The organism is Salegentibacter sp. BLCTC, from assembly GCF_015143665.1.
GTDB lineage: Bacteria > Bacteroidota > Bacteroidia > Flavobacteriales > Flavobacteriaceae > Salegentibacter > Salegentibacter maritimus.
Genome location: NZ_WYEW01000012.1, coordinates 1 through 57,671, shown reverse-complemented (window position 1 = coordinate 57,671; position 57,671 = coordinate 1). Strand labels below are relative to the sequence as shown.

General features: G+C 35.8%; 60 protein-coding genes, 1 tRNA gene and 1 pseudogene (1 of these 62 running past the window's edge). 32 read left to right on the top strand and 30 right to left on the bottom strand.

The annotated features are described in order from the left end of the window. Nucleotides 1-275, top strand: partial view of a CoA transferase subunit B gene (locus GUB10_RS14040; RefSeq protein WP_193712096.1) — the final stretch only. The gene continues 379 nt to the left of window position 1, outside the view; only the last 275 of its 654 coding nucleotides appear in the window; the start codon falls outside the window, past its left edge; the stop codon is at nt 273-275. Between the two features lie 57 nt (nt 276-332). Here the strand turns inward: GUB10_RS14040 and GUB10_RS14035 are convergent, their stop codons facing one another. The 15 genes from GUB10_RS14035 to hemA form a co-directional block, all read right to left on the bottom strand. Next, nucleotides 333-698, bottom strand: coding sequence for a DUF6616 family protein (locus GUB10_RS14035; protein WP_193712095.1), 366 nt, complete (start codon nt 696-698; stop codon nt 333-335). Between the two features lie 109 nt (nt 699-807). Next, nucleotides 808-1,524, bottom strand: coding sequence for a 3'-5' exonuclease (locus GUB10_RS14030; protein ID WP_193712094.1), 717 nt, complete (start codon nt 1,522-1,524; stop codon nt 808-810). Continuing rightward, nucleotides 1,508-2,662 (bottom strand): serine hydrolase, encoded by a 1,155-nt coding sequence (locus tag GUB10_RS14025; protein ID WP_193712093.1) that lies wholly within the window; start codon nt 2,660-2,662, stop codon nt 1,508-1,510. Before GUB10_RS14025 ends, GUB10_RS14030 begins: the two co-directional genes overlap by 17 nt. 12 nt (nt 2,663-2,674) lie before the next feature. Further along, on the bottom strand, nt 2,675-3,151 hold the full coding sequence (locus GUB10_RS14020; RefSeq protein ID WP_193712092.1) for a methylated-DNA--[protein]-cysteine S-methyltransferase: 477 nt from the start codon (nt 3,149-3,151) through the stop codon (nt 2,675-2,677). Further along, on the bottom strand, nt 3,102-4,229 hold the full coding sequence (locus tag GUB10_RS14015; protein WP_193712091.1) for a CNNM domain-containing protein: 1,128 nt from the start codon (nt 4,227-4,229) through the stop codon (nt 3,102-3,104). Before GUB10_RS14015 ends, GUB10_RS14020 begins: the two co-directional genes overlap by 50 nt. Before the next feature lie 132 nt (nt 4,230-4,361). Next, nucleotides 4,362-4,841 (bottom strand): hypothetical protein, encoded by a 480-nt coding sequence (locus GUB10_RS14010; protein ID WP_193712090.1) that lies wholly within the window; start codon nt 4,839-4,841, stop codon nt 4,362-4,364. Nucleotides 4,842-4,936: 95 nt separating this feature from the next. Then, a complete protein-coding gene (locus GUB10_RS14005; RefSeq protein ID WP_193712089.1) occupies nt 4,937-5,290 on the bottom strand; it encodes a hypothetical protein in 354 nt (117 codons plus the stop codon). A 55-nt stretch (nt 5,291-5,345) separates the two neighbouring features. After that, nucleotides 5,346-6,335, bottom strand: coding sequence for a porphobilinogen synthase (gene hemB / locus GUB10_RS14000; RefSeq protein WP_193712088.1), 990 nt, complete (start codon nt 6,333-6,335; stop codon nt 5,346-5,348). Between the two features lie 47 nt (nt 6,336-6,382). After that, entirely contained in the window at nt 6,383-6,733 is a 351-nt protein-coding gene (locus GUB10_RS13995) for a four helix bundle protein (RefSeq protein WP_193712087.1), read from the bottom strand. A 40-nt stretch (nt 6,734-6,773) separates the two neighbouring features. Beyond that, nucleotides 6,774-7,676, bottom strand: a complete 903-nt coding sequence (gene hemF, locus GUB10_RS13990) for an oxygen-dependent coproporphyrinogen oxidase (protein WP_193712086.1) — start codon at nt 7,674-7,676, stop codon at nt 6,774-6,776. A gap of 3 nt (nt 7,677-7,679) precedes the next feature. Further along, complete coding sequence (locus tag GUB10_RS13985) at nt 7,680-8,138, bottom strand: hypothetical protein (RefSeq protein ID WP_193712085.1); 459 nt, start codon at nt 8,136-8,138, stop codon at nt 7,680-7,682. Between the two features lie 26 nt (nt 8,139-8,164). Then, complete coding sequence (hemE, locus tag GUB10_RS13980) at nt 8,165-9,193, bottom strand: uroporphyrinogen decarboxylase (protein WP_193712084.1); 1,029 nt, start codon at nt 9,191-9,193, stop codon at nt 8,165-8,167. Further along, on the bottom strand, nt 9,190-9,837 hold the full coding sequence (locus GUB10_RS13975; RefSeq protein WP_193712083.1) for a uroporphyrinogen-III synthase: 648 nt from the start codon (nt 9,835-9,837) through the stop codon (nt 9,190-9,192). The genes hemE and GUB10_RS13975 overlap by 4 nt, the downstream gene beginning before the upstream one ends. A 21-nt stretch (nt 9,838-9,858) precedes the next feature. Next, nucleotides 9,859-10,779: a hydroxymethylbilane synthase gene (gene hemC, locus GUB10_RS13970; protein WP_193712082.1), complete on the bottom strand. Its 921-nt coding sequence runs from the start codon at nt 10,777-10,779 to the stop codon at nt 9,859-9,861. Continuing rightward, nucleotides 10,776-12,032, bottom strand: a complete 1,257-nt coding sequence (hemA, locus tag GUB10_RS13965) for a glutamyl-tRNA reductase (RefSeq protein WP_193712081.1) — start codon at nt 12,030-12,032, stop codon at nt 10,776-10,778. Before hemA ends, hemC begins: the two co-directional genes overlap by 4 nt. A 201-nt stretch (nt 12,033-12,233) precedes the next feature. Here hemA and GUB10_RS13960 point away from each other — a divergent pair, with 201 nt between their 5' ends. The 12 genes from GUB10_RS13960 to GUB10_RS13905 all read left to right on the top strand — a co-directional run bounded on the left by GUB10_RS13960 (nt 12,234) and on the right by GUB10_RS13905 (nt 23,836). Then, entirely contained in the window at nt 12,234-13,133 is a 900-nt protein-coding gene (locus GUB10_RS13960) for an AraC family transcriptional regulator (protein WP_193712080.1), read from the top strand. A gap of 2 nt (nt 13,134-13,135) precedes the next feature. Next, nucleotides 13,136-13,894: a ThuA domain-containing protein gene (locus tag GUB10_RS13955; RefSeq protein ID WP_193712079.1), complete on the top strand. Its 759-nt coding sequence runs from the start codon at nt 13,136-13,138 to the stop codon at nt 13,892-13,894. Nucleotides 13,895-13,983: 89 nt separating this feature from the next. Continuing rightward, nucleotides 13,984-15,018 carry a ferrochelatase gene (gene hemH, locus GUB10_RS13950; protein ID WP_193712078.1) on the top strand — a complete coding sequence of 345 codons (1,035 nt, stop codon included), beginning with the start codon at nt 13,984-13,986 and terminating at the stop codon, nt 15,016-15,018. Beyond that, nucleotides 15,018-16,373, top strand: a complete 1,356-nt coding sequence (locus tag GUB10_RS13945) for an MATE family efflux transporter (protein WP_193712077.1) — start codon at nt 15,018-15,020, stop codon at nt 16,371-16,373. Before hemH ends, GUB10_RS13945 begins: the two co-directional genes overlap by 1 nt. Nucleotides 16,374-16,428: 55 nt before the next feature. Beyond that, a complete protein-coding gene (locus GUB10_RS13940) occupies nt 16,429-16,704 on the top strand; it encodes an addiction module protein (RefSeq protein ID WP_193712076.1) in 276 nt (91 codons plus the stop codon). Then, nucleotides 16,694-16,978 carry a type II toxin-antitoxin system RelE/ParE family toxin gene (locus GUB10_RS13935; protein WP_193712075.1) on the top strand — a complete coding sequence of 95 codons (285 nt, stop codon included), beginning with the start codon at nt 16,694-16,696 and terminating at the stop codon, nt 16,976-16,978. The genes GUB10_RS13940 and GUB10_RS13935 overlap by 11 nt, the downstream gene beginning before the upstream one ends. A gap of 6 nt (nt 16,979-16,984) precedes the next feature. Further along, nucleotides 16,985-17,533, top strand: a complete 549-nt coding sequence (locus GUB10_RS13930) for a CopD family protein (protein WP_193712169.1) — start codon at nt 16,985-16,987, stop codon at nt 17,531-17,533. A 39-nt stretch (nt 17,534-17,572) separates the two neighbouring features. Next, nucleotides 17,573-19,027: a PAS domain-containing sensor histidine kinase gene (locus tag GUB10_RS13925; protein ID WP_193712074.1), complete on the top strand. Its 1,455-nt coding sequence runs from the start codon at nt 17,573-17,575 to the stop codon at nt 19,025-19,027. A 26-nt stretch (nt 19,028-19,053) separates the two neighbouring features. Further along, nucleotides 19,054-19,836, top strand: coding sequence for an enoyl-CoA hydratase/isomerase family protein (locus GUB10_RS13920; RefSeq protein WP_193712073.1), 783 nt, complete (start codon nt 19,054-19,056; stop codon nt 19,834-19,836). Between the two features lie 37 nt (nt 19,837-19,873). Beyond that, nucleotides 19,874-21,688 (top strand): Xaa-Pro dipeptidyl-peptidase, encoded by a 1,815-nt coding sequence (locus GUB10_RS13915; protein ID WP_193712072.1) that lies wholly within the window; start codon nt 19,874-19,876, stop codon nt 21,686-21,688. A 79-nt stretch (nt 21,689-21,767) separates the two neighbouring features. Continuing rightward, on the top strand, nt 21,768-22,844 hold the full coding sequence (locus GUB10_RS13910) for a PA0069 family radical SAM protein (RefSeq protein WP_193712071.1): 1,077 nt from the start codon (nt 21,768-21,770) through the stop codon (nt 22,842-22,844). 206 nt (nt 22,845-23,050) lie between these two features. Continuing rightward, nucleotides 23,051-23,836, top strand: coding sequence for an Fpg/Nei family DNA glycosylase (locus GUB10_RS13905; protein ID WP_193712070.1), 786 nt, complete (start codon nt 23,051-23,053; stop codon nt 23,834-23,836). Between the two features lie 3 nt (nt 23,837-23,839). Here GUB10_RS13905 and GUB10_RS13900 read toward each other — a convergent pair whose 3' ends face one another. The 3 genes from GUB10_RS13900 to GUB10_RS13890 all read right to left on the bottom strand — a co-directional run bounded on the left by GUB10_RS13900 (nt 23,840) and on the right by GUB10_RS13890 (nt 25,961). Next, a complete protein-coding gene (locus GUB10_RS13900; RefSeq protein WP_193712069.1) occupies nt 23,840-24,493 on the bottom strand; it encodes an HD domain-containing protein in 654 nt (217 codons plus the stop codon). Between the two features lie 101 nt (nt 24,494-24,594). After that, entirely contained in the window at nt 24,595-25,326 is a 732-nt protein-coding gene (locus tag GUB10_RS13895) for a 1-acyl-sn-glycerol-3-phosphate acyltransferase (protein WP_193712068.1), read from the bottom strand. Between the two features lie 224 nt (nt 25,327-25,550). Then, nucleotides 25,551-25,961, bottom strand: a complete 411-nt coding sequence (locus GUB10_RS13890; RefSeq protein WP_193712067.1) for a BrxA/BrxB family bacilliredoxin — start codon at nt 25,959-25,961, stop codon at nt 25,551-25,553. Nucleotides 25,962-26,283: 322 nt separating this feature from the next. On the opposite strand from GUB10_RS13890, the gene GUB10_RS13885 reads away from it, so the two are divergent. Further along, nucleotides 26,284-27,018, top strand: a complete 735-nt coding sequence (locus GUB10_RS13885; RefSeq protein ID WP_193712066.1) for a TerB family tellurite resistance protein — start codon at nt 26,284-26,286, stop codon at nt 27,016-27,018. A 150-nt stretch (nt 27,019-27,168) separates the two neighbouring features. Here GUB10_RS13885 and GUB10_RS13880 read toward each other — a convergent pair whose 3' ends face one another. Together GUB10_RS13880 and GUB10_RS13875 are read right to left on the bottom strand one after the other, a co-directional pair. Next, a complete protein-coding gene (locus GUB10_RS13880) occupies nt 27,169-27,639 on the bottom strand; it encodes a thioredoxin family protein (RefSeq protein WP_193712065.1) in 471 nt (156 codons plus the stop codon). 10 nt (nt 27,640-27,649) lie between these two features. Further along, nucleotides 27,650-30,004: a TonB-dependent receptor gene (locus tag GUB10_RS13875; protein ID WP_193712064.1), complete on the bottom strand. Its 2,355-nt coding sequence runs from the start codon at nt 30,002-30,004 to the stop codon at nt 27,650-27,652. 122 nt (nt 30,005-30,126) lie between these two features. Between GUB10_RS13875 and GUB10_RS13870 the strand changes: the two genes are divergently transcribed. The 5 genes from GUB10_RS13870 (at nt 30,127) to GUB10_RS13850 (ending at nt 32,716) form a co-directional block, all read left to right on the top strand. Beyond that, on the top strand, nt 30,127-30,783 hold the full coding sequence (locus GUB10_RS13870; RefSeq protein ID WP_193712063.1) for a metal-dependent transcriptional regulator: 657 nt from the start codon (nt 30,127-30,129) through the stop codon (nt 30,781-30,783). After that, nucleotides 30,784-31,605, top strand: coding sequence for a ZIP family metal transporter (locus tag GUB10_RS13865; protein WP_193712062.1), 822 nt, complete (start codon nt 30,784-30,786; stop codon nt 31,603-31,605). 123 nt (nt 31,606-31,728) lie between these two features. After that, complete coding sequence (locus tag GUB10_RS13860) at nt 31,729-32,133, top strand: hypothetical protein (RefSeq protein WP_193712061.1); 405 nt, start codon at nt 31,729-31,731, stop codon at nt 32,131-32,133. Nucleotides 32,134-32,244: 111 nt separating this feature from the next. Next, complete coding sequence (locus GUB10_RS13855; protein ID WP_193712060.1) at nt 32,245-32,460, top strand: hypothetical protein; 216 nt, start codon at nt 32,245-32,247, stop codon at nt 32,458-32,460. After that, a complete protein-coding gene (locus GUB10_RS13850; protein ID WP_193712059.1) occupies nt 32,441-32,716 on the top strand; it encodes a type II toxin-antitoxin system RelE/ParE family toxin in 276 nt (91 codons plus the stop codon). Before GUB10_RS13855 ends, GUB10_RS13850 begins: the two co-directional genes overlap by 20 nt. Here GUB10_RS13850 and GUB10_RS13845 read toward each other — a convergent pair. From GUB10_RS13845 to GUB10_RS13830, 4 genes are all read right to left on the bottom strand, one after another. Then, nucleotides 32,713-32,862: a hypothetical protein gene (locus GUB10_RS13845; protein WP_193712058.1), complete on the bottom strand. Its 150-nt coding sequence runs from the start codon at nt 32,860-32,862 to the stop codon at nt 32,713-32,715. The two genes, GUB10_RS13850 and GUB10_RS13845, sit on opposite strands and share 4 nt — an antisense overlap. A 23-nt stretch (nt 32,863-32,885) precedes the next feature. Then, nucleotides 32,886-34,988, bottom strand: coding sequence for a ferrous iron transport protein B (gene feoB / locus GUB10_RS13840; protein WP_193712057.1), 2,103 nt, complete (start codon nt 34,986-34,988; stop codon nt 32,886-32,888). A gap of 1 nt (nt 34,989) precedes the next feature. After that, the gene (locus GUB10_RS13835; RefSeq protein ID WP_370591103.1) at nt 34,990-35,226 is read right to left on the bottom strand and encodes a ferrous iron transport protein A; all 237 of its coding nucleotides are present in this window, start codon (nt 35,224-35,226) and stop codon (nt 34,990-34,992) included. A 76-nt stretch (nt 35,227-35,302) separates the two neighbouring features. Then, on the bottom strand, nt 35,303-35,974 hold the full coding sequence (locus GUB10_RS13830) for an SCO family protein (RefSeq protein ID WP_193712055.1): 672 nt from the start codon (nt 35,972-35,974) through the stop codon (nt 35,303-35,305). 219 nt (nt 35,975-36,193) lie between these two features. On the opposite strand from GUB10_RS13830, the gene rseP reads away from it, so the two are divergent. The 3 genes from rseP (at nt 36,194) to GUB10_RS13815 (ending at nt 39,116) form a co-directional block, all read left to right on the top strand. After that, entirely contained in the window at nt 36,194-37,510 is a 1,317-nt protein-coding gene (gene rseP, locus GUB10_RS13825; protein WP_193712054.1) for an RIP metalloprotease RseP, read from the top strand. Between the two features lie 98 nt (nt 37,511-37,608). Continuing rightward, a tRNA-Asn gene (locus GUB10_RS13820) sits at nt 37,609-37,682 on the top strand. 237 nt (nt 37,683-37,919) lie between these two features. Further along, nucleotides 37,920-39,116 (top strand): site-specific integrase, encoded by a 1,197-nt coding sequence (locus GUB10_RS13815; protein WP_193712053.1) that lies wholly within the window; start codon nt 37,920-37,922, stop codon nt 39,114-39,116. Nucleotides 39,117-39,188: 72 nt separating this feature from the next. On the opposite strand, the gene GUB10_RS13810 is transcribed toward GUB10_RS13815, so the two are convergent. Beyond that, nucleotides 39,189-39,419, bottom strand: a complete 231-nt coding sequence (locus tag GUB10_RS13810; RefSeq protein ID WP_193712052.1) for a helix-turn-helix transcriptional regulator — start codon at nt 39,417-39,419, stop codon at nt 39,189-39,191. An 83-nt stretch (nt 39,420-39,502) separates the two neighbouring features. Between GUB10_RS13810 and GUB10_RS13805 the strand changes: the two genes are divergently transcribed. From GUB10_RS13805 to GUB10_RS13795, 3 genes are read left to right on the top strand one after another with little or no spacing between them, the layout of a single operon-like run. Continuing rightward, a complete protein-coding gene (locus GUB10_RS13805) occupies nt 39,503-39,955 on the top strand; it encodes a hypothetical protein (RefSeq protein WP_193712051.1) in 453 nt (150 codons plus the stop codon). A gap of 20 nt (nt 39,956-39,975) precedes the next feature. Next, the gene (locus GUB10_RS13800; RefSeq protein ID WP_193712050.1) at nt 39,976-40,686 is read left to right on the top strand and encodes a hypothetical protein; all 711 of its coding nucleotides are present in this window, start codon (nt 39,976-39,978) and stop codon (nt 40,684-40,686) included. Nucleotides 40,687-40,712: 26 nt separating this feature from the next. Further along, complete coding sequence (locus GUB10_RS13795; RefSeq protein ID WP_193712049.1) at nt 40,713-41,207, top strand: hypothetical protein; 495 nt, start codon at nt 40,713-40,715, stop codon at nt 41,205-41,207. Nucleotides 41,208-41,322: 115 nt separating this feature from the next. On the opposite strand, the gene GUB10_RS13790 is transcribed toward GUB10_RS13795, so the two are convergent. Genes GUB10_RS13790 through GUB10_RS13775 form a run of 4 tightly spaced genes read right to left on the bottom strand, consistent with a single transcriptional unit; the run spans nt 41,323 to nt 51,101 of the window. Next, nucleotides 41,323-43,446: a DEAD/DEAH box helicase gene (locus GUB10_RS13790; protein ID WP_193712048.1), complete on the bottom strand. Its 2,124-nt coding sequence runs from the start codon at nt 43,444-43,446 to the stop codon at nt 41,323-41,325. Continuing rightward, entirely contained in the window at nt 43,431-44,267 is an 837-nt protein-coding gene (locus GUB10_RS13785) for a DUF1837 domain-containing protein (protein ID WP_193712047.1), read from the bottom strand. The genes GUB10_RS13790 and GUB10_RS13785 overlap by 16 nt, the downstream gene beginning before the upstream one ends. An 11-nt stretch (nt 44,268-44,278) precedes the next feature. After that, the gene (locus GUB10_RS13780; RefSeq protein WP_193712046.1) at nt 44,279-46,144 is read right to left on the bottom strand and encodes a DUF262 domain-containing protein; all 1,866 of its coding nucleotides are present in this window, start codon (nt 46,142-46,144) and stop codon (nt 44,279-44,281) included. A 49-nt stretch (nt 46,145-46,193) separates the two neighbouring features. Continuing rightward, complete coding sequence (locus tag GUB10_RS13775; protein ID WP_193712045.1) at nt 46,194-51,101, bottom strand: type ISP restriction/modification enzyme; 4,908 nt, start codon at nt 51,099-51,101, stop codon at nt 46,194-46,196. A gap of 411 nt (nt 51,102-51,512) precedes the next feature. Between GUB10_RS13775 and GUB10_RS13770 the strand changes: the two genes are divergently transcribed. The 7 genes from GUB10_RS13770 (at nt 51,513) to GUB10_RS13740 (ending at nt 57,317) form a co-directional block, all read left to right on the top strand. After that, entirely contained in the window at nt 51,513-51,881 is a 369-nt protein-coding gene (locus GUB10_RS13770; RefSeq protein ID WP_193712044.1) for a hypothetical protein, read from the top strand. A 118-nt stretch (nt 51,882-51,999) separates the two neighbouring features. Further along, on the top strand, nt 52,000-52,890 hold the full coding sequence (locus GUB10_RS13765) for an AAA family ATPase (protein ID WP_193712043.1): 891 nt from the start codon (nt 52,000-52,002) through the stop codon (nt 52,888-52,890). After that, nucleotides 52,871-53,854, top strand: coding sequence for a DUF3871 family protein (locus GUB10_RS13760; protein ID WP_193712042.1), 984 nt, complete (start codon nt 52,871-52,873; stop codon nt 53,852-53,854). Before GUB10_RS13765 ends, GUB10_RS13760 begins: the two co-directional genes overlap by 20 nt. 22 nt (nt 53,855-53,876) lie before the next feature. Further along, nucleotides 53,877-54,122: a hypothetical protein gene (locus tag GUB10_RS13755; protein ID WP_193712041.1), complete on the top strand. Its 246-nt coding sequence runs from the start codon at nt 53,877-53,879 to the stop codon at nt 54,120-54,122. A gap of 152 nt (nt 54,123-54,274) precedes the next feature. Beyond that, on the top strand, nt 54,275-55,117 hold the full coding sequence (locus GUB10_RS13750) for a hypothetical protein (RefSeq protein ID WP_193712040.1): 843 nt from the start codon (nt 54,275-54,277) through the stop codon (nt 55,115-55,117). Nucleotides 55,118-55,279: 162 nt separating this feature from the next. After that, nucleotides 55,280-56,671 (top strand): primase-helicase family protein, encoded by a 1,392-nt coding sequence (locus GUB10_RS13745; protein ID WP_193712039.1) that lies wholly within the window; start codon nt 55,280-55,282, stop codon nt 56,669-56,671. Next, the gene (locus GUB10_RS13740; protein WP_193712038.1) at nt 56,664-57,317 is read left to right on the top strand and encodes an NUMOD1 domain-containing DNA-binding protein; all 654 of its coding nucleotides are present in this window, start codon (nt 56,664-56,666) and stop codon (nt 57,315-57,317) included. Before GUB10_RS13745 ends, GUB10_RS13740 begins: the two co-directional genes overlap by 8 nt. Before the next feature lie 267 nt (nt 57,318-57,584). On the opposite strand, the pseudogene GUB10_RS16180 reads toward GUB10_RS13740, so the two are convergent. Then, nucleotides 57,585-57,671 (bottom strand): annotated as a pseudogene (locus tag GUB10_RS16180) (transposase); the annotation flags it as partial.

Here is a 57,671-nt window from a genome sequence, read left to right as displayed (position 1 = left end):
GTGCTATGGACCTTGTTGCCAGTGCCGAAAATATTATCGTGGCAATGATGCATACCAATAAAGCCGGCGCTTCAAAATTGCTTAAAAAATGTAGCCTGCCTTTAACAGGTGTTGCCTGTGTTACAAAAATTGTGACTAATCTTGCGGTTATTGAAGTTACCAAAGATGGCTTTAAGCTCCTGGAACGAGCTCCCGGAGTAAGTGTAGAAGATATTAAAAAGGCTACCGAAGGAAAGTTGCTTGTAGAAGGCGATATTCCTGAGATGGAAATATAAGTAACACCTGTTTTGGAATGTTTAGAATTAAAACTTCCAAAACAAGTGCTAAGTTATTTACGCATCTAAAAAAGAGGTAGACGTTTCTTTTATATTAACAAGAAAATCTATGGCCTCGTCTCTGGCAATAATTTCTCCGCGTGAATTGGCTTGAGAAAAATATTTGTACCAGCCAACACGATCTAAATTTTCCTCCAACATTTTCACCTCCTCCTTAGAAGGCATTTTCCAAACCGTGATATACCTGTAATCACTTCGGTAGGGAGTATGTTCATCATTTCGCGCCCACCCCATATTCTCTACGCCACGAGATTTCATTTCATTAATGCGCTCTTCCATATTTGTGAATACCTTACGGCGTTCTTCAACAGTGAGTTTTAACCATCTGCGGGTAACGTTCCACATTTCAATATACAAATACATATCTCTAGGTTTTATTGGTTGTACTTACAAGTTAGGAAATATTTGATGGATAATCCTTTAGGTTAGGTTAAAATACTATAGAATATGATTAAACTCATACCTCAAAAAATTAAGAAACACTTATAACTTCTGAAGCTTGTAATAAATTTTCCTGGCGCAGCTTTAAAATAACCTGGGCAATAGCAAGTACATCTTTCTCGCAATAATCGACAATACGAGCTATATCTTTTTCGATGTAAAATACATCCCTTACATCGCTACCCGAAATATCATCTTTTGGAGAAGGTATTTTTAATACATTGGTCAATAATTTTAGGGAAGTATAATGTTTATAATCTCCAAACTTCCAGAGCTCTAAAGTATCTAGATGTGGTACTTCCCAGGGCTTTTTCCCGAATAAATTAAGTTTTGTGGGTAATGGCAGGTTATGAATTAGCATTCTACGCGCAATAAATGGAAAATCGAATTCTTTCCCATTGTGGGCGCAAAGTAGGTGCTGAGGTTTTGAAAAATGCTCTTCTAATAATAACGAAAACTCTTGTAGTAAGTCTTTTTCTTCCCCTTTAAAAGTGGTAAGCCTAAAGGATCTGTTTTTATTTTTAAAATTAAAAAAGCCTACCGAAATACAAACAATTTTTCCAAATTCTGCCCAAATCCCGGCGCGGTCATAAAACTGCTTTGCAGTAAAATCATCTTTGCGTTGGTATTGGGTTTTTGATTCCCAGAGCAATTTTTTTTCTTCATCAAGATCGTTGAAATTTTCAAATTCGGGCACCGTCTCAATATCAAGAAAAAGAATATGCTCCAGTTTAATTTTTTGCAGCATTGTTTAGCATTTTATAAGTCTCATCAATATACTTATAGAAATCGGGTGCGTGCTCTTCATCTTCTTCTTTTTTAATCAGGTTTTCCCCCAATCTTACAATAATCAAATCATCTTCAGGTATTACAATAACATACTGCCCGCGAATACCACGCATATAAAAAATATCTTTGTTTTTATAATCGCTAAGCCAAAAACCATAGCCATATTGCGGGCTATCTTTAAAACGGGGTTTAATAGATTTCTCTACAAAGTCAGGATCCAGAAGCTGTTCATCGTTCCACATACCCTGGTTTTTATAAAGTTTCCCAAAACGTGCAAAATCCCGGGCATTGGAAGCTATACAGCAATAGGCTTTCTCCATACCGCTTTCCTTGCTGTCTAATTGCCATAAAGCATCTTGTTGCATTTGCATGGGCTTCCAAAAACTATCGCTTAAATATTGTGAAAGTTTTTCTCCCGTGGCTTTTTCTATAAGCATACCCAGTAAAATAGTGTTTCCGCTAAGGTATTTAAAGCTTTCTCCGGGAGTTTCTGTTACTTCAAGGCGTAATACCAGTTCGCGAATATTTTCATCAAAATAGGCGCGGGCAGTCATCCCAAAGGGATTGTAATAATTTTCGTTCCAATTTAAGCCTGAAGACATGGAGGCTAAATCACCTACTTTTAGCTTAGGTGTAAACTGTGGAAAGAAGTCGGATACCGGTTGCTCCAAACTTTTTATATACCCGTCTTTAATGGCTTTTCCTAATAATGCAGCAACAATGCTTTTGGCCATAGAAAACGAATTGGTTTTAGAACCTGGCCCATATTCCTGAAAGTATTTTTCGAACCAAATGCTGTCGTTTTTTATAATTAGGAATGCGGCGGTTCCCAGCTCTTCGTTTAGCTCGGCAAGATTTTCTGTAGGGGTAACCGAGTTATAATTTGGGTGTTCTGGCCAGGTGCCTGTTTCGGAGCCGGCTTCAATAAGCCTGTTTTCAAAATGTGGATAATCATCTATAAAAGCTGTATTATGGCCTTGAAAATAGGTGGTTTGAATGCCGCGGAAAATATAACCAAAATCGAATATAATAAGAATTACGATGGCTATGGAAAGGGTGAGAATTACCGAACCAATAATTTTTAAAAATCTAATCATAGGATTAAGGGTTTAGAACATGGAAAGTTGTGAAGAATTATTTTCGTGGTTTAAAAGCCATTGCTTACGTGATAATCCACCCGCATATCCGGTTAGGAAACCGTCGCTGCCAATTACGCGATGGCAGGGAATTACTATCCAGAGCGGATTTTTTCCGTTTGCCGAAGCTACTGCCCGTATTGCCTTTTCGTTACCCAGCTTTCTGGAAAGTTTAAGGTAACTACAGGTTTTTCCAAAAGGAATTTTGTTAAGCGCTTTCCAAACTTTTTGCTGAAAAGCAGTTCCTTTGGGGTTAAGCTTTAAGCTGAATTCTTTAAGATCTCCTTTAAAATAATCGTTTAATTCTTGAACTGCCAATTGAAAAAAAGGAGGTATTTCTGTTGAAGTTGGAATTTCTTCATCCAGGATTTGAATTGCCGTTATTCCCGCTTCGTCTCCACTAATGCTGGCCGTTCCCAGCGGAGTTTTCAGAAATATCTGATGTGGCATCTGCGTCTTCCTCATTGTCTTTCCTTTGAATTAACCCAAGGCGTTTTGCTCTTTTTTCCCAGTTTTGGCGTGCCAGCATCTGCATATCTTCAATACTATCACTTTCATCCATAATTTCAAGGCCTAAAAGCGTTTCAATAATATCTTCCATGGTTACCAGGCCAACCGTATTTCCAAATTCATCTACAATCATGGAAATATGCCCTCTTTTTTGAACAAAATTCTCAAAAAGTTCGGGTATTGGGGTGTCTGCCGCACTCATAAAGATTTCTCTTTTTAAAGAGCTTAAAGGCTCTGACCCCCTATCATCAATCATTTGTTCCAGCACATCATCTTTTAATATGAATCCTGTTACATTGTTGGTTTGGTTCTTATAAACAGGAATCCTGGAAAATTTAAGGTTTTTATGAGTTCTGTGAAACTCTTCTATGCTGGTATCTTCATTTTCAATAATAGCAACAGAATAGGGTGTCATTACATCTTTTGCTTTAACCGATTTAAATACCAGGAGGTTTTTAATAACCGTTGTTTCACTTTCATCAAAAACACCTTCTTCCTCGGCAGCATCTGTAATTGCAGCAAATTCTTCGCGATTCATAGACGAAACATGGGCCGATTTCCCTATTAACTTAGTGGTAAGCATCATAAACCAAAGTATCCCGGTGTATTGCAGCGGGAAGATCATTATTCTAAGGGTTTTTGCCGTGAAATTTCCTAGAGATTGCCAATAGGTTGCACCAATGGTTTTAGGGATTATTTCAGAAAGAATCAAGATAGCCATGGTCATAATTGCAGATACTATTCCCACTGCATTGCCACCATCGCCATAAATTTTTTCTGCCTGTACCCCCACCAAAATAGCACCAACAGTATGGGCAATAGTATTAACAGTTAATATGGCAATTAAGGGTTTGTCTATATCCTGCTTAAAATTTGCCAGAGTTGTAGCGTATGCTTTTCCTTCTTTATTTTTAATTTTTATATAAGAAGGGGTTACACTCAATAAAGCTGCTTCCAGGATAGAACACATAAAAGAAAAGAAGATGGAAAGAACAGCAAATAAAATTAGTAATCCCATATTAGTTTTAAGGCTTGTTTGAAATACTAATTTAAAGATAATTCCTGCAAAGAGGTACAAAGAAATGATAAAACATCAAAAACCGCCCCAATAGATAGAAATTGGGGCGTAATAAGAGTTATTTAGGAGGTTTTAAGCCGAAAGTTTTTCATTAATTATGCGCTGCCACTTCCTCGCAATAACCAAACTTTCTGATGCATTGTTGCGCTCGTTTTCATTACTATCTTCATCATAAAAGATAATTTTGGTGAGTTTTTGATGTTTTTTGCTTTCTGAAATGTCTAAACTAACGCTTTTAATTAGTTTGTTGTTTTCAGGAAAAGTGCAAGAGTTTACTGTGCTACTTTTTACTTTAGTAAGGTCTAAAATTTTGTGTTGCATATTATTGGTAGGCTCTACAATAAGCAATTTATTTGCTTTGGTATCTAAGCCAAGTAATAGATTGGCCGAAACCTCAAAAGTGTCTGCGTTCAAGTTGTTTTGAGCACTTATGTTTTTAAGATTTTTTAGCCTGTTTTTTTCTTTGTTGTTTTGTTGCCAAATAAGGTATAGCACCGGCAGCATAAATAATGCTAAAAGGCCAAGGCCAATTAGTGTAGATACGGTATCCATTTTTGTAAAATTTAGGTGATTTTTTATGTGTTTGCTCTGTTATAGAGCCAGATATGATTTACGAAAAAGTTTGAATTTTTCGGAAACCTGTATAATCACCAGAAAAAATGGAAAGGATAAATATATTGTAGGATTAACTGCCTTTGATCTAAATGATTGAAAAATGCTAATTTCCCAATGTAAGGTGGCAGTATTTCTTTTGAAGTTAAAGTAGAAACAAAACTTCCTGAAAAATCTAGGCTATTTTCCTCTGAGGTGCTGTGTTCAGAACTAAGGTTTTCGGCAAATAGAACAGCTTGTTTGTTCTGTTCAGCTTGTAGATAATCGTAATTTCTGGAATCTAGATTCTCATCAGAAAAACCAGAAAAAGCAAAACCCTGCCCTGAAAAGGACATAAATAATATGGCTAATAGCGCATATAAAGTTCTAAAATTTTTCTGGTGTTTCATCTAGCAAAAGTATATAAAAACCGGTTTGTTAATTGCTAAAATTTAGTTATAAATTTTAAGAAATAAGCTTTACTGCATCCCTGACAAAATAACTGGCAATCATTGATGCCCCGGCACGTTTTATAGCGGTTAATTGTTCTAATACTACGGCATCATGGTCTAGCCAACCTTTTTCGGCCGCAGCTTTTATCATTGCATATTCCCCACTTACCTGGTAAACAGCTACCGGAATATCTACTACATTCCTAATGTCTCGAACAATATCTAAATAACATAAGCCGGGTTTTACCATCACAATATCTGCACCTTCCTCAATATCCATAAGGGTTTCTTTAACTGCTTCCTCACGGTTGGCAGGATCCATTTGATAGCTTTTTTTGTCTTTTGGAATATTCTCGGCATCAACCGGTGCAGAATCCAGAGCATCCCTAAACGGCCCGTAAAAAGCCGATGCATATTTGGCACTGTAACTCATAATTCCGGTGTCATAAAACCCCTGATCTTCCAATAAATTTCGCATTTCTAAAATGCGACCGTCCATCATATCGCTTGGAGCGAGGATATCGGCACCGGCTTTGGCATGAGAGAGTCCCATTTCAGCCAAGATGGAGGTGGTGTCGTCATTACTAATTTTCCCATCGGTAACTACTCCGTCGTGTCCATAAACAGAATATGGGTCCAAAGCAACATCGGTCATAACCAACATCTCGGGCACTGTATTTTTTACGGTTTTTATGGCTCGTTGCATAAGTCCGTTTGCATTTAAAGCTTCTGAGCCAGCATTATCTTTTAGGTTTTCAGGAACCTTTACAAATAGCAAAACCGATTTAATTCCTAATGCCCATAGCTCTTTTACCTCTTTCTCTAACAAATCAAGACTAAACCTAAAATAATTGGGCATAGAAGCGATCTCTTCCTTTTTGTTTTTTCCTTCCACCACAAAAAGCGGTGCGATAAAATCGTTTGGACTAATCGCGGTTTCTCTTACAAGACTACGAATAGCCTCATTAGTCCTTAATCTTCTATTTCTTCTTAGTGGATACATTTTTTTTGGCTTTAAGCCAATAGCTATAAGCAATTAGCTGTTGGCGTTTAATTTAATTTTTGAATTAAAGAGTTCAGCATTTTTTTAATTTCCTCTACTTGAAAAATTATTGGCTTGCTTTGCGCCTCTGTTATAAAATTAAGATCAACACTTAATAGAATTTGGTATTCTAATTCATTGGCTGAACCAAATGCAATGTAGAGAAATCTTGCAAAACCTTTGTCGCTTTTCCTTCCACAACCTTCAGCAATATTTGTGGGAATAGAACTGGAAGAACGCTTCATTTGGCTAACCAAACTATAAAGCTCTTCTTGAGGATAATTGGCTAGTATTTGATAAACATCAAGCGTGAGTTTATGAGCTTTTTCCCAAACTGAAAAATTTTTATAGTTTCTCATATTTCCCTGCTTAATGCTAAAAGCTAAAGGCTGATAGCTATTAAACCCAATTTCGTGGTTTTTCCAAAACTTTTATTAATTTTTCTTCCTCGCTGCCTGATTTGGGATGGTGGTTGTAAGCCCATTGTACGTGTGGGGGGAGGCTCATTAAAATACTTTCAATTCTTCCGTTGGTTTTTAATCCGAACAGGGTGCCTTTATCGTGTACTAAATTAAATTCTACGTAGCGTCCGCGTCTTATTTCCTGCCAGTTGCGGTTTGCCTCATTATAGGATAGGTTTTTGCGTTTCTCTACAATTGGAACATAGGCTGCAAGGAAACTATTGCCTACTTCGGTCACAAAATCATACCAGTCTTTAATAGTTTTTTCTTCTGAAGCTTTTAAATAATCAAAAAATAGCCCTCCAATTCCCCGGGCTTCATTTCTATGGGAATTCCAGAAATATTCGTCGCATTTTTTCTTGTATTCGGGATAGAATTCGGGGGAATGTTTGTCGCAAGCTTCTTTTGAAACCTTATGGAAATGCACGGCATCTTCTTCAAACAGGTAATAGGGTGTAAGGTCTTGCCCGCCACCAAACCACTGGTCTAAAACCTTTCCATCTTTATCATACATTTCAAAATAACGCCAATTGGCATGAACGGTAGGTACCATCGGATTTTTTGGATGTATCACCAAGCTAAGGCCACAAGCAAAAAAATCTACATCTCCTACTTTAAAATATTGCTGCATAGCCGGGGCCAAAGGTCCATGTACCGCCGAAATATTTACACCGCCTTTTTCAAAAACAGCGCCATTTTCTATAACCCGGGTTCTACCGCCACCACCTTCTTCTCGTTCCCAAAGATCCTGGTGAAACCTGGCTTTACCGTCTATTTCTTCTAATTTACTACAGATTTTATCCTGTAATTTTTCAATGTAATTATAAAATTCCGCTCTCATTTTTCAATCTTCAATATAAACCAGGTTGTTTTTTGTTTTCGCTATTTCTTTAGTTTCCGATACTTTACGGGCGCTTTTCATTTTTTCCTGAAGCAGTGTGATAACTGCTTTAGATGATAAATTAGTTCCCTGAAATATAGCCTGCCCAAACCTGTTATTATGTAAATCCATTGCTTTGGCAAGCTTCTGATTTGGAGAAAGCTTTTCGTGCAACCCCGTAAATTGATCACTCCAAATTCTGGCAGCTTCTACCGATTGGGAAATTCTAAAACATTCCCGGCAAATCAAATAATTCCACAGCGCGTGTCTAAAGGCATTTTCTTTGCCATTTTTATGATGCTCTTTTTGATAAAGTTCATCACAAATCTTTAAGGTTTCAATAGTAGCCCGGTAGGTGGGTAACATATAGCGCGGTTTACTTATAAAAACTTTAAAGACTGCAAGCAGCTCTTTAAAGTTCATATTTTTAATTCGCGCCCAGACTGACACTACCTGGCTTTATATTCTTTTACCGCTTCTACAAAGGCTTTTGCATTCTCTACCGGGATATCGGGTAAAATACCGTGCCCCAGGTTTACGATATACCTGTCTTTTCCAAATTCACTAATCATTTGGGCCACCATTTTTTTGATCTCTGCCGGTGGGGAATACAACCTTGAAGGGTCAAAATTACCCTGTAAGGTGATTTTGCCTCCGCTTAAATACCGGGCATTTCTGGCACTAATCGTCCAGTCTACACCTAAAGCTGAAGCTCCCGAATTTGCCATTTCATTAAGCGCAAACCAGCAGCCTTTTCCAAATGCTATTACCGGAATATCATCTTTTAAAGCATCAATAATCTGCTGGATGTATTTCCAGGAAAATTCCTGGTAATCTACAGGGCTCAACATACCGCCCCAAGAATCAAAAATTTGTACGGCATCTACACCAGCTTCAACCTTAGCTTTGAGGTAAGCGATGGTTGTATCGGTTATTTTTTGTAGTAATTGATGGGCTGCTATTGGGTTGGTAAAACAAAACTTCTTGGCTTTATCAAAGTTTTTAGAACCCTGGCCCTGTACAGCATAACATAAAATTGTCCATGGGGAACCTGCAAAACCAATAAGCGGAACTTCATTATTCAGTTCCTGTTTGGTCATTTTAATAGCATCCATCACGTAACCCAAAGTCTCTTCTATATTGGGAACAATCACCTCTTCTACGGCTTTTGTTGTTCGAATAGGATTGGGTAACCATGGGCCAACGCCCGGTTTCATTTCTACCTCTATGTTCATGGCCTGTGGAACCACCAAAATATCGCTAAATAAAATAGCCGCATCGGTACCTACCTGGTGTATTGGCATAACCGTAATTTCGGTAGCCAATTCTGGAGTCCTGCAACGAGTAAAGAAGTCGTACTTTTCTTTAAGCTTCATAAAATCTGGAAGGTAACGGCCTGCCTGTCGCATCATCCAAACCGGTGGTCGCTCTACTGTTTCACCTTTTAAAGCCTTTAGGAATAGATCGTTTTTTATCATTTTTTAAAATATTTTACTACCTGTACAATCACATTTTCAATGCTTGGTTTGGTAGCAATTATTATGTTGTTTGTATGTTCTTGGGCTTCTAAAGCAGTAGTATTTCCTATACAAAATGCGGTGATGCCTGAAAGTGTATTTTTTTCGGTAAAACTTTGTACGGCACTTGGACTAAAGAATAGAATTCCATCAAAATTTTGGGAAAATGCCTGTAGATTTAGGCTTGTATTATAGACTTGAATTTCCTGAAATTTAATATTTTCTTGTTGTAGCCTTCCGGGGATTTCGTCCATCCTTTTATTGCCGCAAAAAAACGTAAAAGTTTCTGAAGCATATTTTTTGGCAATAATATTGGCTAAATCTTTACCATAATCTGCAATTTCCTGTATGTGAAAACCATTATCGCTTAAAAGTTCGGCGGTTTTTTCCCCAACACAAAAGCAGTTTTTAAACCTTATTTTTCCCAATACAGCGTTTACCGAGTTTTTACTGGTAAAAATTACGTTTTCAATTTCTTTTGATGGAAGTTGAGCATTGGTAGGACTTATAAAAATTGCATCATATTCTACCAGGCTTAATCCCGAATTTAGAAACAACTGTTTCTGGGAATTACTGAGTTTTTTTGTGGAGAGAATGCTTTTCATTCCAAATTGTTTAAATAAAAATCAGTCCTGACTATTTATTTCGGCTTTTATTTGCTGCATTAGTTTCGAGCCGCCATTATTTAGAACTTCTTCAGCACAACGTTTTCCTAAATTTTCAAATTCGTTTAAAGCAACCGTTTTTTCTATCCCAATTTTTTGTTTTCCGTCCAGACTAAAAAGAGCAGCTTTAAAATAAATCAGGTCTTTTTCAGTAGTGGCTAATGCACCAATTGGAGCGGTACAACCGCCTTCGAGAACCTTTAGAAATTCGCGTTCAACATGTACGCATATTTCAGATTCTTTATGGTTTAATAAAGCAAGGGCTTTTCGTGTAAAGTCATCTTGCTCCATGGCAACTACCAGCATGGCACCCTGTGCCGGGGCCGGAATCATCCAATTTAGATCTATAAAGTTTTCTGGTTTTAAAGCGATACGTTCCAGGCCGGCAGCAGCGAAAATTGCCCCATTCCAGGCATTATCCTCTAATTTCTTCATCCTGGTGTTTACATTGCCGCGTAAGTCTACTACCCGATGTGCCGGGTATTTGTTTAACCATTGAGCTTTTCTTCTTAAACTGCCTGTAGCAATAGTTCCTTCTTTTTCAAGGAAATCAAGACCTTTGTGAACAAGAATATCTTTAGTGTTGGCACGTTTTAAGACCGCAGCCTCCACGATTCCTTTTGGAAGTGCTGTGGGCACATCTTTCATAGAGTGCACAGCAATATCAATATCACCTTTTATCATGGCCACATCCAGGGTTTTGGTAAAAATCCCGGTAATGCCCATTTCGTAAAGTGGTTGATTCAAATTAAGATCTCCCGTAGATTTAACGGGCAAAAGTTGAGTTTTGTGGCCTGCTTTTTCTAATGCATTCTGCACAGTCTTTGCCTGCCAGAGAGCGAGTTCGCTATCCCTGGTGCCAATACGAATTACTTTATTCATTGCGCCTGTTCTTCTAGCTGAAATACTTTCTGGATTAATTCCAGGCTTTCGTTGGTAGTTTCCGAATCTTCTTTTAAATGATTGGCAAAATGCTTCATTATTTTTTGAATAATCCTGTCGCTAACTATTTCAGCTTGTTCATCGTTAAAATCTGATATTTTTTTACGCTGAAAATCGAGCTCGGCATCTTTCATACTTCTAAGCTTTTTCTTTAAAGCTTTTATTGTAGGAGCAAATTTTCTTGTTTCAAGCCATTTATTGAAGTCTGTCTCTACTTCTTTGATAATAACTTCGGCTTCTGGAATAAAACGCTTTCTACGCTCTAAATTCTCATCTGTAATTTTTGAAAGTTCATCCAGGTGCACCAGTTTTACGTTAAGCAAATGTGCTACATCTTCTGAAACGTTCTTCGGAATAGAAAGGTCTAAAACCAGTAAATCTTTATTAGAATAGATTAGTTCTTTAGAGATAGTGGGGTTTTGCGCTCCGGTGGCAACAATAAGAATATCTGTATTTCTTATTTCTGCCTGTAAATCGGCATAATCTTTAACGATAAGATTAAATTTCCCGGCAATTTTTTCCGCTTTATCCTTGGTGCGGTTAATTAGGGTTATATGTTCGTTATGGGTATGTTTAATTAGATTTTCGCAGGTGTTTCGTCCTATTTTCCCGGTGCCGAAAAGCAAGATGTTTTTGTCGGTTACATTGGGTACATTTTTTAAAATGTATTGTACAGAGGCAAAAGATACTGAGGTAGCCCCCGTTGAAATTTGAGTTTCGTTTTTAATACGCTTGCTCGCCTGTATTACGGCATTAACCAGTCTTTCTAAAAAGGCATTCACCAAACCAAGTTTTTTGGAACGGGTAAAGGCCAGTTTTAACTGACTAATAATTTCAAAATCCCCCAGGATTTGACTATCCAGGCCGGTTCCCACCCTAAACATATGGGAAATGGCCTGTTTGTTTTTATGAACATATGCTACTTTTTCAAACTCTTCTACCGTGCCATGAGTGTGTTCACAGAGTAGCTTTATAAGTTGAAAAGGATGTTCGGCAAATCCATAGATTTCAGTTCGGTTGCAGGTAGAAGTTACCAAAATGCCATCAATCCCTTCAGCATTAGCCTGAAGAAGTAAACGGTTCTTTGCTTCTTCATCTAAACTAAAATGTCCTCTTATCTCTGCATCGGCCTTTTTATAACTAAGACCAATTGTGTAAAAATGTTTTCCGCTTGCTATATGATAATCTTTCATGTACCTGTATGGGGTATTCGTGTGCAAAATTAAGCTAATGATAAATCAAAAAGTAACGCTCAAAGTACTTTTTGTATCGCTTTCAGTTATTTTAGTTTTTTTAACTCCTTAAAATAACGCGTTTACTTACATTTGTAGCAATAATAGTCGGTTTCAACAACGTAGTTTAGAATAATTCTAAATAGTATTAAAATTTAAATTATGGTTTTAGAAGATAAAAATAACGCTGAAAGATTTGCAGAAGGCTTAAAAATTGAAGAGGGTTTTTATCTTTTAAAGTTTGAAAATGACACTTCGAATAGTCAAAAAATTATAAGGGATATTGATAGTAGTTTTATCCAGTTTCATTTTAATTTGAAAGGTAATTGTAAGTTTCAGTTTAATAAGGGCAATTACGAGCTTCCGCTTAACGAAGAAAGTTCGTTACTGTTGTATAATCCGCAGCAAGACCTTCCGCTTAACCTGGTTTTGGAGCCAAACTCCTGGCTAATTTCGCTTGTGATTTCTATTAAAAAATTCCATTCCCTTTTTTCTCAGGAAGCGGGCTATATTACTTTTTTAAGTGCAGAAAATAAAGATAAAAAGTATTATAAAGATGCTCCTATTTCACCTTCTATGGCCATAGTGCTTAACCAGGTAATGAACTTCAATCTTACCCGCAGTATAAAAAATCTATACTTTAAAGCTAAGGCCTACGAATTGTTAAGTTTATATTTTAACCGAACCGAAGACCCCGATGTAGAGCAATGTCCTTTTTTAATTGACGAAGAGAATATTATAAAAATAAGGAGAGCCAAGGATATTGTTATTTCCCGAATGGCCGAACCACCGTCGTTGCAGGAATTATCTGATGAAATTGGCTTAAGCCTTAAAAAATTAAAAGAAGGCTTTAAGCAAATTTATGGGGACTCGGTGTACAGTTTTCTATTTGATTATAAAATGGAATTTGCAAGAAAACTTTTGGATAGTGGCGATTATAATGTAAACGAAGTGGGTTTAAAAGTAGGCTATAGTACTTCCAGTCATTTTATTGCCGCTTTTAAAAAGAAATTTGGTACAACACCAAAGAAATATATTATGTCGCTAAACCCAAACCTGTAAATATGTATAGATTAGGAGTGCTTGTTTTTTTAGGGCTTTTTCTTTTTAATCAGCATAACTGTTTTGCACAGGATGCCGGGAATAAAGACAGTAAGGTGCAAAAGCAGGTAATGGTTTTCTATAAAACCGAAGGTTTTTGGCACAAATCTATTCCTGCCGGTTTAGACTTAATTAAGGAGCTCGCATCAGATCACAGTTTTAAAGTAACTACCACTAAAGATGGGGGTGACTTTAACGGGGAAAATCTGGCTGAATTTAATCTTGTGATTTTTCTTAATACCACGGGAAATGTTTTAAATGAAAGTGAGCAGGGTGCTTTTGAAAAATATATAAAGAACGGGGGTAATTTCTTTGGAATTCACGCCGCAGCAGATACCGAGTTTGAATGGCCCTGGTTTGGTAAGTTAGTAGGTGGATATTTTGCCGGGCACCCTAAGGTACAGGAAGCAGATATTCATGTAAATATGCCAAAGCACCCAACGGTTTCGCATCTGCCAAAGATTTGGACCAGAACAGATGAATGGTATAATTATAAAAATTTAAACCCCCAAATGCAGGTTTTGCTCTATCTAGACGAGAATTCGTATGAAGGTGGCACTAACGGTGATGCACATCCCATTGCCTGGATGAGAAAAACCGGCTACGGCGGAATTTCTATTTATACAGGTTTGGGGCATACTATTCAATCTTATAGCGAACCAGAATTTAAGGAACATATTTTACAAAGTATTTTGTACACATTAAACGAAGTAAAAAAATAAAATCTCTATTAAGTCATAAGAAAGTGTAATACAATAAAGTTTTATTGCATTTTTAATAAGCTTATTTTTGAGGTTGAAAAAGAAAAATTATGAGTAAAGGCGTACTATTGGTTAACCTGGGGTCTCCAAAAAGCACCGACCCTAAAGACGTAAAAGAATACCTGGACGAATTCTTAATGGATGAGCGGGTTATAGATGTACCATACTGGGCCCGTACCCTTTTGGTAAGGGGAATTGTGTTAAATACAAGGCCTAAAAAATCGGCTGCGGCCTATCAAAAAATATGGTGGGAAGAAGGTTCTCCTCTCATTGTATTGTCTGAACGGCTTCAGGAAAAGATAGATAAAAACACCTCGGTGCCAATTGCTTTAGCCATGCGTTATGGAGAACCAAGTATAAAATCCGGGCTTCAGGAATTGCACGATAAAGGGGTAGATGAGGTGTTGCTATTTCCCTTATATCCGCAATTTGCAATGGCTACTACAGAAACTATTCTTGTTTTGGCCGAAGAGCGTAGAAAAGAGCATTTCCCGGAAATGCAATTCACCACCATGCCACCATTTTATAATCACTCCGATTATATTAGGGTGTTGGCCGAAAGTATTGCCGAAAATCTTAAAGGAAAAGATTTCCAGCATTTATTGTTTTCTTATCATGGGGTGCCAGAGCGGCATATTAGAAAAAGTGATGTTACCAAATCGCATTGCAAGATCGATGGCAGTTGTTGCCAAACAGCTTCGGCAGCGCATCAATTTTGTTATCGCCACCAGTGTTTTGAAACCACCAGGCTGGTTGCCGAATATTTAGAATTAAAAGAAAATTCTTATAGCGTTTCTTTCCAATCCCGTTTAGGTTTCGATCCATGGTTACAACCTTATACCGATAGAACCATAGAGCGTTTTGGAAAACAGGGAATGAAAAAACTGGCTATTGTTACTCCGGCTTTCGTTTCAGATTGTTTAGAAACCCTGGAAGAAATAGCCATGGAAGGCGAGGAGATATTTCACGAAGTTGGCGGTGAAGAATTTACTGTGGTTCCCTGCTTAAACGATAGAGACGATTGGGTTAAGGTGCTTTCCCGTTGGGTAGATGAATGGGCGCATCAAAAGCCGGTTAACGTATAATGGCTTCGGCAAATTCCACAAATCTTGGAGAGAAACCAATAGCTAAATTACTCGTGCAACAAGCGGCACCGGCTTCTATAGGAATTCTGGTGATGTCGCTAAATATTTTAATCGATACCATATTTGTAGGAAACTGGATTGGTTCTACGGCTATTGCAGCAATAAACGTAGTACTTCCGGTTTCTTTTTTTATTGCCGCCCTGGGTATGGCCATTGGTATTGGGGGATCATCCATAATTAGTCGGGCCCTTGGTGCTAATAATCAAAAAAAGGCAGTAAAAACTTTTGGGAATCAAATTAGCCTTACCTTACTTCTTACCATTAGTCTTGTAATTATAGGGCTTGTTTTTGTAGATTCCCTTATTCCGGTTTTCGGGGGAAAAGGTGATATTTTTGAGCCGGCAAAAATTTATTATACCATCGTGCTTTACGGCGTACCGTTTTTAGCACTTTGCATGATGGGAAATACCGTGATTAGGGCAGAAGGCAAGCCTAAATTTGCGATGATTGCCATGATTATTCCCTCTGTAGGGAATTTGCTCTTAGATTATATCCTTATCAATCAAATGGGGCTTGGAATGTGGGGAGCAGCCTGGGCTTCTACCGCTTCTTACTTTTTTTGCTTTGCCTATGTCTTCTGGTTTTTTATTTCTAAAAATTCCGAGCTTAAAATTAGATTGCCAGATTTTCAACTTCATAAAACTATAATTTCTGAAATAGGCTCGCTGGGTTTTGTCACCTTAGCACGGCAGGCTGTAGTTAGTATTATTTATTTACTGATGAATAATATTTTGTTTGATCTGGGTGGGGAAGATTCAGTAGCGATTTATGCTATTATTGGAAGAATGCTCATGTTTGCCCTTTTTCCCGTATTGGGGGTTACACAGGGTTTTTTGCCCATTGCCGGTTTTAATTATGGCGCTCAAAAATACCATCGGGTAAAGAAAAGTATTAATACTGCTATTTTATATGCCTGTGGCCTGGGATTGTTGGTCTTTGGCGGTATTATGTTATTTGCTGAAGAAATTGTTGGAATCTTTACTCAAAATCCAAAAATTATAGCCGAAACTCCAAATGCCATGCGTTGGGTTTTTGCAGCAACACCTATTGTAGCCATTCAATTAATTGGGGCTGCATATTACCAGGCGGTTGGAAAAGCCATTCCTGCTTTATTGCTTACCCTTTCGCGTCAGGGCTTCTTTTTTATCCCATTAATACTTATTTTACCTGGATATTTCGGTGAAATTGGAGTTTGGATCTCTTTTCCTATTGCCGATTTACTTTCAACGCTACTCACGGCTTATTTTTTAAATAGGGAAATAAGGCTAAAACTAAGGCCCGCAACCTCCCGATAATTTTTCCATAGAAAAATTCATAAATCCCTATCTTTGTTGGAAAGGCCGAAAAACCATGGATAAGAATGCTTTGAAAATAGAACTGATTCAAAAAATCATTGCTTGTGATGATGAAGTTTTGCTTATGAAGATGGAAGCTTTGTTGAAAAATGTAAAACCTGGAGCTAGTGAACCAGGAGAAAACTATGAAGTAGAAAGCCGAAGTAGCCAACTTTCAAAGGAACAATTGAAAGAAATAGAGAGGCGTTGGGAGGCATATAAAAGAGGTGAGGAAAAAGCAATTCCCTGGGAAGAGGCCAGGCGGGAAATTGAAAGAAAATATGGGGTTTAGCCTTAAGATAAGCTCTTCGGCTCAACTTGATTTTAAAAGTGCTATCCATTGGTATGAATCTAAACAATTCGGTTTAGGTAAGCGTTTTTTTAATGATTTCGAAAATACATTAAACCGAATTCAATCTAACCCTTATATCTTTCGGCTTGAAAATAATTATAGAAATGCTCTTTTAGATATTTTTCCTTACCTGGTGATTTTTGAAATAGACGATCAAGAAATAATAATTCTTGCTATTTTCAACACTCATCAAAACCCAACCAAAAAACCATAATTAGTGATAGAATATTACCAATACATAAAAGCACTACATCTTATCTTTGTGATCACCTGGTTCGCTGGGCTTTTTTATATTCCGCGCTTGTTTATTTATCATATTGAAGCAACCCAAAAACCGGAACCGGAAAAGAGTATTTTGGCTGCCCAGCTAAAGTTAATGACAAAAAGACTCTGGTTTATTATCACCTGGCCTTCGGCTATTTTAGCCAGTTTGTTCGCTTTTTTACTCCTTCACCTTTCTCCGGGATGGCTTTCACAAGATTGGATGTTGGTAAAATTAGGTTTTGTAGTCTTGTTGTATGCCTATCATTTTAAAACACATCTTATTTTTAAAGAACTCCAAAACGATGTAGTAAAATGGACCTCAAACCAAATGCGGCTTTGGAACGAAGTATCTACCTTAATTCTCTTTTCGGTTATATTTTTAGTAATTGTAAGAGATGCTTTAAACTGGATTTACGGAGTTTTGGGTATTTTCCTGTTGGCCGCAATGCTAATGTTGGGTGTTAAAATTTATAAGCGCATTAGAGCTAAAAATCCTGATGCTTAATTGGTGCGATAATTGCTTACATTGAGCTAATTATTAATTATGAAGCTTTCAAAACTTTCTTTAAGTACCCGCATTTTTATCTCCATGATCCTATTGGTGTTGGGAGCTTCTATTTTAATTGTGGGTATTACGGTGTATCAATATAAGCACGAAGCCGAGAATTATCACCGTGAGCGCCTGGAAAGAAAAGAACAGGCTATTAAGGAAAATATTAAATTTATCCTGGCCAGTACTACTTTTCTGGTAAATACCGAGAATATAGACATCATTTTTAGGGAGCGCAATAAGATTCATGAAATGGCCCAGGTTCATGAAATGCAAATCAACATTTATGATCTTCAGGGGGAACTCTTAATAAAATCTGATCAATCCTTTTTCAGAGATACTACCGATAATCAGCTAGATGCGCATATTTTACGAAAATTAGAACTATCGGAAAGCAAAAGGTATATTGAAAAAAATGAAATTAACGATCAAAAATTTCAGTCTTCTTATTCTTATATTTTAGATGGAAAGTTTAAACCCCTGGCTATCTTGTACCTTCCCTATGTGCAGGATGATACGGTTTTAAATCGCGATTTAAATAATTTCCTTCTACGAATGGGAGAAGTGTATTTATTTATGTTGGTGCTGGCAATTATTTTGTCTTATTTCCTTTCAAAATATATCACTAAATCCCTAAAAATTATTTCAGATAAAATTACAGAAACCAGGCTGGATAAACGCAACCAGAAAATAGATATTAACAATGCTTCCGAAGAGATTTATACCCTTGTGGCGGCTTATAATAGTATGATAGACGAGCTGGAAGAAAGTGCTGTAAAACTGGCTGCCAGTGAACGGGAGCAGGCCTGGCGCGAAATGGCCAAACAGGTAGCTCACGAAATTAAAAATCCGTTAACTCCAATGCGTTTAAGCGTTCAAAGTTTTGAGCGTAATTTTAATAAACATGATCCTGAAATAGAAGCAAAAGTAGCCGAATATTCTACTACCCTCATCAACCAGATAGATACAATGAGCTCTATTGCAGAGGCGTTTTCAAATTTCGCCAAAATGCCGGCGCAGCAAAATGAGATGCTAAACGTGCCAAAAATAGTAAAGCTCGCACTGGATATTTTCAATGAAAATTATATTCAATTTACCAGTGAAAAAGAAGAAATCCTTGCCAAATTTGACCGAACACAGCTTATTAGGGTTATAACCAACTTGGTGAAAAATGCCATACAGGCTATGCAGGGCCAAAAAAATCCTCGAATTATGGTGAGTATTCATGAAGAAGAGGAAAATGTTTGTGTGATTATTTCAGATAATGGTGCAGGAATTTCCGAAGAAAATATAGAAAAGGTATTTGAACCTAAATTTACGACCAAAAATAGCGGGATGGGACTTGGGCTAGCTATGGTAAAGAATATTGTGGAAACCTATAACGGAAGTATTACCTTTACTTCTAAACAGGGGAAAGGCACTACATTTAAGGTGCGATTTCCAAAATAAATAAAAACCGAATAAAAATCTTAGATATGGAATTCGAAAATATTGTAACAGAAAATAATGAGGGAATCTTACACATCATTATTAATCGTCCAAAAAAATTAAACGCATTAAACAGGGATACTATTCAGGAACTTCATGAGGCTTTTACTGATGCGAGGGAAGATGAAGAAGTAAAAGTGGTTATTTTAACCGGAAGCGGAGAAAAGGCCTTTGTAGCGGGTGCCGATATTAGTGAATTTGCCGATTTTTCTGCAGAAGAAGGTCGGGAGCTTGCCGCTAAAGGACAAGCCAATTTATTCGATTTTGTGGCAAATTTCCCGAAACCGGTGATTGCAGCGGTAAATGGTTTTGCCCTTGGCGGCGGACTCGAATTGGCCATGGCAACACATTTTAGAGTGGCCAGCGATAACGCAAAAATGGGCTTACCCGAAACTTCCCTGGGTTTAATTCCCGGCTATGGTGGTACACAACGACTTCCACAACTTGTTGGAAAGGGGCGCGCTATGGAAATGATTATGACTGCCGGAATGATAGATGCTAAACAGGCGCTTCAATATAATCTTGTGAATCACGTTTGCGAGCCGGATGAACTTATAGAGTTTACAGAAAAAATTGCTCAAAAGATTATGAGAAATTCTTTAGTTGCTATGAGTGCAGCTATTAGAGCGGTTAATGCAAATTACGAAGATGGCGTAAACGGTTTTGAAGTTGAAATTAGCGAATTTGGAAGTTCTTTCGCAACCGAAGATTTTAAAGAAGGGACTTTAGCCTTTTTAAATAAACGCAAAGCCGATTTTCCGGGGAAATAAATAATACAGACCAAAATTTGCTCTTAAAAATTCTTATATGAAAAAACTCTTATTAATACTATTCCTTAGTACTTTTAGCTTAAGTGCCCAGGAACAAGTGAAACCCTTTTTTGAAAATGGGGAAGCACAAATTGTTCCTGAATTTAATATCCCCGAAGATTGGATTCGCGAAGATCTATGGGTAGAAACCAATTTTGATACTGATGGTGATGAATTGCCAGACAGGATGCATGTGGCGGTAACCAGGCCAAAACAAACTGAAACCGAAGGTTTAAAACTTCCTGTAGTTTATGAGTCCAGTCCCTATTTTGCAGGCGTAGCACCCGATGTAGAAGGTGCTTTTTATGATGTTTATCACGAGCTTGGGGAAAAGGGAAAAGATATTGTTCATCCATCTGTAACCAGAATTGGGGAGCGCCCAATCATTTCCAATTCACAAATAAACACCTGGGTGCCGCGTGGATACATCGTAGTACATTCTTCATCGCCGGGAACAGGGCTTTCGCAAGGTTCTCCAACCGTAGGGGGAGATAACGAATCTCTCGCGCCAAAAGCAGTAATAGATTGGCTTAACGGGCGGGCGAAAGGATATAAGACTCCTTATGGAGACGAAGAAGTTGAAGCTTACTGGACCACCGGAAAGGTAGGGATGACAGGGACTTCCTATAACGGAACAATTCCTCTGGCAGCTGCCACAACAGGGGTAGAAGGTTTGGAAGCTATTATTCCCATCGCACCAAATACTTCTTATTACCATTATTATCGTTCCAATGGGTTGGTGCGTTCGCCGGGTGGTTATCTGGGCGAAGATGTAGATGTGCTGTATAATTTTATTCATAGTGGCGATGAATCAAAACGCGCTTATGCCGATTCTGTTTATCGCGATACCGAAATTAAAAATGGGATTGACCGTATAACCGGAGACTATAACGAGTTTTGGGCGGGTCGTGACTATTTAAATGAAATGGAACCTATGAAGGCCGCATTATTTATGGCACACGGTTTTAACGATTGGAATGTAATGCCAGAGCATAGTTACCGTATTTATAAAGCTGCAGAAGAAAAAGGCCTGCCGGTTAAAATCTATTACCATCAATATGGGCATGGTGGTCCACCACCAATTTCCATGATGAATAAGTGGTTTACCAAATACCTGTTTGGAGTAGATAATGATATAGAAAAAGGCCCTAAAGCTTATATTGTTCGGGAAGATGACCATCCCAAAAAACCAACGGCTTATGCAAATTATCCAAATCCGGATGCTGAAAAAGTTAGATTGTATTTACAGAACAACGGATTAAAAAAGGGAGCGCTTAGCACTAAAAAAATAAAAAATCAGGGAAAACAAACCTTAATTGATAATCATAATTTCTCTGCAGATTCTCTGGCAAAGCTTAAAAGCTCTAAACATCGTTTATTATTTACTACACCTATTTTAAATGAAGATGTGCATCTTTCGGGCTTGTCTACTATAAAGATTAAGTTGGCCAGTAGTAAGCCGGCAGCAAATCTTTCGGTTTGGATGGTTTCGCTGCCCTGGAATTCAGGTGAGAATACCAAAATAACCGATAATATTATCACCAGGGGTTGGGCAGATCCGCAAAATTATAAATCGCTAACCGAAAGTGAAGCTTTAGAACCGGGTAGGTTTTATGAATTGTCCTTCGACCTTAATCCCGATGATCAGGTAATTCCTGCGGGGCAACAAATAGGATTGATGATTTTTTCTAGCGACAATAAATTTACACTATTACCAGAACCAGGCACCCAACTTACTGTAGATCTCGATGAAACCCATATAGAGATTCCTGTGGTGGGTGGAATGCCGGCCCTACAAAAAGCAATGAAATAATAGGATAAAATACTAAAAAAAGGAATTATTCCAATATTTAAATTAACTTTGAGGTGTATTGCTACCTCAAAGTTTTTTTATGTCCAAAATTGAAAAGTATATAAAAGGGCGGGGTGCCCAAAAAAATGTGCACAATCGTTTTAATGCTCTTGAACACGAGTTTAGAGATGATTTTTTAAATTACTGTGCAGTTGAAGGAGATGAAGTTCAGAATTCTAAAACGCTTTTAATAGATACCTTCCCTAAAAGCATTGTAAATAAAGTGACCAGCCCCGATGTTGGTATGGGCTTCTCCTTAAATCCTTATCAGGGTTGCGAACATGGATGTATTTATTGCTATGCCAGGAACTCCCATGAATATTGGGGCTATGGCGCCGGACTTGATTTTGAGCAAAAGATTCTGGTAAAAAGAAATGCGGTAACACTGCTGGAGAAAAAGCTTAGCAGTAAAAAATGGAAAGCCAAACCTATTGTACTTTCAGGAAATACCGATTGTTACCAGCCTACAGAGAAGAAACTGAAAATTACCAGGCAACTATTGGAAACCTTTCTAAAATACAAACATCCTGTGGGCATTATCACCAAAAATGCCCTGGTGCAAAGGGATATGGATATTCTTAGAGAACTGGCGGCAGATAATTTAGTACATGTAAACCTTTCGGTTACTTCGCTTGATGAAAAGACCCGTAGTATTTTGGAGCCCCGAACGGCCAGTATAAAGAAACGCCTGGAAACCATAGAAAGACTTTCTACGGCTAATATTCCGGTAAGTGTTATGATGGCACCCATAATACCTTCTATTAATTCTCACGAAATTATGCCCCTGGTTAAAGAGGTTTCGGAAAGGGGCGCATTGGGAGTGGGCTACACTATTGTGCGTTTAAACGGTTCAATTGGAGCAATTTTTACTGACTGGATTAAGAAAACAATGCCCGATAGGGCCAGTAAAGTATTGCACCAAATTGAAAGTGTGCACGGCGGAAGCTTAAATGATAGCAGGTTTGGTACAAGAATGAAGGGGGAAGGCGAGTTCGCCGATCAGGTAAAGCAGCACTTTAAAATAGCAAGGGCTAAATATTTAAAAGGAAAAGCGAAACCACAGCTAAACTGTCATTTACATGAACAATTTAAAGATGGTCAAATGAAACTTTTTTAAAAGAGTATCCTGTTGCTGAACTCGCTTATAAATTTATTAGCACCGCCAAAGGCCGTAATGCCCCTAGGTAGTTTACTTTCAATTTTTTTCAAAGATTACATTTGCATTAAATTTAGTCTCATTTTTTTAAGTTTATGACGAATTTATAAGCTTTATGCTGAAATCATTAATATTTTAGAGAACAGAGAACAGAGAACAGAGAAAATATGCCGGAACTACCTGAAGTTGCTTATCAAAAAAAATATGCCGATGCTACTATTTTGCATAAAAAGATTGTAAAAGTAGAAACCGGAGATAAAAAAATATACCAGTCAGATAAAAGTGAATTTGAAAAAGTGCTTCAAAACAATCAATTTACCAGTAGCGAGCGTTTGGGAAAATATTTGTTCCTCAATTTAGAAAAGCAGGGATGTTTGGTGGTACATTTTGGGATGACCGGTAAGCTAGAACACTACCAGCACAACGAGGTTCCAAAATATGCGCAACTTACGCTAACTTTTCAGGATCATTCCAGGCTTTCCTTTACCTGCCCCCGGAAGTTCGGAAAACTCTATTTAGCTGAAAGCTTAGCCCAATTTCAAAAAGAGAATAATTTAGGAATTGATGCTTTGGCGCTTAAAAAAGAGGTGTTTTTAGAGATTTTAAAGGCTAAAACCGGAAGTATAAAAGGATTGCTAATGAATCAAAAACTCATTGCCGGAATTGGAAATTTATATGCCGATGAGGTGCTGTTTCAGTCTAAGGTTCACCCGGCCACCAGAGTGAATAAACTTTCAACAAAAGAGAAAACCGAAATCTTTAAAAATATTGCTGAGGTTTTAGAAGTAGTAAAAAAGGCCAGAATAGAAGGAAAAAAACTTCCTGAAAGTTACCTGACTTCGGTGCGAAAAAAAGCTGCAGCCTGTCCGCGGAACAACGGTAAAATAGAGCAAATTAAAATTTCTGGGAGAACCACCTATTTTTGCCCTGCCTGTCAAAAAGAAAAAGCCTGATTTTTAAAGCTCTCCATGCCACTCTGCATAAAACTGTTCAAGGTACAACTCCATAAATTCGTGACGTTTTTGGGCAATTTCCTTTCCGGTTTTAGTGTTCATACGGTCCTTTAGTAAAAGCAACTTTTCGTAAAAATGATTAATAGTTGGGGCGCTAGAAGCTTTATATTCTTCCTTGCTCATATTGAGCCTGGGTTTAATTTCGGGGTCATAAAGCGCCCGTTCTTTAAACCCTCCGTAATTAAAAGTCCTGGCAACACCAATAGCTCCCAAAGCATCCAGCCGGTCGGCGTCCTGGACGATCTTTAATTCAATTGAGTTAAAATCCTGCGAAACATTTCCTCCTTTAAAAGATACGTTTTCGATGATTTTCACCACCTGTGTTATAATTTCAGCAGAAACCTGTTGTTTTTTAAGGAATTCTGAAGCCACTTTAGGCCCTATGGTTTCGTTGCCATTATGGAATTTAGAATCGGCAATATCGTGGAGAAGCGCACCCAATTCTACGATAAAAAGATCGGCAGTTTCAGTTTTCGCAATTAATTTCGCATTTCGCCAAACCCGTTGAATGTGAAACCAATCGTGACCACCTTCCGCATTTTTAAGGCTTTCTTTTACGAAGTCTTCGGTATTTTTTAAAACCTGAGATTTATTCATATTCAAATCAAAGAATATTTTTGGAAGTATCGTTTCGTCAAGCTGAACCTGCTCGGCTTTACAGGATGACGTTTTAATATACCCACAGACGGTTTTTAAATTTATTTAATATCGGCAATAATGGTTCTTTCTACTTTAGCAACCAGGCTTTCCGGATCGTCTGAAGCTACGGGAATAGGTTCGTGAACCTTTAATTTTATATGAACTCCCGGCTCCATTGGGAAATTGCCGTGTTTAAAGAGTTCCCAGGAATTATTGATGGTTATGGGAACAATAAGTGCTTCAGGCATTTGTTTAAAAAGCATTTGCATACCACTTACCGCAAACTTTTTAGGGGCTCCTGTTCTACTTCGTGTGCCTTCGGGAAAGATAACTGCAGAACGGTTGGTTTTAGTAAGATATTTAGCAAATTTACTCATTTTAATAAGCGACTCCCGTTTGTTTTTTCTGTCAATTAATACAGAACCTCCGTGGCGTAAATTAAAAGAAATACTGGGGATGCCTTTTCCCAGTTCTTTTTTACTTACAAATTTTGGATGGTGTTTTCTTAAATACCAAATTATGGGTGGAATATCGTACATTCCCTGGTGGTTTGAGATAAAGATACAGGGTTTTTCTATCGGGATATCGTAGGGATTATCAAAGCTAAACCGCGTACCTAATACATTTAGGCAACGCATTAAAAAGAAATTAAAGATATCTACACTTTTCTTATGTGCCTGGTAGCCACCTAGCTTTAGACAAAGCCATTGAATTGGATGAAAAACCAGTAGATTGATAAAAAAGAAAAGATAATAGAGGGCCGTTAGCGGATATGAAAGTATTTTTTTCATCACATAAATTATGCGGCTAAATTAAGTATTTAAGCCTTAAACCTGCAAGTACAAATGTGGGAAAGGGAAATAAAAAATGACTGGTTGAAAAATTGATTTTGTTCGTCATCCTGAACTTGTTTCAGGATCTAGTTTCAAATTAACCTAGAAGCTGAAACAAGTTTAGCTTGACGCAATAAGACTTTTCAACCAGTCATTTAATAGTTTATACTAGATATAGCTGCTTAGCAAAACTCGTTGTAAGCACCAACAAGGTTTTCGGCAATCATTTCTGCCGGACGGCCTTCAATGTGGTGACGCTCTAGCATATGTACTAATTCACCGTCTTTAAAAAGTGCCATGGAAGGCGAAGATGGAGGGAAAGGTACCATTAAGCTACGCGCTTTTTCGGTAGCTTCTTTGTCTACCCCTGCGAAAACAGTTACTAAATTATCTGGTTTTTTTGCATTTTGTAAAGAGATTCTTGCGCCCGGTCTTGCATTGGCGGCAGCACATCCACAAACCGAATTTACAACTACCAGGGTAGTTCCTTCTTTTTTCATGGCGTTTTCTACATCTTCTACGCTGTGTAATTCTTCAAAACCAATGCTGGTAAGGTCTTCTCGCATAGGTTTTACTAAATCTGCTGGATACATATAGTTGTTTTTTTGTATTAAACTTTTGTAAGTTACAAAGATACCAAATTAACTTCAGGTGTCCATATTCCAATTAATTATGTGGAGATAGGATAAATTGATGAAGGCTTTTATTTTATGTTGGGTATTACAAGGCTCTACCTTTAAAAATTGCTACAAGGCTTTTGGCTTTTAAATCTCATTTCATGAGTAAATTACCTGGTAGCAAGCTCACGAGCTATTCTTTAAGAACCATTGAATAATTTCGAGCTAAGCCTTAGAGCATTTAAACCTTCATTGTCTACTAAAATAGTATCTTTGCCGCTTATTAAAAATTTTCTTCATGTTTAAGTGGATTGCCGCCGTAATTGGCTATATGTATTTCCGGTTTCCGGGAGCCATTTTAGGATTTATTGTAGGAACCCTTATAGATAACTGGAGCCGCGGTAGTGGTGGAGCATTTAAACAAATGTTTGGAGAGCAGGATCAAAAAGTTTCTCCCGGCGATTTCGAGCTTAATTTATTGTCTTTATGTTCCCTGGTGATTAAGGCCGATGGGCAGGTTTCGCAATCTGAAATGGATTATGTGCGCTCTTACTTTGTGCAGGCTTATGGGAAGGAACGCGCTAATGCAACCTTTAGAACCTTTAATGAGTTGGTTAAGAATCGTGAAATTTCGGCATTAAGAATTTCACAGTATTTGGCCGCCAGAACAAAATACCCGGCACGTTTACAAATTATCCACTTTTTATTCGGAATTGCCCAGGCCGATGGAAAAGTAAGCGATGCTGAAGCACGGGTAATCCAGGAAATTGCCGGTTACCTTAGAATTGGCAGAATGGATTTTGAGAGCTTAAAAGCCATGTTCTTTAAATCGGCCGATAATGCTTATAAAATTTTGGAGATCGAAAAATCAGCCAGCGATGCCGAAGTTAAAAAAGCCTACCGCACGATGGTGAAAAAATACCATCCCGATAAATTAGGACATATGGATGAAGCCTACAGAAAAGGGGCGCAGGAAAAATTCAATAAGGTCCAGGAAGCTTACGAACAAATTCAAAAGGAACGCGGATTGTAAGTTTTTTTGAAGAATAATAGTTAGCCTGTAATTTAAGGACCCACGTTTTATATTAGTTCTTAGATACTTTGAAAACTGAAAAATCATAGAGCGATTTCTGTTATTTTTTAGAATAACTGAAACCGCCCTAATCCAATCACTAAAAAATTCTTAAAGGATATTTAAAAGATTTTTCGATGTATAATACTCAAAAATCCGTTTTTTTATGGCAAAATCACTGTTTAAAATAATAGTGGCCGGTAGCGAAAATGGTACTCCTTTACGATTGGCTAGCAATAGTGCAAGTTGGTGAACCCCATTTCTTTGGGTAAGGGCTTGTTTGTTCACCAATTTTATATTGTCGAAATAGATGGTATCGGTAGTTTCAACATCCATTTCTACCGCGTAATAATCTGAATTTAATTTGTTTATTACTTTTTGGTTTGTAAATATTTCCCGCTCAATTTTTTTGCAATAGGCACACCATTCGGCGTGAAAAAAGACAAATACCGGCTTTGGTGCTTTTTTTAGTGCCTGTTCAAGTTCTGCCCAGCTTTTCCAATTTATTTCAGCTTTTTTCTGAGCATTTACGCTAGGAAATACCAGTAGTAAAATGAATAAAAAGTAGCCATGCATTCGCATAATTCTTGTTTTAAAAATCGCCAAATTTTAATCCTATAAATACGGTTCTTGGCCGGTTTGGGCCATAGATATAATCGGAGTCCCTAAGTGGGCCCCGGTCAAAATCATTTTGGTAACTGTCAAATAGGTTTTGTACACCACCGCTTAGTTCTACGTGAAAATTTTCTATAGGGTCAAAGTGATAGGTGAATTTTGCTGTCATATCCAGAAAATCTTCTGTGTCTATCAATTTTATAAAACCGGTTTCGCTAACAACCCGCGGTGCTATCATAGAGCCGGTATAGCTTCCGGTTAGGTCTAAATTAAAGTTGTCGTTTATGCTCCAGTTAGAATTTAAAAAGCCATAAACATTGGGCGAGCGAATAAATTCGTCTAAAATTACATCTTCTTCCCCGGCAGAATCTCCATCGGCCTCATAAAGAACCTGGTTTTCTTTAAAGGTAGAACGTTGTATGGTGGCCCCGGCCTGGAAAAATAAAGATTCGTTTGGGGAAATTGTAAATTCCATATTAGTTCCCGCCACATAAGCTCCAGAGCCGTTTCGAGACTCCTCTAAAATAGAGCCATTGGGTAGCGAGGTGCCGGTACTAACTATGGTAAACGGGTTTTTAAGGCTTGTATAGAATCCTTCTATTAAAAAATTGGTCTGTACTTTATTGTAATTTTTAGTGAAATCAAAAGACGCCGTATAGGCATTGGAGAATTCACTTTCTAAATTTTCTGAAAGAATAACAAATCGCTGTTCCCCGCCAACCGAAGAGATATGCAGATCTTCGTTAAAAGCCTGGGGCGCCCTAAATCCACGAGCATAACCTCCTCTAAATTGTAAATTTTCTGAGAGATTGTACAAAATAGTTAAACGCGGGCTTAATACTGTTTCACTAATTTCTGTAGAACGTTGTATGTTTTGAATGCCATACAAACCATCTACGCTTACGTAATCTAAACGAGCTCCAATTAATGCGGTAAAATCTTCAATTGGTTTCCATTCGTACTGGCTATAAAGCCCAATGCTATTCACCTTCTGATCAACGATGCGGTTATAACCGGTAATCTCATCTTTTGTTTCATTTAGTTGATATTCCAGGCCGGTGGTAAGAACATCTTTATTAGAGAAGCTATGGCTATATTTTGCTCCTGAAACCACCGCAAGATCTGTGGTTTTTCCAAAAGCATTATTGGCCGCGATAGAATCGGCTTTGCTGCGGCCACCACCTAAACCTCCGTAGTAACTGTCTCTATTTGTATGCTGCACAGAAATATAGGCTGAGGCATTATTTTTACGTTCGTCGTCCCATAATTCGTAGTCAAGGCCTGTAAAAATAGTGTTATGGTCCAGTTCTTCGGTAATATCGGTAAACTGAGGTGCCAGGTCAATACGATCTCCGCCACGTCTATACTCTCTAATTCCGGTAAAATCCAGGCCAATTCTACTATTATCGTTGGGTCTTAAAAATGCTTTGGCACCCAGGGAATTATTGGTGAGTTTTGTAATTTCACTAAATCCGTCTTCGTTAGCATCATAGGCATCACGATCGCGAAATATCCCATATACCGTAACCCCACTGCTTAAGTCTTCACTAACTACTGAAGCATTCAGGTTTACATTTCTATCGGCTGTTTCTCCATCTATAAGCGCAAGGTTTGAACTCACTTCCCAGCTATCGTTTATGGGTTCTTTGGTGATTACATTTACGGTTCCTGCAATGGCATTAGAGCCAAATAAGGCCGAGCCACCACTGCGTACCACTTCTACCCGTTCAATAGTGCTAATAGGTATTTGCTCTAAACCATAAACCCCGTTTAAGGCACTAAAAACGGGTCGGCTGTTTACCAATACCTGGGTATATTCACCTCCCAGGCCATTAAGGCGAACCTGTGTAAAGCCGCAGTTTTGGCAATTTGTTTCCACACGTACCCCCGACTGGTAATTAAGTCCGTCTGCCAGGGAGATAGACTGGGTGGCTTCAAATAATTTGGGGCTAAGTACATTTACAATTACCGGTGCTTCTTTTTTACTAATCCTGTTACGGGTAGCACTTACCACTACTTGCTCTAAACCCAGGGCATCTTCAATGAGGGAAAAATTTATAGTTTGTTTTTTGTTATCTGTAAATTTTATCTCTTTGCTTTGAGACCGGTATCCCTGAGATCTTGCTATAATAGTAGCAGGACCTGTAGGTACATTTAATTCATACTTTCCGTTCACATCGGCATCGGTACCTATTGGCTTATCTTTTATATACACACTTGCAAAAGGTACCACTTCTCCGTTTGAGGTGATGGTACCCGAAATATTGGTTTCAGAGTTTTGGGCTACGGCTAGTGAAGTGCTCAGTATTAATAAGGTAATTAGCTTTTTCATGCTTCGGAAATAAAATTTCAACTTTATATTTTTTTCAAATGTATAAAATAAATTTAGACAAGACTAAAAATATTGTTTTTTAAAATTAAATATGTACTTTTGGCTAGCAAAAAAAGCTGAGTATGTTTAGTTTTTCGGAAGAAAATTATTTGAAAGCAATTTTTCATTTAGAAAAAAAATACCAGGCAGGTGTTAGTACCAATGCCCTGGCGGAAGAAATGGAGACCAAGGCTTCTTCGGTTACTGATATGATAAAGAAGTTATCGGAAAAAGAGCTGGTGGTTTACAAGAAATACCAGGGGGTGAAACTAAGTGAATTGGGGAAGAAGACAGCCATTCAGGTGGTTAGGAAACACCGTTTATGGGAATATTTTCTTGTAGAAAAATTGGACTTTAATTGGGACGAGGTGCACGATATCGCTGAGCAATTAGAGCATATTAAATCTGAAAAACTTACCCGGGAATTGGATAAATTTCTGGGATTCCCTAAGCGTGATCCTCATGGCGATCCCATTCCCGATGCCGAAGGGAACTTTAGTGTAGCAAATAAAATGTTGCTTGCTGAGCTTGATAAAGAGGAAAAAGGGATTTGTGTTGGGGTAAAGGATTCTTCATCTGAATTTTTAAGATTTTTAGATAAGAACAATATCTCACTGGGAAAAGAAATTAAAGTATTGGAAAAGGAAGCCTTTGATGGCTCTATGCTAATTGTTATAGAAGAAAGAGAATTAAGAATATCTCAATTAATATCTAACAACCTATATATAAAAACACAATAAATGGAAGATGTAATCGCTTATTTTGAGCAATTAGACCCCGTTTTAGCTGCATTGTTGGCTACAATTTTCACCTGGTTACTTACGGCTGCAGGTGCCTCCCTGGTTTTTCTATTTAAAAATATGAATAGAAAATTATTTGACGGTATGCTTGGGTTTACCGGTGGGGTTATGGTGGCTGCCAGTTTTTGGAGTTTATTGGCACCCGGAATAGAAATGAGTCCCGGCGAAGGTTTTGAAAAAACAGTACCACCACTTATTGGATTTGGGCTAGGTGCAATCTTTCTTTTTGGACTTGATAAAATACTTCCCCATTTGCACGTAAACTTTAAAATGAGCGAAAAAGAAGGGATTAAAACCCCCTGGCATAAATCTGTTCTGCTTACCCTGGCCATTACCTTACACAATATTCCTGAAGGCCTGGCCGTGGGTGTACTTTTTGGAGCTGCCGGTGCAGGCTTGGAAGGAGCGACTATAGGTGGTGCCGTCGCCCTGGCGCTTGGAATAGGTTTACAAAACTTCCCGGAAGGTTTTGCTGTTGCCATGCCACTGCGCGGACAGGGAATGAGCCGGTGGAAAAGTTTTAATTTCGGTCAACTATCGGCCATTGTAGAACCCTTTGCCGCAGTGCTTGGTGCCTGGGCGGTATTGACCTTTGAACCTATTTTACCTTATGCGCTTTCATTTGCTGCCGGGGCTATGATTTTTGTGGTAGTGGAAGAAGTAGTACCGGAATCGCAAAAAGGAAATTATACCGATATTGCCACTATGGGCTTTATAGTTGGATTTATGGTGATGATGACCCTGGATGTTGGTTTAGGTTAAACCTTTTGCAACATTGGTTTAGTGTTTTAGTCTTTAATAATAAAGGCTATGCACATATTGATACCGAATCCAGGCTTAAGGCGATTTAATACGGTTTTTCTTTTCTTAAAACCGATTTCACCAATGCTTATTTTCTGTTTTTTCAGTTTTGTTGCAGGAGCACAGGAGGTGGAAATTACAGATTATTCTGCTACAACTTATTTGGGGGAATCTTTCAATTTTAAAGACAAAAAAATTGTATTTAAAGAGGTATTGGAAGATTCAAGATGCCCAGATGATGTGACTTGTATTTGGGCCGGCGAAGCAAAAATACTGGTAGAAATAGTTGAAGGCAATAAATCTTTAGGAACAAAGATTATTAGTTTGCGTAGCAATGCAGTTACTAATGCGCCCGGCCTGGCCAGTTTTTTTAATGAGGATGTTAAGATAAAATTCCTGTCGCTTAGCCCGTATCCCAAAACTTCCCGAAAGATAAAGGCTTCAGATTACCAGCTTAAGTTGAAGATAACTGAAAACTTAGAAAATTAATCACAACCACAACCTAAAACTCCGCAGGCTTAGCCCTTAAAATGAATTTTATCATTTAAGAGACTTAGTACAAATGAGAAATAACCCTTATCTTGTAATTAAAAATTTATTATGGAATCAGTAATTTTAAAAGGAGAATCAAAAGAAGATTTAAAGTTGCTTATAAAACTTGCCAATAAACTTGGCATTGAAGCTCAATTTTTAAAGTCTAACGAATTAGAGGAATATGCGTTTGGATTAGCAATTGAGGAAGGAGTAAATGAAGAAGAAATGAGCCTGGAAGATTTTAAACAATCACTTTTAAAAGATGAAGGTAAGAATCAGTAAAAGCCTGGCAAAAGACACTGCAAAAATCACTGATAAAAAAGTTAAAGAAAAGCTTTTTAAAAAAATTGAACAGCTTCAAAATGCCGAAAATTTAAGTCAACAACCGATTAAAAAGCTTAAAGGATTTAAAGATTTTTATAGAATTCGAATAGGTGATTATAGATTGGGGATTAAAAAGTTGACTGAACAAGAAATTCTGCTTGTTCGTTTTTTGCAACGAAAGGAGATTTACAGATATTTTCCAAAAAGAGATTAATCACAACCACAACCTGAAACTCCGCAGGCTTTTGCTTTTTCAGACTTCTTTTTTAAAAAAGCGGGTTTCCAAATGAATTTTGTAAACATATATCCCAGGGCGATCGCGAAGGTGATAAAAACGAGTATTTCTTGTATTAGTGCCATAATTATGAATCTTTGATTTACATTTATTTTAATAATTGAAAAGCAGCCAGCGCTACAAAATAGGCGAATAAGGTCATAACCACCAATTGTAATACGGGCCATTTCCAAGAATTGGTCTCTTTTTTAACAATAGCCAGGGTGCTCATGCATTGCATGGCAAAAGCATAGAATAACAATAAGCTTATTCCACTGGCAAAAGTAAATAGGGGGCCTCCCAAAATTGGGTTTATCTCTGCGGCCATTCGGTTCTTAATGGTTTCCTCTTCATCGCTGCCAACACTATAGATTGTAGCCAGGGTTCCTACAAAAACTTCACGAGCGGCAAAAGAGCTTATAATGGCAATGCCAATTTTCCAATCGTACCCCAGGGGGGCTACCACTGGTTCAATACCCCTTCCCATAATCCCGATATAAGAATTTTTTAATCTAAAAGAGGCGATTTCCTCTTCAAGTTGTTCTTCGGTTACATTACTTTGGTTATCGTATTGTTCGCTCACTATTTGTTGGGCATTATTGAATTTATCTCCCGGCCCATAACTGGCCAAAACCCATAATATAATAGATATTGCCAGGATTATTTTTCCGGCACCAAAAACAAAAGCTTTTGTTTTTTCTACCACGTTAATCGCAATGTTTTTGCCCATGGGCATTTTGTAATTGGGCATTTCAATAACAAATTGACTTCGGGTTTTAATATTCAGAATTAAATTTAAGACCCATGCAGACCCAATAGCTACACCAAAACCAAGCAGGTAAAGCAGCATTAAAGTTAAGCCCTGCAGGTTAAAGCCCCAAACGCTTTCGTCTGGAATTACCAGGGCAATAATAATTAGGTAAACCGGTAAACGTGCCGAGCAGGTGGTGAATGGTACCACCAAAATGGTGATTAATCGTTCTTTCCAACTTTCAATATTTCGGGTGGCCATCACCGCTGGAATGGCACAGGCAGTCCCCGAAACCAGGGGTACCACGCTCTTTCCGCTAAGTCCGAATTTTCGCATAATGCGATCCATTAAAAAAACCACCCGACTCATATAGCCGGTTTCTTCTAAAATGGAGATGAATAAAAACAAAAAGGCTATTTGAGGAATGAAAATAACAATGCCCCCAAGCCCGGGGATAATACCCTCGGCAATAAGATTTGTAAAGGATCCTGCCGGGAAATTTATTTTGGTCCATTCACTTAAAAAGGCAAAGGTTTCATCAATAAGGTCCATAGGATAGCTAGACCAGCTATAAATTGCCTGAAATATGAGCAAAAGGATAGCGAAAAATATCGCGTAGCCCCAAACTTTATGAGTAAGGATGCGGTCTAAACGAGAACGAAGGTCTTTTGCTGAACTGGAATCGACCGTTAAAGTTTCTTTTAAAACACCATTGATAAACTGGTACCTAAGTATGGTTTCTTTATGCTGTAGTTTTTTTAATTCGGTATGGGATTTAGTTTCAAAATATGCCGAATTGGTAATCTCTTTTCTATTGATATTCCCAAAGTTAACATCCTGAGTAATTACCAACCAAAGTTTATATATAGATTGGTTTGGAAAAGCCTTTTTTAACCTTTCAAAATATTCGGGGGCTATTACAGAGGCATTCACACAGGGTTCATCTGGGATATGCCTGTAATTAATTATGGCTTCTTTGAGTTCATTAATCCCTGTGTTTTTACGGGCACTTACCAGGCAAACTTTTGTTTTTAAGCGTTCTTCCAGTAGGTCTACATCCAGGGAGATACCTTTTCGCTCCATCCTATCGGCCATATTAATTACCAGGATACTTGGAATTCCAAGGTCTTTAATTTGGGTAAAGAGCAGTAGATTTCGTTTAAGGTTTTCTACGTCGCTTACCACTACGGCAACATCGGGGTAATCTTTATCGCTTTTGTTAAGCAATAATTCTATAACCACATTTTCGTCTAAAGAAGAAGCATTTAGGCTATAGGTGCCCGGAAGATCTAAAATATGAGCTTTGAGTCCGCGAGGGAGTTTGCAAATACCTTCCTTTTTTTCAACAGTTATTCCGGGATAATTCCCCACTTTTTGGTTTAATCCGGTTAGCTGATTAAAGACGGAGGTCTTGCCGGTGTTGGGGTTTCCTATTAACGCAACATTTATTTGTTTGGCCATCTTAGCTTATAAGGTCAATTTCAATAAGTAAAGCGATTTCTCTTCTTATGGCCAGGTGGCTACCATTAATATTTAAATACATGGGATCTCTAAAGGGTGCCAATTGCAACATTTCTACTTCATTGCCCGGCAAACAACCCATTTCCAGTAATTTTAGCGGGATATTTTCTTCTGAAAATTCTTTGATAATCCCACGTTCTCCACGTTTTAGATCGGCCAGAGTTCTAATCACTTTTATTTAGATTAAATTTAAACAAGGCAAAAGTAAGGTAAAAATTCAGCAGTAAAAAAAATTGACGGGAAAAACCCAGTTTTTATCGATATTCCTGTTTTAACACCTCAATGTCGTGCATTAGGCTTTCTATGGCTTCGGCATCAGTACCATCATAAAAGCCTCTAATTCGTTTTTCTTTATCTACAAGCACAAAATTTTCGGTATGTATCATATCGTAAGGCCCGCCATCGCCATTGCTTTTAGAAGCCAGGTAAGATTTTCTGGCAAGCTCATAAATATGCTTTTTGCTACCGGTAACAAGGTTCCATTTTTCATCTAAAACGCCTTTTTCTTCCGCATAGGCTTTTAAAACCGGAACCGAATCGGTTTTTGGGAAAACGGTATGTGAGAGCAATAATACTTCGGGATCGTCTTTAATTTCCTCCTGAATATCCAACATATGATCGGTCATTACAGGGCAAATGGTTAGACAGGTTGTAAAAAAGAAGTCGGCCACATAAATTTTATCTTTATAGTAATCTTGCGTAATGGTATCGCCGTTTTGATTAATCAACTCAAAATCTTTAACCGTATGGTATTTGCGCACGTGTTGTACAGTTGAATCTACTAATTCAACATTTACCATATCTGGTTGATAGACGGGTAGACGTTCTTTGGGAGTTAGAAGGGTGTAAATACTATACACGATAATTGCGGAGAGTATAAACAATACAATAGCAAATTTTTTAAGCCAGTTAAATAGGTTGCGCATATTTTTAAATTAACACAAATTGAACTAATACTTTTCTGAACCCGGTTTCCCTTATACATTAAAATCTGGGAAAACTTTCTGCAAAATTAAGGCCTGGTGATTAATTTGTCGCAGTTTAAAACTTAAAATTTCAGTGTGTTGAAACCGAAAGGCTTTTAACTTTTCTAGGATGCTATAAAAGATTACTTTTGTGCGACTTAAAAATTTGAAGAATTACACATGGATCCATTTATAGTTAAAGCCATACAGTTACTGTTAAGCTTGTCTTTACTTATTGTTTTACACGAACTGGGGCACTTTATACCCGCCAAATTATTTAAAACCAGGGTAGAGAAATTTTTCCTCTTTTTTGATGTGAAGTTTGCTCTCTTTAAAAAGAAGATAGGCGATACTGTTTACGGTATTGGTTGGTTACCGTTGGGCGGATATGTAAAAATATCGGGGATGATAGACGAGAGTATGGATAAGGAACAAATGGCAAAACCCCCAGAGCCATGGGAGTTTAGAAGTAAACCAACCTGGCAACGACTTATTATTATGCTTGGAGGGGTTACCGTAAACCTGGTACTTGGTTTTCTTATTTATATGATGATTATGTTTGTTTGGGGTAAAAATTATATTGGCCCTGAGCAAATGCCGGAAGGTTTTGCAATTGCCGAAGAATTTAAGCAATATGGATTTAAAGATGGCGACCGGGTTCTGGAAATTAACGGTGAAGACCTTCAAAATAGCGACGATGTAAATCGTTACCTATTTATGCGTGATGTAAACAATATTACTGTTTTGCACCAGGATGGAAATGAAGAGGTTATTGAGGTACCTGAAAATATAGGCGAGCAAATGTGGGAACAGGGCGTTATGTTGCCTTTTATTCCTATTCAAAATCCAGTTTTAGATAGTGTGGTTGCCGAAATGGCCGCAGGTAAGGCCGGCTTGAAAAAAGGAGATAGTCTAATTTCTATCAACGATAGGGAAATAGGTTATTGGCATACCATTGGCCCGGTAGCTGCCGAAAACAAAGGAAAAGAAGTAGAGGTGATTTTTAAACGAGGCGATGAGATAAAGAGCGCCATGGTTACGCCCGATGAGGAAGGGAAGCTTGGAATAACCCCGCGTCGTGATTTTGAAATTAAAACGCAAAAATATGGCTTTGTTGAAAGTATAAAACAAGGTTTTGATTACGGTTATTGGACCCTGCACGATTATGTAGCGCAATTTAAATATGTCTTTACCCAAAAAGGAGCCTCTCAATTGGGTGGTTTTGGAGCCATTGGAAATATGTTCCCCGATACCTGGAACTGGAAAGGCTTTTGGCATACAACGGCACTTATTTCCATTATTCTGGCGTTTATGAATATTTTACCTATCCCCGCTTTAGATGGAGGGCATGTAATGTTCCTTTTATATGAAATGGTAACCGGAAGAAAACCTAACGATAAATTTATGGAAATTGCCCAAATGCTCGGCTTTTTTATCTTAATCGCTTTGGTTCTTTATGCTAATGGTAATGATGTATATCGCTGGTTATTTGAGTGATACGGAAGCGAGTAAAATTTATTCAAAAAAAAGTCGATTTTTGTTTTGTGGTGATTTAAATTTTGACTTATATTTGCAACCGCTAAAGAGCAAAACACTCCTCCTTAGCTCAGTTGGTTAGAGCATCTGACTGTTAATCAGAGGGTCCTTGGTTCGAGCCCAAGAGGAGGAGCAAAGCAGAAGAAACCAGTCTTGAAAAAGGCTGGTTTTTTTCGTTTAAATCCCTTTACAAATAAGGGTTTGTAACTAATCTAGTCAAAAAGGGGTTTTACTTCAATTTGAAAAATTCGGGACTAAAAAGGAGCCCAAATGGAAAAATTAGGAGTACAATTCGGGTACCCATATTATTTCTGGGTACCCATTTATCTAGCCGAGAGTATGCCAATTGTTTAACTTAAAATCAATTGGTATGAATCATTCAAAACTATCAATTTTATTCGTTGCCTATTTGGCAAAAACAAATCAAAAAGGACTATGTCCTTTAAAATGCAGGTTAACCTTTAAGAAGAAGCGAAAGGAATTTGCCTGTGGTGTAATGGTTGACCCTGAAAGGTGGGATTCTAAATTACAGAAAGTAGAAGGTGATAAGTTGTTCAATTCAAATTTGGACATAATACGAAGTAAAATCCAAAAAGTTTATATGACCCTGGAATTGGAGCAGGATAGTTTTACTGTGCAGGACATAGCTAATAAGTATTTAAATAAGCCAGGTCAGGATAAAACTTATTTAATTATTTATTACAATTCTTATTTGAAGAAACTTAAAAGTTTAATCGGTAAGGAACTAAAGGAATCCACCTACAGGAAATTTGAATATGTCCGAAATGACCTTAAAAATTTCGTTTGGTCAAAATATAAGAAAAGAGATATTCCATTAGAAGATTTAAAACTTTCCTTTTTAGATGATTTTGATTATTACTTAAAGACCAAGAAGGAGCAGAAACAGGTAACTATAAATAAGTCAATTCAGCGGTTTAGAAAGGTTATTAAGGTGGCATATGCAGAAGGTTTGTTGAACAATAATCCTTTTCTACTTCATAAGCCCAAAAGGGTCACAAAAGTGATTACATACCTCTCTGGTGAGGAGTTAGAAGCACTAGAGACCTATAACTTCAAGCTATCCAGACTAGAATTAGTTAGAGACCTTTTTGTCTTTAGCTGCTACACAGGTTTAGCCTACCTAGAGATGAAGCAATTGAAGAAAAAGCATATCATTAGAAATTTTGATGGTAAACTTTGGATTCAAATTAAAAGAGAAAAGACTGAAAAGAATCTGTCTATTCCAATATTAGATAAGGCAAATGATATTATTTCAAAATATTCAGGTCATAGCGAGTTAATTTTTCCCGCTTACAGTAATCAGAGAATTAATGCATATTTAAAAGAGATTGCTGTAATCGTAGGAATTGAAAAAAACCTAACTCATCATGTCGCTAGGAAAACCTTTGCTACTACTGTTTTATTATTTAATGGTGTACCTATGGAAATTGTGAGTGAACTTTTAGGGCATTCTAGTATCCAGATTACACAGGATTATTATGGTAAAATTGTACAAAAAAAAGTAGGTCTGGAAATGGCAGATTTAACAAAGAGGTTGAAGAAATAAAAGGAATACCACCTGGAAAAAATTTCTGGGTGGTTTTTTAATAAAAAAATAATATCTTTAAGGGGTTGTTTGCTAATTTATAAGGTTAAACAAGTCCTGTAAATCTACTTTTAGTGCTTTAGCGATAGCATTTGCATTCCCTACTGATGTATTTATTATCCCTCTCTCAATTCTACTGATTTGAGAGATTTCTACGCCAATATCATTGGCTAGTTGTGCTTGGGTAAAACCTTGGGCTTTTCTAACCTTTCTTAGGTTTTTACCAAATGCAATTAAAAAGTCTTTTTCAGTTAAATATTCCACGAGTTAAAAGTCGTGGAGCTCCATATTTATTTTATAGGCATATTTGCCTATTTTTATTGTCAAATTGAATCAACTAATCAAAAATGAAATTAGAAAATGAATTTGCTAATTATGCTATAGCAATAGCTCAAATGAAAGATACCACAGATTTAACTTTGTTTAAAAGCGACTCCAAAATCTATTCACATACAATGTCTTATATAGTCTTTGGTAATAGATTAGGTGATATTTATATAAATCTCAATAAACATGAAGATTTTGTGTATGTCTCATTCGCTACTTACACTGGCATAACTGAAAAAGCCAAAACTACAGGAGAAAGAATCTATAAAGATATGCCTGTGGAAGATTGGATTAATGCTATTGCTGAGGTAATGAATAATCATAATGCAAATCCCGACCATGCTCAATTGGTTATGAATTTTACACGTCAAAGAGTTAGCACGACACAATCTGCTAGTCCTGTTAAAAACTCAGGTTGTATACTGACATTACTGTTAATCATTCTTCCAATTGGCATATATTTTATTTACTAACCTTTAAACTTTTTAATTTTATGAAAGCTGTAAAACATTCTTGGTGGATAGGCGCCATTATAGGCCCTATTCTAACTATAGTACTGGTAGGAAGTCCTAATCCTGAATATGGCATGTTAATATTTGCTGGATTAGTGAACGGTATATTTTGGGGATGGATTATTGGTCTTATTATCGATAAGGTAAGAGGGACATCAGGCAATCGTCAGAATCCATCTACAAAAAGTAATAGAAGTGATTCCTACGTTAGAAATTCTGGTAATAAACCTGCTTTACGAAGAGATGGTTATTATCTGTCTTCAATAGAAACTGAAGATAACAAACCCATATTTTTTGTCTTGTTTTTTACCTCAAAAGGATTTGTTGCTTTTCAAGAGTTAGATGAATTTGATGATTCGGAATTGACTACTGAAGATTATCAGCAAATTCTTGCAGAAGGAGAAGCTCTTAGTGAAATAGAAATTTCTAGCAATCTAACTAAATTCCATAAAAGTGGAACGGATATATATATGAAGTTCTATAACCCTGAAGATTCTTCTAACATTGACCCAATTGAAAAAGTCCCTTATGAAGAGCCTAATGTTTATAATAAATGGTCAGGTCAAGTTATTCCAGGGGGGCTATTATTAGACTTAGAAACTAGGAGATTTAATTACTCTCTAAAGAATTACTCGAAAGAAAAGCAAATTAAAAATCTCAAATTTAAGTTTGTACCTATAAGTATGAATTAAATAACAAAAAATAAATATTTATAAACATGAAAAAAATCTTCTTTTTTGGAATTTTAATTCCAATTTTAAGTTTTGGTCAAGTAAAAAATAAAATTGAAGGAATAGTAATAAATACACCTTGTGAATTGGAGTATACCAGAAATTTAGGAAATCAGAATAATTACAGCTGTGTAATACAAAAAACTGATAATAAGATTTTTCAGTATTCAATTACTGTTCAAAATCTGTTTGAAGAAATGAAAGGTTTTACTGGAAGTTCTCTCCAAGTTTTTAAAGATGAGTTTTTGAAATCTGCTATGAATAATGCTATTGCAAATGGTGAAAGTGCTAAATATATTACGTTGAATAATCGAGGTAGTGCTCTAAAAACGGAATCTTACTTGACCTATTCTGGAAATAAATTCAAAAACCTTTCAATTGTACTTCTCTATAAACAAAAAAGTTATGTTGTTAATTTGACTACCAATGACTTAAATAGTTCTGAACTAAATAAGTTGGTAGATAGAATTGAAATAAGATAGCCATTAAAACTAAAAACCCTCTTCATATTGTAGAGGGTTTCTTTTTGACTTTTTAAGTTAACGTTAACTTGTCAAGTTTTTTCACCTTCATTTATATCCTTTAATTTTTTTATGTCTACAAATATTCTTTTAAATCATAAATGAATTCTTTTTCTATATCTGATAAATTATAATTATCTGGGCTAAAATGTTTTAACTGATAAAGGGATTCATCGATATTATTATCTAGCTCTATCAATTTTCCTATTTTCAAGGAAATTGGAATAGGTATTCCGTATTCATCCAGAGGAACAACGTAAGGTTTGCTAAAATAGGATTCAACTAAATTCGCATAAACTGAGTAATCACAACCTTTTAAACCATTCTTTTCAAATACATGATTCACAATCTTATCTAAGGCTGAAAGGTATCTGGGAAATTGAAAGTTTATCCAATATTTTTGTATGTCAAAGGCAAGTTCAATTGCTTTATTTCTTTCAACGATATCACTATCTTTTTTAACAAACTTGGAGAGGTATTGTTTTAAGTTCTTAGACTCCCTATATTCCATTAATCTATAGTGTAATTGAAGGCCTGAACTTACACCATAAATCCTAGCGTTGCTATCCACAAAGTAATCCCAAATGATTATACAGACTTCCTTTAATTGGCTATTTGAAGGAATGTTGCTCCAAGATAGATGTTTATGTAAAAAATGTAAGTTATTTTGTATATAAACAGCTAAATTTAATTGTCTGTCTAGTTCTATAAAGGAGTTTTTTTGAAGTACCTCTTTTGGTAGGAAGCTTTGTTCAAGATATTTGGAAATTTTCTTTTTTGAATTTTCCTTTAAATCTTCTTCGTTCAGGTTTATTAATAGTTCTTTTGATACCTCATCATTCTGAGAAAATGCAGGAAAATCTACCAATGGTAATTCTTCTGGTGGTGGTTCATGAAATAAATAAATGTTACCTATAAAATGTGCAAACATTCTGCCTGAACGACCACAAATATTATTAAATGTGAAATAGTCAAATTTTGACCTAGCTATTTTATTGTCATATATGATTACATTTTTGGCTTTAGTATTGACCCCTTCTATAATCGTTGAAGTACATATTAAAAAATTTAATTTCTCATTATTAAATAAACTAATTGTCTTTTGCGCAATAGAGCGAGGTATTTTTCCATGATGAATACCTATACCTTTCCTTATACAATTAGGAAGAATCCAATCACCATGATAATTTTCTTCTAGCCAACCCGCTAAATCTTCATTTTTGTCTTCTCCATTATGTATATGTTCAATTAAATGGCTTGCCAGTTTATTAGCACTTCTAGGAGACCTACAAAATATCAATGTAGGTTCTGATAGGGTTTGAACTAGTTCAGTAATTACTTGTTCTTGATTTTTTTTCCTAGGAACTTTTATTCTATGAGTCTCAGAGATTACTGTTTTAAAGTCTGTTTTAATGAATTTAAAACTTACATTATTTAATAGTTTAGTAGATATTTCTTGAATATTTGGACCTAATAAATAAAACTGAGCATCCTGTTTGACAAGTAGATAAAATACTTGATTTAGAATTTGAGTTCTTTCAATATCTGTTTTTTTAGGGTTTAGTTTGTAAAATTCATCAATAATGAAGAAATCAATCTTAACCCTGTCTATAATATCTAAAGCTCGTTCTTGAGTTAATACAAGTACATTTTTCTCGGATAAAGCTTGGCTAGGGTGGGTGATAATTTTATATTCATCTTTGAATTTACTCAGCCTCTTCCTGGTCTCGTCAATTAGAGCTATTGTTGGAACTATGACTGCAATATTGATATGTCTCTTAGATGCAATTATAGCATCAATGATGAGACTTTTTCCAAAGCTCGTAGGAGCACTTAAAACAATGTTTTCCCCCTGTAATAGATTATAATATATTTCAGCTTGTGCATGATGAAATACCATTTCCTCACCCAAACCTTCTGGTTTATGGAACTCATATGCAATGTTTCCCTCCAGTGATAAATCTTCTTGATTTAAGTACGGATATAAACCAATCTTACGAACAAATTCATTAATAATATCTTGGTATTCGAGGAAACATTCCTTTTTAGATAGTAAGCGTAAAACCATTTCTTGACCTATAGACCTGTCATTATCAATGAGGGTCGAAATGGACTTTACAACTGTCCACTTATCTATATCGTCCTTAAATTCTCCGGTTAATAATTCTCTTAATTTATTTGCACTTATAGACTCTGCCATACCTTTAATTTTTCTTCCAATTTGGTTACTAAAGCTTTCTTAGTATTTAATGGCAACAAGAACAGATGGACTGTTAGAGGAAAGTCACCTATTTTATTACTGAAGTTATTATGAAGCCTTTCTAATTCGGATTTAATTTCATCAACGTAGTCATCGGTAAATTTCTCATGTTTCTCAATTATCTTAGAATCATAAGTTAGTAAAACTGGTATAACAATACTATCAAATACATCATCCAAGGAGGTCTTGGGGTCAAGAAGATTTTTAAGCCTTTCAGCATGTTTCCAAGAATTATCTATTTTATTGGAAATTGCTATAAACTCATTTTTTAAATATTTTGACTCACTATGTTCTTCAAGTTCCGTTATAACGTCTGAAATGGCGTTGTATATATTCTGATAGAATTTTACTTCTCCTAACCAAAGCTCTAAGTCATCATTGTTCACCACCACATGTACAGCATCAAAACCTTTTACAGTTTCATTAGGTCCATCTTTATAATAAATTTTACTAATCGCTGGTATGGTATCCTTAGTTTCCCGAATAATAGAATGCAAAAGTAATTCACCAAACTCACCTCTATTCCGAAATTTTTCAGTCTGATAGACAGCAGAAGCAGCCTTCCTTATTTTTCCAACTACATTTAAACTTGTGAAATTTTCAAGTTCTGTTTGATTTAAAGCGAATTCAGGTAAAAATTCAAAAATATAATCTACCAATTGGTCTGCTCTCCAACATTTATTTTCATAACCCGCACAGATTCCAAGTAGATTAGGGGAAGAAACATCGTTATGAACAATTACCTTAAAAAACTTACTCATAGCTACACATTTTATTTATCAAAACTTGACAACTTAACGTCAACTTTTTTCTGTGATTTTTCACTGACCTCTTTAAGTCTAAAAATTCTTAATGCCTCTGAAACTAATTTGTCAGTTCTGTTCTTGATGTTTTTTTCTTTCCAGGTATCTATATCCTTAATAGCTTCATTAATCCATAAGCCGTTTTTAAAACCGATATATTTTCCTTCCTTATTTTTCTTATTCTGTTTAATATCAAGTGGAGAATTACTTAATCTAGAATTGTAGCCAGTTAGGGTTAGATTCCCTAATTTATGTACCTGATTCCTTCTTATTTGGTCTGCCTCAGTTTTATCTCCATCGGCAACCATTTTTATCCAGTGCTGAGGTATATTTTCTCCCTGAGGGAATATATGCTCAATAGTCCAAACAAATTTCTTCTTATCTCTTGCGTAGAAGTTGGTATATAATTCTTTGGTTTCTTTTTTATCTAATTCAATTGAGGAAAGGATATATCGTGTTGCTCCAACATTCTCTTCATAAATGTTACCTTTTAATTTCTCTTCAAAGAATTCATCTGTAGCAGGTTTGCCTTTATCAAGAATAATTGACTCTATTTTCTCATAATCATATTCATCAAGATTATTTACCTCCTTTAAAATATCCATAAAGTGATTGGTTAAATCTCTTGTAGGTGGAGTATCAGTAACATTTCTTCTTATGAAATATTTACATAGTAATTTAATTAGCTGAATCTTTTCCTTCTCAGAAATTTTATAGTTTTTTTCCACATGAAGTAGTAGCATATATCCATCAGCTCCATTTACATTTTCTAAGTCCCTCAGAGCTCTAATAAGCTCAAAAGAATGTTCGTCAGAGTTGTAGACTATATTTTTATTGTAGATTTCGGATGCTTCTTCTAATCTATCAAATATAATGTGAACATCTTTATTTATTAATGATTCATAAATGGTAATAAGATTAGAACGTAATGCTTTAGGTATTTTAGGCACTTCTATAACTTTTTCAAGTTTAAATGCATTATAGAACTGCCTTAAAAATCTTTCCTGGACTTTATATTCTTCAGTTAGATTTTGAATTATATCATTCCATCTATTATAGTTAGCATCAAGACTTGTTTCATCTTCAAATTTTTCTAAATGCCCAAGCAACTTATTTTTAATAATATCTATAGCAGAAAGTGGAACTCCTCGATTATTTAGAGTCTCAAATAATGTGAAAGCATCAGCATGAGTAGCAACATCTATTTTTACTATAGTCGCGCTATTAAGCTTATTTAAGAATACCAAGGCGCTTTTAAAGTCATATAGTGGTTCATCATTTTCATCTACCTCGGAAAGTCTATCATAAAAATAGTTGAAGGTCTTTTTTATTCTTCTATTCCCTAAGTTTTTAGGCTTCTTAAAGTGTTTTATTTCAGAAATGTTATCGGCAAAAATCCAACTATAATCTTCAAAATTATGGTTAGAATAAGAGGGTAATAATCTTGGTTTTTTCTTGTCCTTGATTATAATTCTATTCCTGAGGCTAAATAATTTTAATTTATTATCCAGTTCTTTTTCTTCATCTTCAGTTGGGACTAGCGTATTTTGAAGGAACTTATAGATAGCCAAGTATAATAGACTTATCGTTGTCATTCTTTGCTGACCATCTACAAGTTCTAAATTTGCTGGTTTGTGCGAATCTGTTTCAGTATTTATACAGATAATAGACCCTAAAAAATGACCTCCTTTACTTTCCAGGATATCATCAAATAAAGCTTCCCAATTCCATTTACTCCAAACATATTCTCTTTGATATTTTGGAATGTAGTAAGTGACGTTATTATCACCACTGAATAGTTCTGACAAGGGTTTATTATCAGTGTTTTGTATCATTTTCGGTAAGTTTTGGTTAGGTTAATATTTTAGCAGCCTTCTTTATACCTTAGACAGCCTCCATTTCTTCTTCAAATTTTAAATCAGGTAAGCTATTTACTATATCTACTGTTTGCACACTTACGTTTATAACGCTTAGGATTAAATCTAGAATGTATTTGGGATTTTCAACCTCCTTTGACCAGTCATTTGGGTCATTCTTTATCCCACTTTTCTTGTCTGTTTTAACCTGGTATCTATCCATTATCCATTCAATGGCGCTCTTACCATTTACAATATACTCATAAGCTCTGGTAGGGATATTCTCAATAGTAATACGGCTATTATAAATAATCTTATTTTTCTCTGTTTTCTTTGGAAACTTTAATTTTTGAACCCTATAAAAGTCATAACCATCTCCCTTATTATTTTGTAGATGGTTAATTTCAACTTCTTCAAATGGAGCAACTTCTTCATAATTAATATGTAAGTCCGCTAGAGTTCTACCAGCTTTACTAAATTTCCAAAAGTCTCTTGGCTCATCTACTAATGGGATTCTTGGAAGCATTTTCTTTAAATCATTACTGAAAGAGCTGCGGTAATCATCTGAATGTAAAATACCATATACATAATAGAAAATATCTTCTTTTTGAACATTTTTACCGTACATTTTTCTAGCTCTATCAAAAATAAAGTCACTTACGCCATCCCGCTTTATATATTCTTCCTTTCCTATTTCATCAAAAAGGTTTGGATTGTTTTTCTCAGTTTTTTCATAAAAATGTAACGGGAATGCTTGACCATTAGATATAAGTTGTAAATCTGGAATTTTATCAGTAATAAGAATGGAAAATCCTTTATTCCCTCCAATACCACTGACAACTATTACCTTGTTTTTTGCTGTTTTAGTTGGGAATAGTTTTGTTTGCTGATAAGGCCTTTGGATGAAATTTTTATCGAAATACAAATTTAATTTCGTAAAAGGTCGATACAATCCTATTTGGCAGTTATTTAAATTAAATTGAATTTCTTTTCCTGAAGCACAAGTCTTTCTTAAAGATTCATTCCAACTAATTTTCGTAGAATCATTAGAACAGAATTTCTTGAAATCTAAGCTAGAGGATTTAGATTTTTTAATCTCAAATTCAGCCCGTTGCTTATTGTAAAATGCAATAGTTACTACCATATTCTTTCGGAGATTTTTAATGGATGAATTGTAAACCCAAGCATCTCTAGCTGACGCGATTCCTAAAGAATATGTAGTGAAATAACTATTACATTTTATGTCGAATTTTTTATCCGGTTGAATAGGGATGAATGAACTGAATATGTCGCTTCTCTGGTTTAACCAATCCCCAAATTCGTTAGGAAACACTCTTTTCCATTTCATTTGAGAGTGGCCTAGTGATTCTAATTCTTTTATTTTCAATAATTTTTCATCTCTACTTAAATAATCTCCAATATCTCTGTAAAAAATTTCTCCAATCTCCTTAGTATAATTAGGGTTCTTTACTAAAAAAGTTATTGAAATTGGAGTTCTTGAACCTGAGCCAAAAATTTTACCCCCTTCCTTTCTGGATAGCTCACCGCTAGTTCTCTGATTACCTCTGAGATTAAAAACATATATACTCGAAAATTCTTTTTGTAAAACCTTTCTAACCCCATCCATTCCACTTCCTTCAAGCCAACCATTATTACAAACAAAAGCAATAATGCCTCCATTTTCCTTATCTAATCTATCACTACTCCATCTGAAAGCCTTAACGTAAGAATCATAAACAGCGTTGCTATTATTCGCTGTGGATTCTCTTACGTATGTTTCTGAGATTCTTTTGTCTAAATGTTCGTAAGATTGGTTTTGAGCATTATCGTTTGAAGATTTTTGCCCCTTTGAGTATGGGGGGTTTCCCATTATCACTCGTATTGGGGCTTTTTTCTGAGCTTCTACTCTTTCAGAATTTTTTGGAAACATTTCAGAAAATAACTTTTCTCCTGTTTCAGATTCTCCTAATTGGAAAGTATCAGTAAGTACAATACCTTCAAAGGTTTCGTAGTCTTCCTCCTTTCCTAATAAATCATGATAAGCATTTTCAATGTTAACAGCGGCAATATAGTAAGCTAGTAATACTATTTCATTTGCATGCAATTCTTTGGTATATTTTCTAGCCAAATCTTCCTTACGAATGAGTCCACTTTGTAGTAGGCGAGTCATAAATGTTCCTGTACCTGTAAAGGGGTCAAGTATATGAACATTTTCATCCGAAATTCCTCGACCAAATTCTTTTTGAAGGATATCATTTACAGAATGTATAATAAAATCAACTACTTCAACAGGAGTATAAACAATGCCCAATTGTTCCACCATTTTAGGGAAAGCTGTTTTAAAGAACTTATCGTACAACTCTATAATTATACGTTGTTTCCCTTCAGCATTATCTATTCCTTCAGCTCTCCTACGGACTGAGTCATAGAATTTTTCCAGTACTTCTGTATCTTTTTCAATAGCCTGTTTCTCTAATAAGTCGAGCATTGTCTGCATCGATACAGAAATGGGGTTACTCTTAACAAAAGAATATCCTTCAAACAAAGCTTCAAAAACTGGTTTTGTGATAATATGCTGAGATAGCATATCAACTGCCTGTTGTTGTGTAATTGCAGGATTAATATTCTTTTGTAGACCTTTTAAAAACTGTTCAAATGATTTTTTATGTTCTCCATCTTCCTCTATTAGCCTGTTGATTCTTTCTACCTGTTTCTCTGCAATTTCAGCTACACTACTGGCCCATTGTTCCCAGTACCTTCTATCTCCAACCTTTTTGACCATTCTAGCATACATTACACTTTGTAATTGCTCGAATTGTAAAGCCAATTGATTATCTAGTTTGCCATAGGATTCACCAGATTCTCCAGCAGGATTAGTTCCCTCTTCTCCCTCTACATAACCAGGAGGAGTTGGTCTACCAATTAATATCTGCTTAGGTTTTTTCTTATTAAGGTCAATTTTATTGATAGTAGCATTAAACCTATCATCATGAGCTCTTAAGGCATTAAGTACGCTCCATACCACTTTAAAACGTTCATTATCATCCAGAGCTTCTGAAGCTTCCACATTGGAAGGAACAACTACAGGAATAATAATATATCCATAGTTTTTTCCTTTAGCTCTTCTCATAACTCTTCCTACGGATTGTACTACATCAACTTGAGAATTTCTGGCAGATAAAAACATTACCGCATCAAGAGAAGGAACATCTACTCCTTCACTTAGACACCTTACATTTGTTAATATTCTGGATTCATTAGTATCAGCAGAGGTAGATTTTAGCCAACCCAATAACTCATCCCTTTCAGGAGCCGACATACTCCCATCTATATGTTTTGAAGAAACTGTTACCAAATTCTCTCTTTTTGTAAGAGGTATGGAATCTAAATACTGTTCTGAAACATCATTAAATGTTCGTGTTATCTTGCGAGAGACATTTATATTTTGACAGAATGCTACAGACCTTTTCATCGGATTAGGGTCACTGGATTTTATTAATCCTTCGTCACCTAATACTTGTTTAGAAAGAGCATTGATACAGCCTATTAATTTTGAAGCATCATCAGAATTGATTTCCTGGTCTGAATTTGCAACCATAGCTTGAATTGCGGGTGGTACATCAGCATCACTTAGCGTAAGTATTAGTACTTTATAATCTGATAATAAATCATTTTGAACGGCTTCACCAAAACCAATTCTATAGATTTCTTCCCCATATAAAGAGGTGTCATCCATAGAACAAATAACAGCATCATTTTGAGCAGCTTTAGACTTTGAATCGTCACTATATAGCCTAGGAGTGGCAGTCATATAAAGCCTTTTCTTTCCTTTTAAGAAGTCATTGTCATGAACTTTTATGAAATGGGAAGAATCTTCTACTGTTAATGCAGTTCCAGTGGTACGATGGGCTTCATCACAGATAATTAAATCAAACTCAGCATCGATTTTATGCTGTTGCTTTAATTCTTTTTGAGCTGCTGCTATTACATCTATAGACTGATATGTAGAGAATACCACAGTCATTCCTTTTTTATTAACAGCTTTTACTCCTTTGAACTGCTTTACAATTATTGGGACATTTGTAGAAGCAGGTAAAGCCAAGTCAACTACACTCATAATTGTTGAATCGTCAGCCTTAGAATGTTTCTTGGTAATCCTAGAATCTGAGCAAATACAAATAGGATTTATAGGATACTCGGAATTTGCGGACCATTCACTTAAAGTTTGTCCGAGTAAAGCAATAGAAGGTACTAAGAATAAAATTAACCCTTCACCCTTAGTTTCATTTTCAGCAATTTTTAAAGAGGTGAAAGTTTTACCAGTACCACAAGCCATTATTAATTTCCCTCTGTCATTTTCTTTAAAATGCTCATGAGTTTTTTCTAAAGCTTGAGTTTGATGTGTTCTAAGTGTGTGCTTATCTTTTCGCGCTAAGTCTCCAGATATCCCATTTTCTAGTTTACCCCAATCTACGGGAGCTTCGTTTAGTTCATTGAGATTTATACGGGTAAGAGGAGGATTCTGATTTTTAATTGTTTCCTCTGCATTTACACCCCATTTATTGGTTGTAGAAATCCATAACCTATTAGAAAACTCAGTAGTCTGAAAACTTTCATTTTTAAAACTTCTGCTAGAGGTAGAAAGAAAAGAATCTACAGCATTTTTGTCAATCGTAGAACTTTCCTGATAGCATTTACACTGAATAGCCCAATAGTCATCCTCAAATGTTAATCCTACTAAATCTATACCTGTATCCTTTCCTCCAAAATCCTTTCTTCCTGGGAATTCATTCCATAACCAAACATATTTGAATTGGTTAGAATATTTTGGGTCTGTTTGTAAATAAGCCTGAATTAATCTTTCAAAGCGTTCACCTTTATCTCTTTCTGAGAATGAATATTTACGGTATTTATCTAGTACTTTCTGGAAGGACATATAAGTATCGGTTAAATTAGTGGGCAATTGCGGAGTAGGGATAGTGCAATTTAGGCCAGTACAATTTTAACATTACTTTTTGAATCCTGCAACTTAATAAGTAGAGGTGCTGTATAATTAATCAACATAAAGTTGACAAGTTTGTGTCATGTTTTTTTCAATAAAAGAACGATGAGTCTGAAAAATTTTTTAAAATTTTTTTGAGACCTTTTTTGAACGAAAGCATAGAATAATCTAGAATACCCACCCCCACCCAATTAAAATTTGGGTGTATCCCCACCTCGAAAGTGTTTCAGTGTGTTTTAATTTTTAATATATTACTTTAAAACCTAAATGCCCTGCGGGCTCAACCCCAACTCCTCTAGAACCTTGGGGAATATTCCTCATATAATCTTATAAATTGAAAAAACTATGGTTACAATTGTTGATTTTAAAACATTCGAGAATGAGGATGAAGAAAAATTCCACGTACTAATTGTTCAAGGTGGTTTAGAAGCTGTTAAAAGTAAGGAGACAGGTCAAACTTATTTCACAGCTAAAACAGCCCGTGTCTCTTGTACTTTTGATGAAAACACCTGTAAATCTTTAATAGGTACTGAGATACCAGGTACAATAAAAAAAGTAGAGGTGGAACCTTATGAAATGATTAATTCCCAGACTGGAGAAGTTACAATGTACTCCAAAAGGAATGTCTTTATTGGAGAAGATGATAATGAGCAAGAGGTTGAACAAAATGATGTCGTTGAAAATAATTTAGTAGCAGAGGAAGAAGTGATTTAAAAATCCACTAGCAAAATTTATTAGAGAGAGTTCTTAACAGGGCTCTCTTTTTTTATGTCTAATCGTTGCATTGATTCATTGTATTTGGATTGGTGACAACTTCTAATCAAAAATAAATATGAAACTACAACAGGCTCAAAGAAGCCAAGTAAAATTAAGAATAGGGCTTAGTGGTCCTAGTGGATATGGTAAAACTATGTCAGCTTTATTATTAGCCTATGGGATTACAAACAATTGGAATAAGATAGCTGTTATAGATACGGAAAATAATTCTGCAAGTCTTTACTCTCATTTAGGAGATTTTAATGTTCTCAATCTGGAGGAACCATATTCACCTGAAAGATATATTAAAGCCATTCAAACTTGTGAAGATGCTAATATGGAAGTCATAATAGTAGATTCCATAAGTCACGAATGGAATGGAAAGGGTGGCTGCCTTGAAATGCATGAAAAGTTAGGTGGAAGATTTCAGGATTGGGCTAAAGTAACTCCCTTACATAATCAATTCATTGATGCTCTGGTACAATCTAAAAGCCACATTATTGTTTCAACGAGACGAAAAGTTGATTACTCTCTTGATAAGGATATGAATGGTAAGACACGGGTAATGAAGCTAGGAACTAAAGAGATTCAGAGGGAAGGGCTAGAATATGAGTTGACTGTAAACTTTGAATTTATCAATGATAATCACTTAGTAAAAGCTTCTAAAGACCGAACAGGCTTATTTATGGATAAACCTGAGTTTGTAATTAATCCAGCTACAGGTAAAAAGCTGAAGAATTGGTGCAGTGAAGGTGTGTCCTTAGAAAAGGTCAAAAAAGAGATTGCTCAATGCCACCACTTAAATGGATTGAAACATATCTATGAGAAATATCCTGCTCTATCTAAGGAGATTTACCCACTAATAATGGAGCGTAAAGGTGTGATTGAAAACACAAATGCACAGGTAATTGAAGAAAATAAAGTTGAACAACCAAAATCTACAGAAAATGGAATTAATCGCAAATAACCATCTACAAAAAAATATAGTGGATGAAAATGAGGTGGTAACCAGCTCAAATAGAAGCTTCATTGAGGCAAATACTAAAGATGTGACTCTAGAACATTTACAAAAGGATTGCATCATTCCAGTTTTTGCTAAGGATAATGAGAGTACAATTAGTCATTATCAGTTTGTACAAAAGACCAGGGAAATAGCTCAGGATTTATTTCCTGAATTTGAAATTGCTGTACCTAATATTAGAACGTCTCACTTAATTAAAGGTAGAATACCTTCTGCCATAGGTAAACCTGCAAAGGAGCTGAAAGAGCATGAGAAAACACTCTATTATGAGAGATGTGCTTTTGTAATGGAAATCCCTGCTGTAGTAGAGAATATAAATGGTAATAATCTAGCCTTGACTATAGGAGGTGTAAGAGCTTACAATCAGGAGAATCTTTTTAGTAAGAAAAGTCCAGAGAAGTTTAAGGTTTTTATAGGTTTCAAAAATATGGTGTGTACTAACCTTTGTATTAGTACAGATGGATTAGCAGACCAGATTAAAGTTACCAATACAGACCAACTCTCTTATGCTGTAGAAGGTTTGTTACAGCAATACGACAGGGAGCATCATTTAGGATTGATGGAGAGAATGAGTAGGCATTATCTTACTGAGAAACAGTTTGCTCATTTTGTTGGTAAACTTAGAATGTTCCAGTTCATGGATAAATCTGAACAGAAAAGGTTATTTCCTGTGGCTTTAAATGATGGGCAGATAAATACTGTAGTAAAGAACTATTATACCTGTCCTAATTTTAAGCGGAGTGATGACGGTTCAATCAACCTCTGGAGGTTATACAATCTTTTTACCGAAGCTAATAAGAGCTCTTACATTGATAACAATTTTGAGCGAAATGTAAATGCATACGAGTTAACAAATAATCTTGCTAATTCACTGCAAAACAATTCTGAGAACTGGTTCTTGCATAATTAATTATATAGCTGTTTTGAGTAAAATGAATGAAGAACAGTTAGCAGAAATATTGAAATATAGCTCGCCTAATACTTTGTATATAGTTACTTGGAATAATTTATTAAAGCTACTTTTTTGTCCATTTGAAGTGGTGGTTAGACACCCGATTGGGGATTTGAATGAAGGAGAAAAAGTATTAGTAGAGGCAGTAAAAGTCACTGCTGAAATCAAGACTGTATTTATTGTAAAAGGGCGGGCTTATTTTTATTATCACTTTGAAATTGTCTAAATCTAAAAAAGCTATAAAATAGCAAGGAGTTCAGCTGTATTTTGGATAATCAAGCTTTTGAGATGGTCTCTCCTATATCAAAAAACCACTGAAAATGAAATCATGATTATATTTGCCAGCGTAGAATTATCTGCGTTGGTAAATTTATCATTATGAAATCAATTGAGAAATTAGAGAAAATTAAATCCATTCTTGAAGAAAGTTTTTTTCAAGAACATTTAGATTCATTTTGGGGAGATTACCAATTGATGTATCGTTGTCCAAATCGAAATTGGGATGGTAGAGATTCATTTACCTATCCCATTCAATATCACTCCAAAATTGAAATAGAATCTAGAAAACTTTCGGAAGGTATTATTTATGATATTAAATATCAATTTAAATCTTTAGAAAAGGAATTTTTATCTGATTCTGTGAGTTTGGATGAATCTTCAAAAAGCAGACTTATTCAATTATTGAAAAACATATCAAAAGAAATTGAATTAGAATCTATTAGTTCTAAAATTCCAAATCATTATCGAGATTTAATTATTAAGGAATTTACTAATTCTAAGGATAATTTTATCGACAGGTTGAATAGGTATGATTACCCTAGTTTAAGTGAAAATGGTATTTATTACAGGAAATTGGGTACAAAAAAGGGTAAAAAAGCTTTTGGTAAATTCTATCAAGAACTACTTAACAATAATTTTATTCCAAATAATATTACTGAAAAAGAGTTAGCAGATTTATTTTCTAATAAAAAACTTACAAAAAGGATTGTATGGGGTGGTTCACCAGAAGAAGCTAATCATTTTTTCAAAATCCTTGATTCTAAAGACTTCATTGAAATTACTTCCTTATGGCTAACTGTAGGTGAGCATTTTGATATCAAGAAAAAGAGAGGTGGCTACTATCACCCTACAAAAATGAGAGGTCTGCCATATTTTCAAAAGGTAGAAGATAGAGTGAGAATACGTGAGATTAATACAGTAATAGAGACTCTTAACGTATGACAAATAAATATCTGCATCTTTCTGCAATTTAATTTCCATAAAATTTTATTTTACTGAATAACAGTGTTTTAGTTCAGTAGTTTTCTGCAGCTATCTTCTTGTGTCATAGGGCTTCATTTTCCCTTCATCTTTGAAAAAAATTTAAAGATAATGTTAAAAAAAATGAGTAAAGTACCCTTTATCCTCGAAGAAGGGGATGGAACAAAGAAAATCTCACAAGGGGATTTAATTGCATATCTTGAACAATTAGGTTTTAGCTATGTAAGGTTTAATGGCGAATCAAAGCTGGTCCTTAGCAGAAACAACATTCTACAGTTAACTTCTAAAGATGTGATTATCCAAAGTATTAGGACATTACTGCTAAGTAATGAGTTATACGAGGAATTTAGATTATTCGCAAGAAATTTTACAAATCATATTTCTGATGCAAAATTGAGACTGCTTGGACATTCCAATCCTATTGATGATAGGGATGCGTACAATTCTTCAAGATTATTCTTTCGAAATAATTTCACAATTACTACTAAGGAAAATGTGAATGTCAATGGTTATGAGGATTTACCTGGCGTAATTTGGCAGGATAGAATAATTGACCGAAACTTTGCCATACCTAAAAAAGATGAGCCAGGTCAATTTGAAATATTCTGTAAAAACATAACTGGTAATAATAAAGATAGATTTAAATGCCTACAAACTTTTCTAGGATATCTTCTTCACCGGAATAAAGAAAGAGGTGAAAATAAGGCTATAATCCTGTATGATGAAAATATGGGGATTGGAGATATGGCAAATGGAAGGACAGGTAAGACTATGCTTGGGAGGGCATTAGAAAACTGTAGGAATTTGATTTATTATGATGGTAAAACAACAAATTTTAATGGGAATTTTATATATCAGAGACTTACTGAAACCACCGATATAGTCTACTATGACGACCTTCCTAGAAATACAGATTTTGATACATTTTATTCTTATTTAACTACGGGAATTCAAGTTGAAAAAAAGTTTAAGCAAGCCTTTTATATCAAAAATGAAAAGGCACCTAAACTTCTAATATCCTCAAATCATTATGTAAAAGGAGATGGAGGTGATTCGGATAGAGCAAGAAGATATGAATTTGAAATCTGTAATTATTACAATAAAGATTTTACTCCTGAAAAAGAATTTGGGAATCGTTTCTTTGGAAATGAATGGTCAAATAGTGAATGGGATAGATTTTATTTTTTTATGATGAAGTGTATTCAGGTGTATTTGAATGAAGGATTGTTGGAGCCAGAGCCAATTAATTTAAAAACCAGTAAAATTCAGTGCTTAACCAATAGGGAGTTTTCAGATTTTGCAGAAGTTTATTTCGAACGGAATAAAAAGCTTGATAAAAGAGAGCTATATAAATCCTTCAAAATTCTATTCCCTAAGATGAAAGATGTAGCCCCACACAAGTTTACTAAGTGGTGTAAAATATATTCGAATCACAAAGGGTTGGTCTTTAAAGATAAACCATCTGGTGGACAATCTTTCTGTTGGTTTAACACAAAATCAAGGGGAAATGAATAGAGAAGGTATAGTATATAGGGTGATAAATAAGTTGACAAATGAGACTTATATAGGGATAACCTTTAAAAATTTAATATCCAGGAAAAGAGACCACCTGCAAAAAGCTAAAAAAAAATCAGGTGGGTTTTTTCAAAATGCCATAAATACTTATGGTGAGGATGCTTTTAAGTGGGAGCAAATTGATACAGCTACATGTTGTAATGAATTAGCGGAGAAAGAAAAAAAGTATATTTTAGAATATAATGCTTTGAATAAAGGATATAATTCTGATTCTGGCGGTGGAATTAAAAAAAATGTTTATCAATATGATATAGAGACCAGAGAATTATTACAAGATTTTGTTTGCTTAAAAGATGCGGGAAATGCTGTAAGTGCTACTAAACAAGATATATCCAGAGCTTGTTTAAGTGCTAATGGTGTTTTAAGAGGGTATTTATGGAGCTATCAAAAAAATAGTGAATTTATTCCGCTTGGTGACCGTAGAAAGAAAAAAGTAGTGCAATTAGACTTAAGCCTAAATTTTGTAAGCGAATTTATTTCAGTCTCACAAGCTGCTAAAAAAACTGGATTAAGTAAAACTAGTATTTCTCGAGTTTGTCGGGGAGAAAGAGAATCCTCTGGAGGTTATATTTGGAGATATATTTAATGAATGGTTGTCTTTTTTTATAAATTAGCACGTAAAGAAGAAATTAAAATTTATTTGAAAGGCATACTTTTCGGATACCCATTAAAGGTAACCCATTGGAAATGACTGTTATTACTACTATAACCCTCCTTGGTTCGAGCCCAAGAGGAGGAGCAAAATAGAAGAAACCAGTCTTGAAAAAGGCTGGTTTTTTTGTTTTTATCTCTTTGCTAATAAGGCTTTCCAGGGATATTAAGGATCAAGACCATTTTCTGGGTTTTTGAGTTTTTAAGCAAATAATTTTTCAAGTCGAAATAAGAAGAACTCGGTATTTCTTACTCCTCTTAATTGTGCTCTAAAGGCTTTTATTTTTGC

Bases quoted from the DNA above. Each gene is read 5' to 3' on its own strand.
- GUB10_RS14035 (WP_193712095.1), bottom strand. From the start codon at position 698: ATGTATTTGTATATTGAAATGTGGAACGTTACCCGCAGATGGTTAAAA.
- GUB10_RS13815 (WP_193712053.1), top strand. From the start codon at position 37,920: ATGAATCATTCAAAACTATCAATTTTATTCGTTGCCTATTTGGCAAAA.
- GUB10_RS13870 (WP_193712063.1), top strand. From the start codon at position 30,127: ATGTTTAGTTTTTCGGAAGAAAATTATTTGAAAGCAATTTTTCATTTA.
- GUB10_RS13920 (WP_193712073.1), top strand. From the start codon at position 19,054: ATGGAATTCGAAAATATTGTAACAGAAAATAATGAGGGAATCTTACAC.
- GUB10_RS13740 (WP_193712038.1), top strand. From the start codon at position 56,664: ATGAATAGAGAAGGTATAGTATATAGGGTGATAAATAAGTTGACAAAT.
- GUB10_RS13885 (WP_193712066.1), top strand. From the start codon at position 26,284: ATGTTTAAGTGGATTGCCGCCGTAATTGGCTATATGTATTTCCGGTTT.
- GUB10_RS13935 (WP_193712075.1), top strand. From the start codon at position 16,694: ATGGGGTTTAGCCTTAAGATAAGCTCTTCGGCTCAACTTGATTTTAAA.
- GUB10_RS13945 (WP_193712077.1), top strand. From the start codon at position 15,018: ATGGCTTCGGCAAATTCCACAAATCTTGGAGAGAAACCAATAGCTAAA.
- GUB10_RS13895 (WP_193712068.1), bottom strand. From the start codon at position 25,326: ATGAAAAAAATACTTTCATATCCGCTAACGGCCCTCTATTATCTTTTC.
- GUB10_RS13890 (WP_193712067.1), bottom strand. From the start codon at position 25,961: ATGTATCCAGCAGATTTAGTAAAACCTATGCGAGAAGACCTTACCAGC.
- GUB10_RS13770 (WP_193712044.1), top strand. From the start codon at position 51,513: ATGGTTACAATTGTTGATTTTAAAACATTCGAGAATGAGGATGAAGAA.
- GUB10_RS13985 (WP_193712085.1), bottom strand. From the start codon at position 8,138: ATGAACTTTAAAGAGCTGCTTGCAGTCTTTAAAGTTTTTATAAGTAAA.
- GUB10_RS13880 (WP_193712065.1), bottom strand. From the start codon at position 27,639: ATGCGAATGCATGGCTACTTTTTATTCATTTTACTACTGGTATTTCCT.
- GUB10_RS13900 (WP_193712069.1), bottom strand. From the start codon at position 24,493: ATGAATAAATCTCAGGTTTTAAAAAATACCGAAGACTTCGTAAAAGAA.
- GUB10_RS13860 (WP_193712061.1), top strand. From the start codon at position 31,729: ATGCTTATTTTCTGTTTTTTCAGTTTTGTTGCAGGAGCACAGGAGGTG.
- GUB10_RS13790 (WP_193712048.1), bottom strand. From the start codon at position 43,446: ATGGCAGAGTCTATAAGTGCAAATAAATTAAGAGAATTATTAACCGGA.
- GUB10_RS13750 (WP_193712040.1), top strand. From the start codon at position 54,275: ATGAAATCAATTGAGAAATTAGAGAAAATTAAATCCATTCTTGAAGAA.
- hemA (WP_193712081.1), bottom strand. From the start codon at position 12,032: ATGAAAGATTATCATATAGCAAGCGGAAAACATTTTTACACAATTGGT.
- GUB10_RS13850 (WP_193712059.1), top strand. From the start codon at position 32,441: ATGAAGGTAAGAATCAGTAAAAGCCTGGCAAAAGACACTGCAAAAATC.
- GUB10_RS13875 (WP_193712064.1), bottom strand. From the start codon at position 30,004: ATGAAAAAGCTAATTACCTTATTAATACTGAGCACTTCACTAGCCGTA.
- GUB10_RS13760 (WP_193712042.1), top strand. From the start codon at position 52,871: ATGGAATTAATCGCAAATAACCATCTACAAAAAAATATAGTGGATGAA.
- GUB10_RS14010 (WP_193712090.1), bottom strand. From the start codon at position 4,841: ATGGATACCGTATCTACACTAATTGGCCTTGGCCTTTTAGCATTATTT.
- GUB10_RS13975 (WP_193712083.1), bottom strand. From the start codon at position 9,837: ATGAAAAGCATTCTCTCCACAAAAAAACTCAGTAATTCCCAGAAACAG.
- GUB10_RS13780 (WP_193712046.1), bottom strand. From the start codon at position 46,144: ATGATACAAAACACTGATAATAAACCCTTGTCAGAACTATTCAGTGGT.
- GUB10_RS13905 (WP_193712070.1), top strand. From the start codon at position 23,051: ATGCCGGAACTACCTGAAGTTGCTTATCAAAAAAAATATGCCGATGCT.
- hemC (WP_193712082.1), bottom strand. From the start codon at position 10,779: ATGAATAAAGTAATTCGTATTGGCACCAGGGATAGCGAACTCGCTCTC.
- GUB10_RS13955 (WP_193712079.1), top strand. From the start codon at position 13,136: ATGTATAGATTAGGAGTGCTTGTTTTTTTAGGGCTTTTTCTTTTTAAT.
- hemF (WP_193712086.1), bottom strand. From the start codon at position 7,676: ATGAGAGCGGAATTTTATAATTACATTGAAAAATTACAGGATAAAATC.
- GUB10_RS13845 (WP_193712058.1), bottom strand. From the start codon at position 32,862: ATGGCACTAATACAAGAAATACTCGTTTTTATCACCTTCGCGATCGCC.
- GUB10_RS13855 (WP_193712060.1), top strand. From the start codon at position 32,245: ATGGAATCAGTAATTTTAAAAGGAGAATCAAAAGAAGATTTAAAGTTG.
- GUB10_RS13915 (WP_193712072.1), top strand. From the start codon at position 19,874: ATGAAAAAACTCTTATTAATACTATTCCTTAGTACTTTTAGCTTAAGT.
- GUB10_RS14030 (WP_193712094.1), bottom strand. From the start codon at position 1,524: ATGCTGCAAAAAATTAAACTGGAGCATATTCTTTTTCTTGATATTGAG.
- GUB10_RS13765 (WP_193712043.1), top strand. From the start codon at position 52,000: ATGAAACTACAACAGGCTCAAAGAAGCCAAGTAAAATTAAGAATAGGG.
- GUB10_RS13995 (WP_193712087.1), bottom strand. From the start codon at position 6,733: ATGAGAAACTATAAAAATTTTTCAGTTTGGGAAAAAGCTCATAAACTC.
- rseP (WP_193712054.1), top strand. From the start codon at position 36,194: ATGGATCCATTTATAGTTAAAGCCATACAGTTACTGTTAAGCTTGTCT.
- hemB (WP_193712088.1), bottom strand. From the start codon at position 6,335: ATGTATCCACTAAGAAGAAATAGAAGATTAAGGACTAATGAGGCTATT.
- GUB10_RS13795 (WP_193712049.1), top strand. From the start codon at position 40,713: ATGAAAAAAATCTTCTTTTTTGGAATTTTAATTCCAATTTTAAGTTTT.
- hemE (WP_193712084.1), bottom strand. From the start codon at position 9,193: ATGATAAAAAACGATCTATTCCTAAAGGCTTTAAAAGGTGAAACAGTA.
- GUB10_RS14020 (WP_193712092.1), bottom strand. From the start codon at position 3,151: ATGCCACATCAGATATTTCTGAAAACTCCGCTGGGAACGGCCAGCATT.
- GUB10_RS13865 (WP_193712062.1), top strand. From the start codon at position 30,784: ATGGAAGATGTAATCGCTTATTTTGAGCAATTAGACCCCGTTTTAGCT.
- GUB10_RS13910 (WP_193712071.1), top strand. From the start codon at position 21,768: ATGTCCAAAATTGAAAAGTATATAAAAGGGCGGGGTGCCCAAAAAAAT.
- GUB10_RS13800 (WP_193712050.1), top strand. From the start codon at position 39,976: ATGAAAGCTGTAAAACATTCTTGGTGGATAGGCGCCATTATAGGCCCT.
- GUB10_RS14005 (WP_193712089.1), bottom strand. From the start codon at position 5,290: ATGAAACACCAGAAAAATTTTAGAACTTTATATGCGCTATTAGCCATA.
- GUB10_RS13805 (WP_193712051.1), top strand. From the start codon at position 39,503: ATGAAATTAGAAAATGAATTTGCTAATTATGCTATAGCAATAGCTCAA.
- GUB10_RS13785 (WP_193712047.1), bottom strand. From the start codon at position 44,267: ATGAGTAAGTTTTTTAAGGTAATTGTTCATAACGATGTTTCTTCCCCT.
- GUB10_RS13745 (WP_193712039.1), top strand. From the start codon at position 55,280: ATGAGTAAAGTACCCTTTATCCTCGAAGAAGGGGATGGAACAAAGAAA.
- GUB10_RS13925 (WP_193712074.1), top strand. From the start codon at position 17,573: ATGAAGCTTTCAAAACTTTCTTTAAGTACCCGCATTTTTATCTCCATG.
- GUB10_RS13960 (WP_193712080.1), top strand. From the start codon at position 12,234: ATGGTTTTAGAAGATAAAAATAACGCTGAAAGATTTGCAGAAGGCTTA.
- hemH (WP_193712078.1), top strand. From the start codon at position 13,984: ATGAGTAAAGGCGTACTATTGGTTAACCTGGGGTCTCCAAAAAGCACC.
- GUB10_RS13940 (WP_193712076.1), top strand. From the start codon at position 16,429: ATGGATAAGAATGCTTTGAAAATAGAACTGATTCAAAAAATCATTGCT.
- GUB10_RS13830 (WP_193712055.1), bottom strand. From the start codon at position 35,974: ATGCGCAACCTATTTAACTGGCTTAAAAAATTTGCTATTGTATTGTTT.
- GUB10_RS14015 (WP_193712091.1), bottom strand. From the start codon at position 4,229: ATGGGATTACTAATTTTATTTGCTGTTCTTTCCATCTTCTTTTCTTTT.
- GUB10_RS13775 (WP_193712045.1), bottom strand. From the start codon at position 51,101: ATGTCCTTCCAGAAAGTACTAGATAAATACCGTAAATATTCATTCTCA.
- feoB (WP_193712057.1), bottom strand. From the start codon at position 34,988: ATGGCCAAACAAATAAATGTTGCGTTAATAGGAAACCCCAACACCGGC.
- GUB10_RS14025 (WP_193712093.1), bottom strand. From the start codon at position 2,662: ATGATTAGATTTTTAAAAATTATTGGTTCGGTAATTCTCACCCTTTCC.
- GUB10_RS13755 (WP_193712041.1), top strand. From the start codon at position 53,877: ATGAATGAAGAACAGTTAGCAGAAATATTGAAATATAGCTCGCCTAAT.